Below are 45,174 nucleotides of genomic sequence, written 5' to 3' on the forward strand. Positions count from 1 at the left end.
TGACCCACCACATTGGTGGGCACCAGCAGGCCGGCCAGGGCGAGTGCGGAGGTGCGAGGCATGATGCCCAGCGCCATGGCGGTGCCCGCCGCCACCATCCCGGCGCCGTTCGCGGTGACCAGGTCCTTCCCGTCGACCGGGAGGTCCACGCCGTACTTCTCCTTGGCCCGCTCCACCACCGGGCCGAGTGCTGCCGGGTTCTTGAGCTGGTTCATGCCGCCACCGATGAACACCGAGGCCAGCAGGCCGCGGGCGACGAACTTCACGGGATTGATCATGTCGTCCTCCTTCGCACGGGAATGCCTCGACCATAACCGTCGCCCACGAAGGCCTTCCGGGCGGGTCCCCGGAAAACGACCGCTCGACGAGCAGCCCTTGGCGAAGCTCCGCGGAGCCCGGCGGGGCCCATCGCATCGAGCGGTCGGTTTCCGGGGCGAGCTGTCCACAACCCCCGCGTCGAGGCGCGGGCTGTGGATGGATGAGGAATCCTGGCCCTGGGCGTCCACAGTCCAGGGCATGAGAGCTGTCGACGAGGCGCGGGCCCTGCTGCGGCGAGGAGTGGTGCGGCGGCGCGAGCACCCGCTGCTGGTCGGCGCCCTGGAGTGGCTGCAACGCCAGGGCGAGGCGGTGGCCGTGCTGCCCGGTGTGCTGGTGGCCAGCGGCGCGGCGGGTGAGCTCGCCGCCCGGGTTGCGGCGGTGCGCGCCTGGGACCCGGATGCGGTGGTCACCGGGCTGGCGGCGGCCAGGCTGGGCTACTGGCCCGAGGCGTCGGTCGGTGAGGTCGTGGTGCTCACGCGACGTCGCCCCCGGCCGCGTCCCGGTTTCCGGTTCGTGCGCGCCACGGTGGACCCGGAGCACGTCACCGAGGTCGAGGGGGTGCGGATCACCTCACCCACCTGGACGGCGCTGTGGCTGGCGGCCCAGGACGAGGGGCGAGCCACCGACGAGGCGCTGCGCGCCCTGCGGACCAGCCCGGCTCGGCTGGCCGAGGTGCTCGAGGACCTGCGCGGACGCCGCGGCACCAGGATGCGGCGCTTCGTGGTGGCCAACAGCCGCGAACGCCCCTGGTCGCCGGCTGAGCGCACCATGCACCAGCTGCTGCACCGCGCGGGGATCGGCGGCTGGCACGGCAACTGGCGCATCGCCGTCGGGGGCCGGGCCTTCTACGCCGACATCGCCTTCCCGGAGATCAACCTGGTCCTGGAGTTCGACGGCTTCGAGTCCCACAGCCGCCGCGAGGTCTTCCACGCCGACCGTGAGAAGGCCCTGCTGCTGATGCAGGAGGGGTGGTTGGTGGTGCGCTTCAGCCACACGCAGCTGGCCGACCCGGAGCTCTTCCTGGGCTTCGTGCGGCAGGCCATCGCCATGGCGAGGCGGTTGTGCGCTAGCTGACGAACTGTTGAGCAGAAGGGCATTGCGGGGGATCGCCGGGGGCTTGTGGATGATGATGGTCGTACTCCGAACTTCCCCTCGAGGAGAACGATGCCCAAGCCACTCCAGCTGGCCTGCTGCGCGATGGCGCTGGCGGGCGGTGTGCTGCTGGCGACCTCCAACCAGGCTTTGCCGGGCGCGGCGGCCGCCGATCCCGCGCTGCGGCCCGCGGTGCAGGTGCCCACCACGGCCGGCCTGCCCACCGCGCGCCCGCTGCCCACCGCCACGGTGCCGGGGCAGGCCCGGGCCGGGTCGGTCTGCCGTGCCGGCCAGCAGGGCCTCGAGATCGACGGGATCAGCTGCATCGCCACGGCCACTGGGCTGCGCTGGACCGCCGCCACGCGCTGAGAGCGCGCTGAAGGAAAACTGTCCACGAGCTGCGAACCCGCTGGTCACGGGGCGCAGCACAGCCTCCTGGACGGTGCCCGCCGGTAGGATCCTGGGGTGCGCGACCGCGCTCGACTTCACACCTCGGGGGAGCCCTGTGACCACCACAATGCCGGAGCCCGGCGACATCAAGATCGTCGCCTTCGACCTTGACGACACCCTGGCCGAGTCCAAGTCCGCCGTGCAGCCGGAGATGGCCCGCACGCTGACCGACCTGCTGGCGGTGCGCCCGGTCTGCATCATCTCGGGCGGCCGGCTCGAGCAGTTCCAGAGCCAGGTGCTGGCCAACCTCCCCGAGGATGCCGACCTGCGCAACCTGCACCTGATGCCCACCTGCGGCACCCGCTACCTGCGCTTCGAGGACGGTGACTGGGTGGAGGTCTACAAGCATGACCTCGACGAGGCCGACAAGCAGGCCGCCATCACCTCGCTGGAGCGCCGCGCCAAGGAGCTCAACCTCTGGGAGACCGACGGCCGGGTGCAGGGCGACCGCATCGAGGACCGCGGCAGCCAGATCACCTTCTCCGCCCTCGGGCAGCGAGCCAGCGTCGCCGACAAGCACGCCTGGGACCCGGGCAGCGTCAAGCGCAACGCGCTGCGGGAGGCCGTCGCCGCCGATGTGCCTCAGCTCGAGGTGCGCGCCGGCGGCTCCACCTCCATCGACATCACGATGAAGGGCATCGACAAGGCTCACGGCATGCGCGAGCTGGAGCAGCAGACCGGCATCCCGCAGGCAAACATGCTCTTCGTCGGCGACCGCCTGCAGCCCGGCGGCAACGACTACCCGGTGCTGGAGATGGGCATCGCCTGCCAGGCCGTCGAGGGACCCCAGGAGACCCTGGCCTTCGTGCAGGACCTGGTCAAGAAGTTCCAGCAGGCCTGATCCACCGCGAAGCGGCCGTCCCTTTCCGGGGCGGCCGCTTCGTCGTGCTGCAAGGGATTCAGAGGCGCGGGGTGGGCGCCTGGGCCAGACCGAACCAGGCGTCAGCCGCAGCGCGCGCCGGCTCGGTCATGGTGGCCCAGGGACGTGGGGTGCGGCCGCGCAGCCGGACCGCCGCGTCGAGGTAGTCGCGCAGCAGCCAGACCCGATCCGACCGGACCCCCGGATCCATGGCCACGATGGCGGCCAGCTCGTCGGGCTCCATGCCCAGGTCCTCGCGGAAGTGGTGCTCCTGCAGCTCGGCGAGTTCCAGGTTGGCGCGGAACTCCTCGGCCGTGCGGCGACGCTGGGACTCGTCCAGGGACATGACTTCCTTCGATCAGGGGTGCGGATCAGCGAGCCTGGGGCGACGGCGCCGGGCAGGGCGCGCCCTCGCAGCACGGGCGGATCCAGCCGCACCCGTCGCAGCGCTCGTGGGAGGTCTCCCAGCGCATCAGGGTGCCGCAGTTGGGGCAGGGCTCGGTGAGGTCGGCCATGCCGGCGAGACTACCCGCTGCTTCCTCGTCGCAGCCGGCCCGGACGGTGTCCGGGCCCCGGCCGGCCACCGGATCCTCTGCGCGCGGTCAGCCCGGTCCCGGCAGGGATGCACACGGTCTCGCATGGCGGGCTGGCGGCGGGGCCGCCATCGTCGAACGGTCTGCTCGGCGCCCCGACAGCGGCACCGTCCACGCGCCAGCCACCCCGCGCCGCCCTGACGCGACGCGCGCCCCGGAAAACGACCGCTCGATCCCCAGTCTGTCCGGGTCCGAGGCGGGAGCGGGTCCAGCCGCACTGGTCGAGAGGTCGATTTCCGGGGTTCGGTGCGGTGCTCACTGGCTCGCCAAGCCCGCGGCGGGGGCCAGAACGGGGGAGGGAAGGCGGCGGGCAGAGGGGGAGGCGGAACGGCCCCACCTCCGGGCATGGTGGGATCAGCCGGCCGTGGGGCCGGCGTGGAGCAACAGGCTCGCGGCCACCGCCAGCATCACCAGGCCGATCACCACGTCCACCACCCGCCAGACCGAGGGGCGACCCAGCGGCCCGGACAGGGCACGCGCCCCGAGTCCCAGGACGACGAACCAGACCAGTGAGGCGGTCATGGCGCCCGCCGCGAACCACCACCTGAGCCCGCCATGGCTCGCAGCGATGGAGCCCAGCATCACCACGGTGTCCAGGTAGACGTGCGGGTTCAGCCAGGTGACGGCCAGCACGGTTCCCAGCACCGACGAGCGGCTGCGCGGCGCCTCCAGCTCCAGCGCTCCCGGCCGGGCGGCGGCTCGGAAGGAGCCGATCGCGCACCAGAGCAGGTAGGCCGCGCCCACCCAGCTCAGCACCCGTAGCGCACCAGGATGGGCCCCGGCCACCGCACCCATCCCGGCGGTCCCGGCGCTGATCAGCACCAGGTCACCCAGCGCGCACACCGCCACCACGATCCCGACGTGCTCGCGTCGCAGGCCCTGGCGCAGCACGAGACCGTTCTGGACGCCGATCACGACGATCAGGCTGAAGCCGGTGAGCAGGCCCGTGACCCAGGTGGAGAACATGGCCCTGACGCTAGGCAGCACGCCCACATGAGGCAAACGATGGAATCTACGGATCGTTAAGCTGGGCTTGTGAACAGCGAATGGCTACGGACTCTGGTCGCCGTCATCGACGAGGGCAGCTTCGAGGCGGCAGCCGACGAACTCCATGTCAGTGCCTCCGCCGTGAGCCAGCGGATCAAGGCGATGGAGTCCCACCTGGGTCGGCTGGTGGTGCGTCGCACCCTGCCCTGCACCGTCACCGAGGCCGGCGAGCAGCTGCTGCGCATGGCCCGCCAGGTGCTGCTGCTGGAGGACGAGACCCTCGCAGAGCTCACTGCCCCGCAGGCCGCCGGGGTGCTGCGCGCCGCCGTGAACGCCGACTCGCTGGCCACCTGGTTCCGGCCCGTCCTCACCGAGGCTGCCGGCTGGAGCGATGTCACGCTGCGCCTGGAGGTGGAGGACCAGGACCATTCCTCGGCCCTGCTGCGCCGCGGCGACGTGATGGGCGTGGTGACCTCGCAGGCTGGCGCGGTGACCGGCTGCCGCCAGGAGCTGCTGGGCCGAATGCGCTACCTGCCGGTGGCCGCACCGAGCCTGGTGGAGCGCCATCGCCGGGGCTCGGAGGTGGACCTCGCCACGCTGCCCGCCTTGCGCTACAACGCCAAGGACGACCTGCAGCTCGCGCTGCTGCGTCGACGCGGGATCGACGTGGTCCCGCCGCAGCCCCAGTTGCCCGGCTCGGAGGCCTTCCTGGCCGGTGTGGAGGCGGGGCTGGGCTGGGGCATGATCCCGCAGGTGCAACTGGGCGACGCGCTCGAGACCGGCCGGCTGGAGCTGCTCTGCGACGAGGTGCTGGACCTGCCGCTCTACTGGCAGGCCTGGCGGATCGAGTCGACGCGGGTCAGCCGGCTGGGCGAGGCGGTGCGCCGCGCCGCCCGCGCCGGTCTGCTGCCCGGCTGAGTCAGAGGTTGGTCATCCGTTCGGCCTCCTCGGCATAGCGGCCGCCCTCGATCTCGATCTGGCCGATCGCCTCGGTGAGCTCGTCGAGGTCCGCCTGCTCGATCTCGACGTCGGCGGCTCGCAGGTTCTCCCGCAGCCGCTCCGGCTTGCGGGTGCCGGGGATGGGCACGATGAAGGGCCTGCGGGAGAGGAGCCAGGCCAGCGCCACCTGGCTCGGCTCGATGGCCTGCTCCTGCGCGACGCGTCGCACCAGCTCCACCAGCTCCAGGTTCCGGGCCAGCGCCTGGGGCTGGAAGCGCGGGATGGTGGTGCGGATGTCGTTGCCCTGCTCGAAGGTGGTGGAGCTGTCCACGGTGCCGGTCAGGAATCCTTTGCCCAGCGGTGAATAGGCGACGAAGCCGATGCCCAGCTCCTCGCAGGTGGGCAGCACCTCGGCCTCCGGACGGCGCCACCACAGTGAGTACTCGGTCTGCACGGCGGTCACCGGGTGCACGGCGTGGGCCCTTCGCAGGGTCTCCGCCGAGGGTTCCGACAGGCCGTAGCCCCTGATCTTGCCGGCCTGCACCAGCTCCGCCAGCGCGCCGGCGTACTCCTCGATGGCGATCTCGGGGTTGATCCGGTGCTGGTAGTAGAGGTCGATCCGGTCGGTGCCCAGGCGTTGCAGGCTGCCCTCGCAGGCGGTGGCCACCTCATCGGGGCGCAGTCGACGCTCCAGCTGGCGCCCGGCCCGGTGGTCGATCTCCCAGCAGAACTTGGTGGCGATCTGCACCTTGTCGCGCACCTCGGCCAGCGCCTCGCCCACCAGCTGCTCGTTGTGGCCGGCGCCGTAGACCTCGGCGGTGTCGAAGAAGGTGACGCCCATCTCCACGGACCGGCGCAGCAGCCGGACCATCTCCTCGCGGTCGGGGTGGTCCGAGTAGCCGCCACTCATGCCCATGCAGCCGAGCCCGAGGATGGAGACCTCGAGGGCGCTGGATCCGTGGCCGAGTGTGCGCTTCTGAAGCATGCTGGCTCCTTTGCCGGTGGGGCCCAGCCTAGGAGGTCAGGGCGGTACTGGGGAGAGGGGCCGCGCCCCTTCCCCGGAAATCGACCGCTCGACGAGCCCCGGTCAGGCATGCCAGGCGCGGGCTCCACAGGCTCGCTCGATCGAGAGGTCGATTTCCGGGGCCGGCGCCAGGTGGCGGCCGCTGCGAGGAGGTGGCCGTCCGCTGGCCAGGTCGGGGCCAGTCGCGGGGGCCGTCGCCTCAGCGCTCCTGGAGCTCCAGGAAGGCGTGCACCAGCGGCACCGCTGCGGCACCCTCGCCGGCGGCCGAGGCCACCCGCTTCATCGAGCCCGACCGGGTGTCGCCCACCGCGAAGATCCCGGGTACCGAGGTCTCCAGGTTGGCCGGCGGCCTCCCGTCGGTCCAGGCCTGCCTGGGGGTGTCCGCCCCGGTGAGGACGAAGCCGTGGTCGTCGAGCGCGATCTGCTCCGGCAGCCACTCGCAGTGCGGGGCCGCGCCGATCAGCAGGAAGAGGCCGTCGGCGTCGATGTCGGTGGTGGCGCGGGTGCGGGTGTCGCACAGGGTCAGCCACTCCAGGCGGGCATTGCCGCCGCCGTCGCAGACCTCGGTGTGCCCGCGGACCGTGATGCGCGGGTTCGCCTCGATCTCCCGGATCAGGTAGTCGGACATGGTGGCGCTGAGGTCCGGGCGTCGCACCGCGATGGTCACCTGGCGGGCGAACCGGGCCAGGTGGACGGCCGCCTGACCAGCGGAGTTGCCGCCACCCACCACCACGGCATGGCCGCCCTCCAACTCGCGGGCCGCCGTGGTCACCGCGCCGTAGTTCACACCGCGCCCCACCAGCTCCTCCAGGCTCGGCACGCAAAGCCGACGGTAGGTGACGCCGGTGGCAATCACGACGCTGCGGGCACACAGGTCGCCGCCGTCGGTGTGCACCCGGAAGCTGCCGTCCTGCTCGCAGGTGATGCCGGTGGCGGGCCAGCCGGTCCAGAAGCGGGTGCCGAAGCGGATCGCCTGCGAGCGGGCGCGTTGCGCCAATCGCATCCCGGAGATGCCGCGCGGGAAACCCAGGTAGTTGCGGATCATCGACGAGGTGCCCGCCTGGCCTCCCACCGCCTCGGCCTCCAGCACGTGGGTGTCCAGGCCCTCCGAGGAGGCGTAGACCGCCGCACCCAGGCCGGCCGGCCCGGCGCCGACGATGACGACGTCGGCCACCCGCTCGGACCCGATCTCGTCGGGACGGCCGTAGAACAGGGCCGCCACCTCGCGCACGCTGCTGGGGGAGAAGGGCTCGCCGAACTGGGGCGCGAAGAGCAGCGGCAGCGTGATCTCGCCCTCGGGAGCCTCCGCCATGAGCTTCTGCCCCTTGGGCGAGTCCGGCGGCACCGTCTTGTAGGGCATGCCGGTGCGGTGGAAGTAGTCGCCCAGGGCCAGCGCCAGGCCGTCGTGCGGTTCCGCGACGATCACGACGTTGGCCACCACCGCCGGCCCCACCATGGATCCCCAGTCCGACAGGTACTCGGTGACCGCGGTGTGGAACTCCTCGTCGCGCACGCCCCGTGGCATCAGCAGATAGGCGTCGAAGAGCTGGCGTGCCGCGTGCCCGCGCAGCACCGGCGCGAGGGTGGCGAAGTTGCCGAAGTGGGTGACCACCAGGCGTCGCGAGGTGGGCACCAGCAGCCGCCACTGCTCGAAGGCCTGGTCGATCTCGTGGTCCGGCAGCGGGCACTCGGCGACGATCATGGCCACCGCCACTTCCTCGGCAAGCAGCCGCTGGATCAGCGCGGTGCCCTCGTCGAAGCTGGTGGCGGCATGGAGCTCGTAGTCACGGGCGTATCGGCCGAACTCGTCGAGCAGGTGCTCCGAGTGCTCGGCGCTCACCAGGACGATGGCGGGAGGGGGCGGGACGAACGGCTGCTGCATCGAGGCTCCACGTGGCTCAGAGGGTGAGAGGAGCCTAGCCCCCGGAAATCGACCGCTCGATGACGAGCGAGCTGGCGTGCAGGCGGGGGAGCGACGGGCGGTCTGCATCGAGTGGTCGATTTCCGGGGTGCAGGTGGCGCCAGGGCCGGTCGGAGCCCCCGAGGGCCAGGCCCACGCCCCACCAGGACCGGGAATTCCCGACCAGGGCGACTCGTTGTACCGGGGGAGAGCCGGCGATCGGCGCCGGCGCAGGTCGAGGGAGTTCTGCGATGAAGGTCTTCGTGATCGGGGCGCACGGGAAGGTGGCCCTGCTGGCCATGCCACTGCTGGCCGAGGCCGGCCACGAGGTGAGCGGCGCGATCCGCAACCCCGCCCATGCCGACGACGTGGCCGCCACCGGCGCCACCCCTGTGGTGGCCGACGTCGAGGCGCTGTCCACCGAGCAGCTCACCGAGCTGCTGCGCGGCCAGGACCTGGTGGTCTGGTCAGCAGGCGCGGGCGGTGGCGATCCCCAGCGCACCTACGCGGTGGACCGTGACGCGGCGATCCGCAGCATGGACGCCGCCCAGGCCGCGGACGTGGCCCGTTACGTGATGGTGAGCTACTTCGGCGCCGGGCCGGACCACGGGGTCAGCCCGGACAACTCCTTCCACGCCTATGCCGAGGCCAAGGCCGCCGCGGACGAGCACCTGCGCGGCACCGAGCTGGACTGGACCATCCTGATGCCCAGCCGGCTGACCCTCGAGGAGCCCACCGGCCAGGTGGACGCCGAGGCCGCCAGCTCCGGTGAGGTCTCCCGCGGCAACGTGGCGCGGATGATCGCGGCCGTCGTCGAGCACCCGGAGGGCACCGCGCGTCGCGAGATCAGCTTCAACGACGGCAGCACCCCGGTGGAGCAGGTGGCCCGGCAGGCCTGAGCCGGCCTCAGAGCAGGGGCGGGACAGACCCCGGGCAGGCCTCGGCGAGCTGCCCCGAGCTCTCTCAGAGCAGGTCCAGCACCTGGCGCAGGTCGTCGATGCGAGAGGCGTGGTCGTGGGTCTGGTGCCCGCCGGTGAAGTGCGCGAAGCGGGTGCCCAGCGCCTCGGCGATCTCGTGGTCGTGGTTGGTGTCGCCCACCATCAGCACCTGGTCGGGCCGCCAGGGTTGGCGGCCCAGCCAGCCGGCCACCACCGCCTGCTTCGACGGGTTGAGCGCGTCCTCGGAGCCCAGCACCTCGTCGAGCAGCACCCTCACCGGGTGCGGCTCCAGCTGGCGGTGCAGGGCGGCGGTCACGGTGGCGCTGATCAGCACCTGCGCCAGCCCGCGCTCCCGGACCGCGCCCAGCACCTCCACGGCGTGTGCCTGCAGTCGAACCTGGGCCAGGTGGCCAGGGAAGAGCTCGACGTAACGGTGTGAGGCGGCGCGGAAGTGCTCGTCGGTGACGAAGCCGAGCCGGGTGTAGAAGTCGCGGATCGGGAAGCCGAAACCGGCGCGGTAGGCCTGGCGGTCGGCCAGCTCCGGGCGGTCGAACTCGGCCAGCACCTGGTTGGTGGTGGCCATCCCGGCGTCCACGTCGTCGAGCAGGGTGCCGTTCCAGTCCCAGACGACGGCGCGGATCGAGTTGGCAGGCCAGGGCATCCGGAAAGCCTAGCCACCAGATGGTCGCGGCGGGCACACTCGATGTGTCCGCACCGTCGAAGGAGAACAGTGCACTTCCTGCTGTCGGTCCACCACACCGGCGTCGGCGCCTCCGGCTCCGGCCAGGAGCTGGTGCTGGCCCGCGTCAACGCCTTCAACGACCGACTGCTCGCCGCGGGGGTCTTCCTCTACAGCGGCGCCCTGCAGGCTCCCGCAGGATCCCTGCTGGTGGACGCCACGCATGCCCAGCCGACGGTGACCGCAGGCACCGCGATATCCGGCAGCACCCAGCCCGCCGGGTTCTGGGTGATCGACGTGGCCGACCAGGACGAGGCGGTCGACTGGGCCCGCGGCGCCTCGGTGGCCACCGGGCGCGTGGTGGAGGTGCGACGCGTGGACTACGGCATCGAGGACGAGCCGGCCGACGAGATCGAGCCGCTGGCACTGGACCAGATGCCGGTGGGTGCCACCGCCGTCTCCCGCCGCGTGGTGCGCGCCCCGATCGAGGAGGTCTGGCGCGCCTGGACCCGTGCCGAGCTGATGCGCGACTGGTTCAGCCCGACGCCGGACAGCCCCAGCCACGTGGAGGTGGACGCCCGCCCGGGCGGCCACTACCGGGCGCTGATGGCCGGCTTCTTCGTGCACGGCACCTACTTCCAGGTGCAGCAGCCGCACGCCCTGGCCTTCAGCTGGCAGTGGGAGCACGAGCCGCACGTGCCGGAGAGCACCGTGCACGTCGAGCTGAGCCCGGTGGACGAGGGCACGCTGGTGGTCATCACGCACACCGGCTTCACCACCGAGGACGACGGAGAGGGCCATCGCGAGGGCTGGAACCTGAGCCTGCACCGGCTGGGTGTGCTGCTCGACCGCTGAGGCCGCGGCACCGGGCGCCTAGCACCCGATGGTCCCTCGGGGCTGTGCCTGCGAAACCGGAGCTGGCAGCTGGCGGGCCCCCGCGTCGTGCGCCTCGGACCCTGCTCCCCTGAGATCTCCCGGAACCGTCCCGCGGGCGTGGTCGGGAGCTGTCCGAGGCGTCGGGCACCATGGAGGCATGAGTTCCCTGCGCTACCCGGTGCCGCCCCGGCCGCCCCGGTACGTGCACCCGCCCAACAAGGTGCGGGCCCGCGGGGGATTCCCGCTCTTCCAGCTGGTGGCCGCCGTCTTCGTGCTGCTGGCCCTGGGCCTGGCCTTCTGGCTGGCCGCGATCCTGCTGGCCTATGCCCTGCGCGGCAACGTCGCCGGCATCGGCTACCTGCTGCTCTTCTGGGCGGTGACCGCCTACCTGGCGCTGCCCCGGGTGCACCAGATCTTCACGCTGCTCTACCTGCCCGACTACTTCATCGGCCGCACCCGCACCGACGACGGCCTGCTGGGCGATGCCATCAACCTGGGCCTGGACGGTTCCGAGCGTGATGTCCACGTCGTGATGACCGAGGCCGGCTGGGTACGGGCCGACGAGCTGGACCTGCACTCGGCCTGGCAGATGGTGGTCTCGGCGGTGCTGCGACGCTCCTACCCGTCGGCGCCGGTCTCCGGGCTGCACCTGTTCGGTCGTCGCCACGACTTCGCCTACCAGCAGGAGGTGGACGGCAATCCCTCGCAGCGCCACCACGTGCGCTTCTGGCGGGTGCCCCAGGACTGGCTGCTGCCGGGCGGCTACGAGACGCAGTGGCTGGCGGCCGGCTCCTACGACCGCTCCGTGGGCTTCTCCATCTTCACCGGCCAGATCACCCACAAGATCGACGCCAACATCGACATCGAGCGCGACTACATCGTCGACACGGTGCGCTACGTGGACCCGGGCAGCCAGGTGCACGTGATCAAGGACTTCTCCACCTCCTACCACTCCCGCAACGGCGGCGGTGACCGGATCATCACCGACGGCGACCTGCCGATCCTCGACGTGACCGGCGCCGCGGAGCGCCTGGGACAGGGCGTCTCGACGGGCTCGACGGCCGCCCGCAAGCAGTTCACGCAGCACGCCGTGCCGCCGCCGTCGCTGCTGATCGGCGGCGCCCTGGTGGCGGCACGCGCGGTGCTGACCCTGACGGCCTGGATCTACGAGCGGATGGGTGGGCACGAGCCCACCGTCCTGGGCACGAACCTGAACCAGCTGGGTGTCACCGGCCTGCAGGACCTGGCCGCCATCCTGCTCTGGTGGTTCATCGTGGCCCGCAAGCGCGTCGCCTGGGTGGCGCTGATGGCCCTGGCCGTGGTCGACGCCTTCGGCCAGCTGATGGCTGCCGGCCGGCCGGAGAATGCCGGTTTCAGCTCCATGTTGGCGGCCGGGATCGCCGTGCTCACGGTGCTGACGGTCACGGCCAGCTCGGTGCGCGACTGGGTCTCGCGCGGCCGCGTCGACCCGCAGGTGCAGATCCCGGACGCCACCTGGCGCCCACACCTGCCCGGGCACTGAGCGTCGACGTCGCTGCTGTCCACTGACCAGGGAGGGGTTGGTCCCGGGGGGTGGGCAGCCCGTCCTCGCGACGTGAGAGGCTGGCCGGCATGGCATGGCTGATCCTGATCCTGTCCGGCACCTTCGAGGCCGTCTGGGCCACCGCCCTCGATCGCATCGAAGGGCTCAGCCGACCACTGCCCATCGTGGTCTTCCTGGCAGCGATGACCGTCTCCATGGTGGGCCTGGCCCACGGCATGCGCCAGATCCCGGTGGGAACCGCCTACGCCGTCTGGGTGGGCGTCGGCGCGGTCACCACGCTGGGCTGGTCGATGGCCACCGGCAACGAGTCGGTGAGCGTGGTGAAGATCCTGCTGGTGCTGGGGATCGTGGGCTGCGTCGCCGGGCTGAAGCTGGTGGGCGAGCACTGACGATGCGGCGCTGATCGGCTCCGGCGCGTAGTCTGGTGCCACAGGGGAACCGAGGACGCGTGTGAGGCCGGGGCGCGTCCCCCGACGTGAACCCTGGAGACGCATGACCACCACCCCCACGCCCCGCGCGGGCGCCGAGCACAGCCTGCTCAGCGCCGGCGGCCTGGCCTTCCTCGTCGCCGCCGCGCTCGGTCGGCTCCCCAGCTCCATGGTGCAGCTGGGCTACCTCATGGTGCTCAGTCAGGACGGCCGTGGCCTGGCGATCGGCGGGCTGGCCGTGGCCGCCGTCGGGCTCGGCACCGCCGCGGGCGCGCCCCTGGTGGGGCGGCTGGTGGACCGGCTGGGCCCGATCCCCGCCGTCGCCGGCGCCACCCTGGTCTCGCTGGCCGCCCAGACCGTCTTCCTCCTGCTGCTGATGGCCCATGCCCCCTCGCACTGGCTGCTGGCCGCCGGCTTCGTGGTGGGTGCTGCGAACCCGCAGATCGGGCCGGTGGCGCGCAGCCACTGGTCCCACCTGGCCGCCCGGCTGCGGGCCCCGCACCTGGTCAGCCGCGCCCTGGGCTACGAGGGTGCGGTGGACGAGGCCGGCTTCGTGGTGGGCCCGGTGCTCGCCGGGGCCCTGGTCTCGATGCTCGGGCCGGTGCCCTCCGCGATCGCCATCCTGGCGCTGACCGCCGGCCTGCAGGGGCTGTTCGTGCTCTACCTGCTGCGCCATCGCGACGACTGGCGCCGCCAGCCCAGCACCGAGCAGGAGCGTGCGCACTCCTCGCTGGGCTACGGGGTGCTGCTGCCGATGCTGGGCTGTCTGGGCGTGGGCATCCTCTTCGGCGCCACCCAGACCGGTCTGACGGCCCTGTTCAACCTGCGCGGTACGCCGGGCGTGACGGGCCTGGTCTACGGCTGCGTCGGCGTCGGCTCGGGTCTGGCCAGCCTGTTGGCCGGGCGCCTGGGCGAGCGGGTCGCTGTCCCGCTACGGGTCTTCTCCGGCGCGCTGCTGATGGCGCTCGGGGCGCTGGCGCTGGGCATGCTCCCCGGAGCCGCGCCGGCCAGTGTCGTGGCCGTGGTGATGGGCTCGGGCGCCGGCATCACGCTGGTGAGCTGCTTCGCCTGGATGGAGCGGATCGCCCCGCGCGACCGGATGGCCACCATGATGACGGTGCTGGCCACCTGCTTGACGCTCGGCGTCAGCGGCGGCGCCGCGGTGGCCGGCCGTCTGGCCGCCGACCCCTCACACAGCTTCTGGCCCGTCCACGGCTCGGCGATGCTCGCCCTGCTGGCCGCCGTCGGGATGTGGCTCTCGAGCCGCCGCAACTGACCCCTGGGAAGCCGGCTGCTCTGCCGCACGATGCGCCGCGGTCCCCGGCGCCGGCGCCACCCCCGGAAAACGACCGCTCGATGGCGGGGCCCGAAAGGCCGCTCGCCGCCTGCCCGGCAGGGGCAGACGGCGAGCGGTCGATTTCCGGGGTCCGGGGCGGCAGGGGTGGTGTCCACCCCGGACCGGCTGGTGGGCTCAGGCCTCGCTGGTGCGCGCGGCCAGCCAGGGGCGATCGGCGCGGACGATGCCGCGAGTCAGCCCCGCGACGTTCTCACGGTCGAGGAAGAGCTTGCCGCGGGCGGTGCCGACGTAGTCGTGCTCGTCGACGGCGACCTGCTCGCGGGTGACGAAGTTGTAGCGGTCGTTCGTGGTCATGCGGAAACTCCTTCCGGCACGGCGAACCGTGCCCGGGGTGACGTCATCGTGGATTGCCGTGGGCGGGCAGCTGCCGGGATTTCCTCCCGGGCCCGCACTCCGCGGCCATGTGGTCTAACCACATCTGCGGCCATCATATTCCCCATGCCCCGGAGAAGATCCTGAGAACGCCGGCGCCGCCGCAGCCGGCCGTAGGCTCCTGGCATGGAACTGGACTTCAGCGGACCGGTCTGGGAGTGGCGCGGTCCGGCACCCTTCCACTTCGTGACCGTGCCCGCCGAGCAGGCCGAGCAGGTGGCCGAGGTGGCCGGCGCGGTCAGCTACGGCTGGGGCATGGTCCCCGGGCGGCTGCGGATCGGCGGCACCGACTTCGCCACCTCGCTGTGGCCCAAGGACGGCGGCTATGTCGTGCCGCTCAAGGATGCGGTGCGCCGGGCCGAGGGGATCGAGCTGGGCGACATGGTGCACATCCGGCTGGTCCTGGACCTCTGAAATTCGCTCGACCGTCCCGGGCGGCCGCCCTAGCGTGGGGCCATGATCACGCTCCGCCGTCTCGACCCCACGGGGGCAGACCGGGAGGCCCTGGTGGACTTTCTGTGCAGCAATGACTTTCCCTTCCATGTCGGCACCCGGCTGGACCGCGCGGAGGCCGCGCGTCGCGTGGACTCCGGCGCCTGGGGCGACGAGGAGAACACCAGCTTCTGGCTGGACCACGACGAGCTGGGCACGGTCGGGGTGATCCGGCTGGAGGACCTCGCGGACCCCACTCCGATGTTCGACCTGCGGCTGGCCAACCGCTTCCGCGGCCGGGGCCTCGGTGCCCAGGCGCTGCGTGCCGCCACGGACCATGTCTTCACCACCATGGAGGCCGACCGCTTCGAGGGCTGCACCCGGGTGGACAACATCGGGATGCGTCGCACCTTCGCCGCCTGCGGCTGGGTCAAGGAGGCGCACTTCCGACGCGGCTGGCCGGTGACCGGCGCGGAGAGCGTCGACGCGGTCAACTACTCAATCCTGCGCTCCGACTGGAGCTCCGGATGCACCACCCCGGTGGCCTTCGACGACCTGGGCTACTGACCCTCAGCGACGACCACGCGGAGCCTCGGAGTTGCCGACGTAGGTCTCCAGCCAGTCCACCAGGTCGCGCAGCTCGTCCCAGCCGTCGTTGACGTATTCGGCGGCCTCCGGGGTGCTCGTCCAGCCCGGCTCACCCAGCCGGAGATTCAGCGACAAGGCCTTGCGGCGCAACAGGTCCATCCGTGGCGCGTCCGGGTCGACGCCGCGGGGCCGGGTCTTGAGCTGCTCGCCCTCCACCACGTACCCGGCCTCCACCAGCTCGCGCAGGATCGCCTCCAGCTGCACCCCGGTGGCGTCATTGGCCACCGCGGAGCGGAAGCGGGAGAGCTGGTCGCCGGCCATCCACCACTGGCCGCCGGCCAGCAGGAAGCCGCCGGAGTCCACCTGCAGGTACCAGCCGTTGTGGGCCGAGCGCTGCACGTAGAGGCCCTGGTGGGTCTTGTAGGGCGTCTTGTCGAGGCTGAAGCGCACGTCGCGGTAGGGGCGGAAGACCTTGGGCTCGCCGAAGGCGGGCGCGACCTCCTCACCGAGTTCCACGAAGGGCCGCCGCACCGAGGACTCGTAGCGCTGCTTGTTCGCCAGCCACCATTCCCGTGAGTTGTTGGCTTCGAGCTCTGCGTAGAAGGCGACGGCGTCGCGCGGGATCCCGGTGAAGGCCATGGGCCCAGCCTAGGTGGAGCCGTCGCGCCCGCTTCCCCGGAAATGTGCCCCTCGAGGTCAGGTTCCCGCGTCATCCCCGCAGGCGGGGCCGCGGCGTCGGGAATCGAGCGGTCGATTTCCGGGGACGGCCCGCAGCTGTGCCAAGGTGTGGCGCGTGACTACCGGTTCTCGTCTCCTGCGACACCTCGCCCACGACTCCTGGCGTGGCGCCTGGGCCTCTGCTGCGGGGCTGCTGGCGGGCCTGGTGCTCTCCCTGGTGCTCTTCCGCACGCTGCCCGGGCTGAGCCGGCTGCAGCTCCGGGGGCTGGTGCCCTGCCTGCTGGGCAGCGGCTTCTTCGCGGCCTACACCGCGATGACGTGGAAGGTCTTCGCGCCACTGGACTCCGGGCGCTTCGCCGAGGTGGTCACCGAGTCGGGCCGCCGCCGCAATCCGCGCATGGACACGTGGCTGGGCCTCGACGCGATGAGCTGGGTCACCTCGGCTGCCCTGATGGCGCTGGTCTGCGTGATCGGCGTGCTGCTGGAGCCGGAGCTGAGCCGCTCCGTGCCCCTGCTGCTGCTGGCCGTCTGCCTGGTGGTGCTGGCCTGGTTCTCCATGCTGGTGGGCACCGCGGTGCTGCTGGCCAGACTCGACGTCGACCATGCCGCCCTCGGTTTCCCCGGTGAGGCGCGTGGGCGGGTCTTCCAGGACTACGTCTACGTGGCGGCCCAGCTGCTGGCCACCTTCGCCACCTCCGTTGTCGAGGTGCTGACCACGCCCGCCCGTCGCGCCGTCACGGTGGTCACGGTGGCGGCGCTGGTCTACAACACCGTCGTGGTGGCGCTGCTGGTCTCCGGGGTGCTGGGGCTGGCCGGCTGAGAGCCTCCCGGCCAGCACCGGGTGGTCCGGGCATGGAACAGGGGGCAGGACCGGTGCGGTCCTGCCCCCTGTCGGTCGGCTACTTCTTGGGCTTCTTGCCCGCGCCGGGCTGCGGCTTGGGATCAGCAGCATCGGCCGGGACGTCGGCGGTGGCCGGGTTGGCCGCCACGTCGCGCTCCCAGTGACGCAGCCGACCGAAGGCTTCCGCGGCCGCCGTGGCGTCGGCCAGCGGCACCCATCCCGCGTCGGGCGTGACGCCGACGGCATCGGCCAGCAGCTGGCCGGCCTCGGTGAGACCGATGATCTTGAAGTTGGCGTGGGCCTCGGTGACGAAGTCGCGCGCCTCCGGAACCTGGGCCAGTTCGGTGGCACCGTCCTCGGTCACCAGCAGGGCGACCGCGTCGTAGAGGGCGGCCTTGACGCCCTTCACGAACTGCCCGCCGGGCTGCTTGCTGCCGTCGGAGAGAGTGACACCGCCGATCTTCGGGGTGATCACCTCCACCTGGCCGCCCACACCGGTCACCGCATCCACCAGTGCGGCCAGCTGCGCGGCATCGGCCCCGTCGCTGACCAGCAGGCCGAGCTTGCGGCCCTTGAAGGAGGCCGGGCCGTTCTTCAGGATGCTCAGCGCATCGGAGGGGTCCAGGTCCTTGCGCGGCTCCACCTGGGTGGCGGCCTTCTCCGGCAGCTCCATGCCCAGGCCGGTGGCCACGCGCTGGGCCAGGTCCTCGTCCACATTGCGCAGGTTGCCGAGCATGCGGGTGCGGATCTGCGGCACCTCGCACTTGGACAGCTCGAAGGTGAAGGCGTCGACGATGTGCTGCTGCTCCACCGGGGTCTGCGAGATCCAGAACTGGTAGGGCTGCGAGTAGTGGTCGGCGAAGCTCTCCGCGCGGGCGCGGTGGTTGGTGCCGCTCACCTGCTCGGGCAGCGGCTGGTAGCCGAGCGAGGGATTCTCGCGCGGGCCCTTGTCCTCGCCGCTCCACGAGTTGGGCTCGTAGCTGGCGCGGCCGGTGTGCACCGTGGTCTGCATGTGGCCGTCGCGGTGCTGGTTCATGATGGGCGCGCGGGCCGCGTTCACCGGGATCTGGGTGAAGTTGGTGGAGCCCAGGCGCTTCAGCTGGGTGTCCAGGTAGCTGAAGTTGCGGCCCTGCAGCAGCGGGTCGTTGGAGAAGTCGATGCCCTGCACGACGTTCTGCGTCATGAAGGCCACCTGCTCGGTCTCGTCGAAGTGGTTGTCGACGGCCCGGTTCAGGGTCATGCGGCCGATCGGGCGGACCGGCACGAGCTCCTCGGGGATGATCTTCGTGGCATCCAGCACGTCGAAGTCGAAGGAGTCCGCGAACTCGTCGTCGAAGACCTGCACGCCCAGCTCCCACTGCGGGAAGTCACCGGCCTGGATGGCGTCCCACAGGTCGCGACGGTGGAAGTCGGGGTCGGCGCCGTTGATGCTGACCGCCTCCGGCCAGGTCACCGACTGCAGGCCCTGCAGCGGCTTCCAGTGGAACTTCACGAAGTGGGCGCGGCCCTCGGCGTTGACGAAGCGGTAGGAGTGGACGCCGAAGCCCTCCATGGTGCGGAAGGAGCGCGGGATGGCGCGGTCGCTCATGGCCCAGATCAGGGTGTGGGTGGTCTCCGGGGAGAGGGAGACGAAGTCCCAGAAGTTGTCGTGGGCGCTCTGCGCCTGCGGGAAGCCGCGGTCGGGCGCCTCCTTGACGGCGTGGATCAGGTCGGGGAACTTGATGGCGTCCTGGACGAAGAAGACCGGGATGTTGTTGCCCACCAGGTCCCAGTTGCCCTCCTGGGTGTAGAACTTCACGGCGAAGCCGCGCACGTCGCGGGCCAGGTCGAAGGAGCCCTTGTTGCCGGCGACGGTGGAGAAGCGCACGAAGACCTCGGTCTTCTCCCCGGCGCGCGCGAAGATGTCCGCGGCGGTGATGTCGGACAGCGACTCGTAGGTCTCGAAGATGCCGTGCGCACCGGTGCCGCGTGCGTGCACCACACGCTCCGGGATGCGCTCGTGGTCGAAGTGGAAGAGCTTGTCGCGGAAGACCTGGTCCTGCAGCAGCGCGGGGCCGCGCAGGCCGGCGGTGATGGTGTTCTGGTTGTTGGCGACCGGGTGCCCCTGCTCGTCGGTCAGCGTCTGCGAGCGCTCGTCGGTCTGCTGATGGCGGTCGCCGCCGGGGCCGAAGGGGTCATCAGGGCGCACCTGGTTGTCCGGGGCGGGCTGTGCCGGGTACTTGGGCGCCGGCGCGAACTTCTCGGGCTTCTTGGAGCTGTCTGCCGTAGTCATGTGCCCAAAATAGGGTCAGGTGGAGGGCGGGGAAAACGCCCTTGGGGGTGATCTGGCCGCTGGTCACAGGCCGGGCGGCTCGGTGTGCGGGGTGGGATCGGGCCGGTCCACGCGACGGCGCAGCAGCCGGTTGCCGACCCCCAGCGCCAGCAGCACGCCGGTGACCGTGATGGCGGCACCGAGCAGACCGGCCGGGGTGGGACGCTCCCCGTTGTAGAGCCACGCCGCGACCGCGCCCACCACCGGCACGAACATCGACCAGGGCGCGACGGTGGCCGCGGAATGCCTGCTCAGCAAAAGGTTCCACAGGCCGTAGCCCACCATCGAGGCGCCATAGGCGACGAAGGCGACCCCGATCGCGGAGCGCAGGCTGACGTGCGCCAGCGCGTCCAGGTTGGCCTGCAGGCCGTCGAAGGCCACCGAGGCCAGGAAGAGCGGGACGGGCGGCACCAGCGCTGACCAGACCACCAGGGAGAAGCCGGTGCGCGGCGGGTGGCGCCGGGTGATGACATTGCCGGTGGCCCAGGAGGCTGCCGCGGCGATGGTCATCAGGAAGGGCCACGCGGGGGCATGGGCGATGTGCTGGGCGCCGACCACGGCCATCCCGACGATGCCCAGCAGGATGCCGGCCACCTGCGTGGTGGTGGGCTTCTCGCGCAGCACCAGGGCGGCGATCACCACGGTGAACAGGGTCTGCACCTGCAGCACCAGCGAGGCCAGGCCGGCAGGCATCCCCAGCCGCATGCCGGTGTACAGCAGGCCGAACTGCAGCCCGCCCATGAAGGCGCCCGAGAGTACGACGGGCCAGATCCCCATCCGCGGCGGCTTGACCAGGAAGACGGCGGGCAGCGCCACCAGGGTGAAGCGAACGGCGCTGAGCAGCAGCGGTGGCAGCGACTCCATGCCGATCGCGGCGGCCACGAAGTTGACGCCCCAGATCAGGATGACGACGGCCGCCAGGCCCATGTCTCGACGGGGCATCGCTCTCCTCGGCTGCTTGCGTGCTCGGTTCGGCCTGCTGTTCCGGGTGTCGGCGCCGGCGGGGCCACTGTTTCATCCGTCGCCTCGGGCGCCGTGGGGAAGCCGCGTGCTGAGATCCCCGGAAATCGACCACTCGATCGCCGCGGTGCCGACTCGCGCGGCGGCGGTCTGTCGGGGGTGGCTCGCCGAGTGGTCGATTTCCGGGGGGGTGGCGTGGGGCAGAGCGACGGCCTCGGCGGTGCCCGGCCGGGCTCAGCCCCGTTCGGCCAAGGCCTTGAGCTGGGCCAGCCCCTTCTCGAAGTCGGGGCCCATCAGCCGGTCCATGCTCCAGACCTTGCCCAGCACCGACATCAGCGCGTTCTGCTGGCCGGTCATCTGCCAGCCGACGGTGGTGCGGCCGCCGGCCTCGGTGAGGGTGAAGGTGCTGGTGGAGCTGGAGCGGAAGGGCTTGACGAAGCTGACGTCCACCACCACCTCGGCCGGGGTGGAGGAGATGACGTGCATGCTGCCCTGACCGGCCTTCTTGTTGCCCTGCCAGGCGTAGCGGGCGCCCTCGCCACGCTCCGAGCCGGAGTAGGTGCGCTCCAGCTCGGCGTCCAGTCCCTCCCAGGGCGACCAGGAGCGCCAGGCGCGCAGGTCCTCGATCAGGGCGTGCACGCGGTCGGCGGGGGCGCCGATGACGGTGGAACGGCTGACGGTGTAGCTGCCCATGGCTGGCCTCTCGGTCGGGTGGCATCAGCCTAGGCCCCGGAAATCGACCGCTCGATGCAAGCGGTGCCCGGGCAGCCCGCCTGGACCGGACACGGGGTTCTGGTCGAGGGGTGCATTTCCGGGGAAGGGGGCGCGGGCGCACCAGCTGAGGGACTGCTGCGTTCAGCTGCCGGTGATCCAGCGCGCGAGGTCCTCGCGGGCATGGTCGGCGGAGGGGATCTGGCCCCAGTAGGTGCCGTGCTGCCAGTAGCTGATGTCGTCCTCGAGCTCGGGGCCGGCCTGGATCCGCATGTGATGGGCGAGTTCCTTGAAACCGAGCGTCTCGGCCATGGCGAGCGTGGCCCGGGGCCCGGCGGGGGCGAGCAGGGCGGAGTCGATCATGGCGCCGGGCAGGAAGCCCAGCTTCTTGGCTCGCCAGACCAGCAACGCGTCGGAGACCATGCCGCCACGGAAGAGCAGCCAGCAGCAGGCCAGCAGACTCTGGTCGCAGTAGTCGGCCTGCTGGCGCACATGGTCCAGTTCGAACAGGGTGAGGCGACGGACCAGCTGCAGGTCGTCGGGGCGCAGCTGCGTCATCAGGGCGACGATCAGCGCGGGGCGGTCGGTGATGTTGTGGATGTCGTCCAGGATGCCGTAGCCGAAGACGCGCTCGAACGGCTCGGGAGCCATCCCCCGGGCCATGTCCAGCAGTGCGCGTCCGGTGGTCATGTACGGACCGTAACCCGGATGCTGGTCCACCGCTGGAGGCATGGGAAATGCTCAACCAGGGCGATGGTGAAAGGGCTGGTCAGGAGCCTTCTCGTGGAGGTGGATCGAGCAAATGTGGGACATGTCTCATTCCGCGTCAGGTCGCGCGCGAAGCACCACCTCGCGCGCCACCAGGTCTGCTTCCACCTCCGGCAGCCAGTGGCCGGTGTCCGCCTCGACGAAGCGGTAGTCGGCCGTGACGTGGCGGGCCGTCGTCTCCGCGGCGGCCCGGCCGAGGGCGAAGTCTCGTCGACCCCAGACATAGCTGGTGGGCACCGTGATGGCCGTCTTCACGTCGGGACCGGGAACCGGGCTGCGACGCGTGAGGGCGCGGTACCAGTTGATGGGGCCGGTCAGCGAAGCCGGCTGGGTGAACCGAGCGGCGTAGCGACGGGCGTGCGACTCGGGCAGGCCGGTGGCGGCGAGGGTGCGACGCATCGTGCGACTCAGCAGCAGCTCGGGCAGGCGCGGGATCTGGAAGGCAGCCATGTACCAGCTGAGCAAGGGCTGGACGGAGCGTCGGGAGGCCTCCAGCATGGCGCCCGGGTGCGGGGTGGCGAGGACGGTGAGGCTGTGGAGCCGGTCTGGCGCGCTCTGAGCCACCTGCCAGGCGACCCCGCCGCCCCAGTCGTGACCCACCAGGTGGAAGCGGTGCAGGCCGGCGGCGTCGGCCAGCGCCAGCACGTCGGCGACCAGCTCGGGGCCGGCGTAGTCGACGGCGCGGGGCGGCCGGGCCTCGGGGGCGTAGCCACGCTGGTCGAAGGCGAGGGTGCGCAGGCCGGCGGCGTGGAGCTGGGGGAGCACCTGGTCCCAGCTGGAGGAGTCCTCGGGGAAACCGTGCAGCAGCACGACCACCGGCCCCTCGGCGGGGCCGGCGTCGTGGACCTGGAAGCGCAGACCGTTCCGCGTGAAGCTCTCCACCCGTGCCATGGCTCAGCCCTGGCACGTGGGCAGCAGGCTGGCGTGGTTGAGCAGGCTGAGTGGCTCGTTCACGTCGAAGTAGCGCACCTCGACGCCCGTGATGCCGAAACCGCTCAGCCGTTCGGTGTGCATGGCGACGTAGGCCTGCGCGTCCTCAAGCGTCTCGAACAGGTAGATCCCGCCGCTGCGCTGCTCCGCCTGGTTCTCGATCCACACCTTCCACAGGAAGCCGGGCTCGGCATTGATCGACTCGGCGAGCCCCTGGAAGGCCTCGGCCATCTCGTCGCCCCACGGGCCCTGCATCGGGAAGTTCACCTGCACCAGTACGGCCATGATCGTCTCCTTCGTCGGTACCTCCACCGTAGCGAGCGCTTCTGACAGGGGCAGCAGTCAGCGCAGCGCCTCCAGCGCCGTGCGGGTGGTCTGCGGGTTCGTCCCCAGCACGATGATGGCCACGACGGCGGGCAGCAGCTCCGAGTGCTCCGGGACGGGCAGCTCGGCCTCGATCCTGTGCTCAGGTGGGCCCACGAGCCCGTGGCGGACCAGGAGCTCGTAGCGCATGAGGTTCCCGTGGAGGTTTCGAAGGGCGTAGACGTGAGGGAGGGGGTCGGCCAGGGACAGTCGCAGGGCCGCTGCCAGATCAGGGACCGGGTGGTCCAGTTTCCAGCGCAGGAGGGCGGTCAGGAAGACCTCCAGTCGCAGCCTGCCGGTGAGGTCGATGGCCTCGCACCAGAAGGCGGGGTCCAGGTCTCGCTCCAACCGCCACCAGGCGATGGCGACGTCGCCGGTCTCCTGCTGGGGACGCAGCGGCGCGAGGATGCTCTCGAGGCAGTGGTCCATGCGGCCAAGCCAGCCGGGCACCACTGACAGTCCGGGACGAAGCGCAGGCTGGTGCCGCGCTGCTTGGCAGGGACGTCGTCGACGCGGAGTGGACCCCGGCACAGCAAACCAGCAGAGGCAGAACAGGGCGCCCGGGCCGATGGCCCGGGCGCCCTGCTGCACGTCGGGTCAGCGCACCAGACCCACCAGGATGCCGCCGACGGCGACGATGCCGGCGATGGTGACGAAGACATTGGAGGCCCGTCCGCGGTAGGGCCGCAGAGCCTCCACCTTGTGGATCGCGTACATCGGCATCAGGTAGAGAACGGCGGCGATCACGGGCCCCGCCAGCGATTCGATGAGGCTGAGGATGCTGGGGTTGATGATGGCCACGAGCCAGCTGGTCACGAAGATGAAGGCGGCCACGGCCAGGCTCAGGGTGCGCTGCGAGAGGCGCTTCGCGTCGGGGTCGGCGAAGCGGATGATCCCGCACAGGCCTTCAGCGGCGCCCAGGTAGTGACCGAAGAAGGAGGAGCCGATCGCGAGCACGGCGACGACCGGTCCCAGGTAGGAGATGAACGGGGCGTCGTGCACGTTCGCCAGGTAGGAGAGCACCGGGAGGTTCGCGGCCCGGGCCTCGGCCAGGCCGTCCTGCCCGAGCGCCAGCACGCACGACCACACGAAGGTCATGGCGAAGAGCACCAGCAGCACGGTGGTGCTGCGCAGGATGCGCGAGGCCTCCTCGGCCGAGCGCTGCCCGTAGTGCGACTTGAGCGAGAGCGAGAACTGCGAGATGGCCGGGGAGTGGTTGAAGGCGAAGACGAGCGTGGGGATCATCAGCCAGACCGCCATCAGGAACTGGCGGGGGGAGCCGGTGCCGGCCTGGGTGAAGATGTCGAACTGCCAGCTGGGGATCAGGTACAGCGTCACGCCGAGCAGCACCAGGATCAGGGGGTAGACCAGCAGACCGGTGATCTTGAGCATGATCGACTGGCCTGCCAGCATCACCGACATCAGCAGCGCGATCAGCACGAAGGACAGCAGCCAGCGGGGCGGCGCCGCCACGTGCAGCTGGTTGGTGAGCGCGCTCTCCACGGTGTTGGTGATGCCCACCCCGTAGATCAGCACGATCGGGTAGATCGCGCAGAAGTAGAGCACGGTCACCAGTCGCCCGGCGTTCTCACCGAAGTAGTCGCGCACCACGCAGGTGATGTCGTCGGTGGCTCGGGGGGCGGAGCAGATCATGCGCGACAGGGCCCGGTGCGACAGGTAGGTCATCGGACCGATCAGCAGGGTCACCACCAGCAGCGGCCAGATCCCTCCGCTGCCGGCATTGATCGGCAGGAAGAGGATGCCGGCGCCGATCGCGGTGCCGAACAGGCTGATCACCCAGGCGCGGTTGAAGGCACGGTCAGTTCCGGTGGCGGTGCCGGCCGCTGCCTCGGTGGGGGTGGACGGGGGACGGGAGGCCTCGCGTGGGAGCGGGGCCGTGGCGGGTGACGGCATTGTCAGTTCTCTCCACGGGTGGTTCGGTTGGGAAATCAGGGGCCGTCAGCAGACGGTGTAGTTGAGGGCGAGCCCTCCGGTCGAGGTCTCCTTGTACTCGCTCTTCATGTCCTCGCCGGTGGTGCGCATCGTGAGGATGGCGGCGTCCAGGGAGACCAGATGGCCGCCGTCGCCGCGCAGGGCCATCCGGGCCGCGGTGACCGCCTTGTTGGCGGCGATGGCATTGCGCTCGATGCAGGGGATCTGCACGAGTCCCTGGACCGGGTCGCAGGTGAGACCCAGGTTGTGCTCAATGCCGATCTCCGCGGCATTCTCCACCTGGCGGGGCGAGCCGCCCAGGATGTCGCACAGCGCACCGGCGGCCATGGAGCAGGCGCTGCCCACCTCCCCCTGGCAGCCCACCTCGGCGCCCGAGATGGAGGCATTGGACTTGAACAGGATGCCGATCGCCCCGGCGGTGAGCAGGAAGTCGACGACGGCCTGCTCGCTGGCGCGGGGGGAGAACTGCATGAAGTTGTGCAGCACCGCCGGGATGATCCCGGCCGCACCGTTGGTGGGGGCGGTCACCATCCGCCCGCCGGCGGCGTTCTCCTCGTTGACGGCCAGGGCGTACAGCCCGATCCAGTCGGTCCCGGCCAGCGGGTCGTCGCTGGCTCCCTGGGCCACCAGCTCCTGGTACAGCCGCGGTGCGCGACGAGGAACGTTCAGGCCGCCGGGCAGGGTGGGGCGCGTGGAGGTGCAGCCGGCGGTGACGCACTCCTGCATCACCTGCCAGACCCGCAGCAGGGCTTGGCGGGTCTCGGCTTCCGGGCGCCAGTGCTCCTCGCGTCGCAGCACCAGCTCACTGATCCTCAGCCCGTGGCGCTCGGCCTGCTCCACCAGTTCGCGGCCCGTGGTGAAGTCGAAGGGGATCGCAGGCTCGGCCTTCGCATCCAGGGCATGGTCCTCGGAGACGGCCACCTCGTCGACGACGAAGCCGCCACCGATCGAGAAGTAGTCCTTGCGGCACAGCTCACGCCCCTCGGCATCCCAGGCCGTGAAGCGCATCCCGTTGGGGTGTCCTGGCAGGAAGACGCCCAGGTGCATGGTCAGGTCGTCGGCGGTGAACCGGATGGTCCGTCGACCACCGAGCGCCAGCTCCTCCCGCTGCCGGACGGTGGCCACCAGATCGTCGGCGCGCTCGACGTCGACGCTCTCCGGCAGCTCTCCCATCAGGCCCAGGATCGTCGCCTTGTCCGAGCCGTGGCCCCGGCCGGTGAGTGCGAGGGAACCGAAGAGCTCGGCCTGGATGCGGGCGGTGGCCTCGAAGCCGTCGCGGCGCTTGAGGTCCTCGAGGAAGCGTGCCGCGGCGCGCATCGGGCCCACCGTGTGCGAGGAGGAGGGCCCGATGCCGATGGAGAACAGGTCCAGCACGCTGAGTCCCACGATCCGCCCCTTGTGTCTTGTCCGGTGCGGACCACCGTGTCCGCATTCCCGAACCTAGCCACGGGTCCGGGCCCAAGGAAGGTGCGCAGCGCTACGAGCTGTTTCGATTCGCTGGAGGGTCCGTTCAGCTGTGCTTAACAGCGACGGCCGGGGCCTGGTCCGCGGAACCGTAGCGGTCGCGAGCGGCCCGGCGCAGGTGGCTGCGCACGGCCACCACGCCGGGCGAGTCGCGGTTCGACTGGCGGGTCAGGATGCGGTGGTTGCGGGTGATGGGTGGGTTGAGGCGACGCACGGTGACGTCGCTGGTCTCACGACCCAGGTAGAGCTCGCTGACCAAGGTGATGCCGAAGCCGGCACGCACCAGGCCCATGGCCGCGGTGAGGTTGCCGCAGTGGGCCACCACCTCCGGCTCGAAGCCGGCCTCGCGGCAGGTCTGCGCGCTCATCTCGGCGAAGCGGGAGTCCAGGCTGTCGAAGATCCACCGCTCGCCCGCGACGTCCGCCAGCCTCACGCGCAGCGGCAGGTCGTCGTGCTCGGCGGACAGGCAGAGCACGATCTCGTCGCGGGACAGTTCCGTGACGTCCATGTCGTCGAGCGGAACCGGCTGCAGGTCGTCGACGACGGCCACGTCCACGGAGCCTTCACGCAGCCCCACGATGCTCTCCAGCGGCTCCATGTCGCGCACCCGCACCACCAGCTGCGGGTGCGCCCTGCGCAGGCTCATCAGCGCGGCGGGCAGGATGGTGCTGCAGAAGCTGGGGAAGGTGCTGATGGTGAGCACCCCGCTGACCTCGTGACGGGCGCGCGCCATGCTGGCCTCGGCCTGCTCCATCTGGGCGCGGATGAGGTGGTAGTGCTGGACCAGGTCGCTGCCGGCCGCGTTCAGGCGCACGCTGCGGCCCGCGCGGTCCAGTAGCGGGACGCCCACCTCACGCTCCAGCAGGGAGATCTGCTGGCTGACCGCCGACGGCGTCATGTGCAGCCGCGCGGCCGCTGATGTCATCGTCGTGGACATCTCGAGGGCAGCCAGGATCTGCAGTCGTCTCATCTCGAGCATGCACGCCACCCTAGGCGGGGCCGATGCCAGGGGACGGCCGGCCCCCGACCTCGCGCGTCGGCGGTGAGCCGGTGACCGCAGGTGGGGCAGGCCACGCCGGGGACGGCGGGCGAGCCGGTGGGTGACGGGTCGACATCGGTCTCTCGGACCAGGCGGTCGACGATCTCGCCGGGCAGGTCGTGGTCCGCGGCGGCGCGCATCTCCTCCTCCTGGCGCACCTCGACGCGAGCCGCCTGCCAGGCGGACCAGTGGCCCGAGACCAGGGCCCACAGGCTGAGGGCAGAGACGTAGATCACCGAGTCGAGCCAGTGCATCCAGTAGGAGATGGGGATCATGGGCACCCAGAAGACGGTGAGCCAGCCGTTGAGGCGACGCATCAGGGAGGGGCTGTTCATCACGGAGGCCCACAGCGTCTTGATCACGGTCAAGGGGAACGAGAGTGGCACAGCGGTGCCTGGCCACCCAACATCCTTGTGGGCGGACCGGACGGTCGACCCCGGTTCCGGTGGTCGCCCTTGACTCTCTGGGCCGGTTGCCCAGGCTGGCGACATGGCCAAGCGAACTGAGGACCCGGGGCCGTCGGTGAAGGACCCCGAGATGTACGAGGCGCTGCGCGAGGACGGCGCCAGCAAGGAGAAGGCGGCGCGGATCGCCAATGCGGCCGCCCGCAGCTCGCGCTCCGCGGTGGGCCGCAAGGGCGGTGAGTCGGGCAGCTATGAGGACATGACCAAGGACGAGCTGATGCAGCGCGCCCGGAAGGTCGGCATCGAGGGGCGTTCCACCATGACCAAGGACGAGCTCATCGAGGCGCTGCGCGAGCACTGAGCCCGCGGGTCAGCGGGGGTTGGCGGCGGTGGTCTGGCGCGGGATCAGGGTGGGTGCGTAGACCAGGGCCTTGCTGGCGGCGTCCTGGTCGTCCAGCAGCAGCGACATCGCGCCGGCCGCGATCTGCGCGAACGGGACTCGCACCGTGGTGAGCGGCACGGGCAGCTTCGAGACCACCGGGATGTCGTTGTAGCCCACCAGCGAGAGATCCTCCGGGACCCGGATCCCCAGCCTGGCCGCCATGGACAGCACGCCGATCGCGACATTGTCGTTGACGACGAAGACCGCGGTCGGCCGGTCCGGACGGCTGAGCAGCCGCAGAGCCGCATCCTCACCCGCCTCCATGGAGAAGTCACCCTCCACCACCAGGCTCGGATCGAGCGCCACGCCGGCATCGGCAAGGGCCTCCTCGAAACCGCGTCGTCGGCCGCTGGCGCTGGTGGCATAGCTGGGGCCGCCCACGAGCGCGATCCTGCGGTGCCCCAGGTCGAGCAGGTGCCTGGTGGCCAGCCGTCCGCCGAGCACGTCGTCGCCCAGCGCTGCGGGCAGCTGGTTGTCCCCGCGCAGCGCCAGCACCTGGCGGACCTCATGCTGGCTGGTGTGCTGCGGGGTGTCCGTTCGGGCGGTGGTGCGGATGATCCCGTCCACCCGGCGCCGCAGCAGGGACTGGATGGCCTGCCCCTCGCGGTCGGGGTCATCCTGGGTGCTGGCCACCACGGCGAACATGCCCCGTGCTGCCGCGGCAGCGGCGAGCTCCTCGTACATGATCGCCATCACGACGTCAGTGAGGCGAGGGACCACGATGCCGATGGAACTGGTTCCGGAGCGACGCAGGGCCGAGGCCAGCGGGTCACGGACGTAGCCGAGGTCGAGCGCCGCCTGCCGCACCCGCTCGGCCGCTGCCGAGCGCGACGGGGGAAGCCGCTCGTCCAGGACGCGGGAGGCCGTCGAGGTGCTGACTCCAGCTGCCTGTGCCACGTCCTTGAGGGTTACCACGCGTCGTCTCCATCCATCGGCTTGCACCCATGGTCCCACCACGTCCGCGTGGAGGGGAAAAGGATGGGGCGCCCCGCATGGCGGGACGCCCCATCGAGAGGTGGTGGATCAGGCCTCCGGGATCACGGCCTTGCCCAGGCCGGCCTTGTCGAGGGCGGCTGCGATCTCGTCGTGCGCGCCCTCGGCGAGGGGCAGCAGCGGTGAGCGGACCGTCGCGTGCTCCAGGACGCCACGGTGCACCAGGGCCTCCTTGAGGCAGACGGTGCCCTCCATGTGGGAGCCGCGGTGGTAGACGTTCTGGGTCACCGGGAACATCTTGTTGTGGGCGGCCTTCGCGGCGGGCCAGTCCTGCGCCTTGCCGGCCTTGATGAGGTCCAGCAGCAGCTCGGGGGCGATGTTTCCGTAGCCCACCAGCAGGCCGTCGACGTCCATCACCGTGTGCAGCAGGTACTCGTCGTGGCAGGACAGGATGGTCAGGTCGGGGTAGGCCTCGCGCAGGACGGGGATCTCGGTGTCCCATCGCTTCATGTTGCGCACGCCGTTCTTGGTCCAGTAGACGCCCTCCTGCCCGGCGATCTCGAGCTGGGTGTCGAGGTCGTAGGTGCACTTGGTGTTGTCGGGGTACTGGAACAGGATGCAGTCGAGACCGGCCTCCTGGTAGATGGCCTTGTAGCGGTCCTGCGGGGCGCCCTTCTGAAAGCCGAACCGCAGCCAGCCGTGGGAGGGGTAGATCAGACCGGCCTTGGCGCCGGCGGCGACGGCCCGCTTGGCCTCCTCGACGGCCACCTTGGTGCCCTCGCCGGTGATGCCGGCGATGACCGGGACGCGACCGTTGGTGGAGGCCACGAACTCCTCGATGACCTGGACCTGCTCGTCGGGGGTGCAGAAGGTGCCCTCTCCGGCGTGGCCCAGGACCACGAGGCCCTTGACGCCGTCGAAGGAGCCGAGCCAACGGCCCAGGCGGTGGATGGCGTCGACGTCGATGTCGCCGTCGCGGGTGAACGGGGTGACCGGGGCGGGGACGAGGCCCCGAAGATCGATGGGCATGTGTTCGACTCCTCGTTGAGGGGAACGTGGGTTCGTTCCCGGGAACGATTGCAATTCTGCTCTGATTCACGCAGTTGTCAACCCCCTGTCGCGTCACGGGCTGGTGGATATCCTCACGCTCAGGGGTCTTGACATGTTCCAGCGTCAGACGGATGCTGGTGGCGTTCCCGGGAACGATTGCATCACCGTTGATGCACCCGGTCGATCGAGGCCAACGGAGGTCACGGATGTCTGTTCATGAAGGTGTCACCCCTGCTCCGCCCGTCGCTGCTGCGGGAGGCAGGGAGCGAGCGTCCTGGGTCAAGCTCCTCGCCATGGCGGGACCTGCCTTCGTGGTGGGGTGCTGGGGCTTCGGGCCCGGCAACCTGACCACGTCGATCCAGGCGGGATCGGGCTTCGGCTATGCCCTGGTCTGGGTTGCCGTGGCCGCCACGGTGCTGATGCTCACACTGGCCGACATGAGCGTGCGGATCGGTATCCAGTCGCCGGTCTCGCTGCTCACGGCGGTCAAGGAGCACCTCGGCACCTGGGTGGGCTACCTGGCCGGGGTGGCGGTCTTCGTCATCACGCTGATGTTCTCGGTGGGCAATGCGGTGGGCTCGGGCATCGCGCTCAAGATGCTCTTCGGGATTCCCGCGCTGGCGGGCACCGTGCTGTGCACCGTCGTCGTCGCGGCGCTGCTGGTCTTCCGCAATGTGTACCAGGCGATCGAGAAGGTCATGGTGGTCTGCATGGCCCTGATGGCGCTCGCCTTCGTCTACACCACTGTCGTGGCGCGACCCGACTGGTGGCGTGCAGCCGATGGTCTGGTCCCCACCGTCCCGGCGGGATCGATGACCGTCGTGATCGCCCTGATCGGCACCTGCCTGTCCGCCAATGCCGCCTTCTTCACCGCCTACGGCACTCAGGCCCGAAAGCGGACCGCCGGCGAGTACCGGGCGCTGACGGCCGTCGACACCATCCCCGGCATCGTCGCTCCCGGTGTGATGACAGCCCTGGTGATCCTGGTGGCCGCCAAGGTCTTCAACGGCCCGCTCGGTGCCGACAAGATGGTCGCCACCATCGCCGGTCTGTCCAAGGTCTTCGAGCCGGTCGCCGGTTCAGTGGGCGTGTGGATCTTCGCCCTGGGCTACTTCGCGGCGGCCTTCTCCGCGATGACCGCGAATGCGACGGCCGGTGGCACCATGCTCTCCGACGCGCTGGGCAAGGGTGCCTCCGCGAGCACCACGACGGCCCGCCTCTTCTCGGGCTTCATCCTGCTCTGGGGGATCGCCATCACCGCGATCTTCGGCGGCAAGTCCCCGGTGCAGCTGATCGTGCTGGCCCAGTCGCTGACGGTCCTCACCGCTCCGGTGCTGGCCTTCCTGCTGGTCTACCTGTCCACCAAGGGCCGGTTCATGGGCGAGCTGCGCAATCGCTGGTGGCAGGTGGCGCTCGGCGTGGTGGCCTTCCTGGTGGTGCTGTGGTTCTGGATCCAACTGGTCATGGGCTTCTTCCGCTGACTGGTCCAACGTGATCGTGGCCGTCGCCCCCGGGCGGCGGCCACTGTCTGCTCGGGGCGGCTGGACGCAGTGATTCCGGCCTCATGGCACCCCGGCTGTTGCACTTCCCGACCCGTGGGTGCAAACTTGGACACCAGACTACTAACCCGGGTTAGTAGGTGGACCTCCAAGGAAGAAGGACCCATGCGTCGTCGTTCCCTGCTGGCCTCGGCCAGCGCCGCCGCCCTGCTGCTCGGCGCCACCGCCTGCGGTGTCAAGGCCGAGACCAGCACCAACTCCTCCGCCCAGGCCAGCGCCAGTGCGCTGTCGGGCGAGATCACCTTCCAGAGCTGGTCGCTCAAGGGCGACAAGTTCTCTCCCTACTTCGAGAAGCTCGTCAAGGACTTCGAGAGCAGCCACCCCGGCACCAAGATCAACTGGATCGACCAGCCCGGCGAAGGCTACGAGCAGAAGGTGCTGCAGCAGGCCAACTCCTCCTCGCTGCCCGACGTGGTGAACCTGCCGCCCGAGTTCGCCTACCAGCTCGCCAAGGCCCAGCGCCTGCTGGACCTGAAGTCCGTCGACCCCAAGCTCGAGGAGACCTACGTCACCGGTGGCCTGAAGGCCTACAGCTTCGACGGGGTGGAGGGTGTCTACGGCTACCCCTGGTACCTGGGCACCGACATGAACTACTTCAACACCAAGGCGCTGGCCCAGGCCGGCGTCGCCGAGCCCAAGAGCTGGGACGAGATGGTGGCCGCGGCCAAGACCATGGCCACCAAGACCAATGGCCGGATGCCGCTGATCAGCACCATGCCCGCCCTGCAGGACTTCTCCAGCGCCGGCGCCCCGATCATGAAGGACGGCAAGTTCGCCTTCAACAGCCCCGAGGCCACGGCCGTCCTGCAGCAGTACGTCGAGCTCTACCAGGCCAAGGCGATGCCCGCCGAGGTGCTCAAGGACAACTACCTGGGCAACTCCGCCCTCTACAAGCAGGGCAAGGTCGGCTGGGCCACCGGCACCGCCTCCATGATCACCGACCTCAAGAAGGAGGCGCCCGGCCTGGTCCCCGACACCAAGGTCACCGCCCGCTTCGGCACCCCGCCGCTGTTCGTGCAAGGCATCAGCGTCGCGAAGGAGTCCAAGAGCCCGCAGCTGGCCCTCGCCTTCGCCCAGCACGTGGTGGACAACACCAACCAGGTGGAGTTCGTGAAGCTCGCCCAGGGCTTCATGCCGGGCACCAAGGAGGCCACTGCCAATCCCGAGCAGTTCACCGGCGCGATCGACGACAAGCTGATGGTGGAGGCGGTCAAGATCGCCGCCTCGCAGATGGACAAGGCCGAGATGCCGCAGCCCCCGCAGTTCAGCAATGACATGAAGACCTACCTGGGCCAGCAGATGGCGCTCGCCCTGCGCGGCGACATCACCGCCCAGCAGGCCCTGGACAAGTCCGTCGACTACTGCAACAAGAAGCTGGCCTGACCGACGGTGCCCCGCGGGACCACCCGCGGGGCACCCGAGGCCCGCCCGCCCTGGAGGGATCATGAAGTCGCACCGCTGGTTCACGCCGTGGTTGCTGGTGCTGGTGCCCGTCGTGTGGACCCTGGTCTTCGCGCTGTGGCCCTTCATCAACACCGTCATCCTCAGCTTCACCAATGCCCGCCCCCTGGTGGGCGGCAGCTTCGTCGGGCTGGAGAACTACCGCGCCCTGTTCTCCGACGAGCTCTTCCGCAATGCGCTGCTGACCACCGGCTGGTACGTGCTGGCCTGCGTTCCGCTGCTCACCTTCCTGCCCCTGCTGGTGGCGCTGGTGGTGGAGAAGCACGTCCCCGGCATCGGCTTCTTCCGCACCACCGCCTACTTCCCGGTGATCGCCTCCGTCGTGGTGGTCGCGCTGATCTGGACCTGGCTGTTCGACTCGCGCGGCATCGTCAACGAGGCCCTGCGCTACCTCGGGGCCACTGACCAACCGATCGGCTTCCTGGTGGACCGCTGGAAGCTGGTGGCCTGTGCCATCGCCCTGACGGTCTGGAAGGGGCTGGGCTACTACATGGTGGTCTATCTGGCCGCGCTCGGGAACGTCGGACCCGAGCTGCACGAGGCCGCTGCCCTGGACGGGGCGAACGCCTGGCAGCGCTTCCGCAATGTCACCATCCCCGGCGTCCGGCCGGCGATGGTCCTGGTGGCCGCGCTGGTCTCGGTGGCGGCGATGCGCATCTTCTCCGAGCTCTACGTGCTCTCGGGCGGCACCGGCGGCCCGGGTGGTGAGGCGATGAGCATCGTGATGCTGGTGCGCCAGGTGGGTTCCGGGCTGAGCGGCCAGCTCGGCTATGCCTCCGCCATCTCCGTGGTGCTCTTCCTGTTGACCATCGGTCCGCTGGCCTTCATCGGCTGGCTCAACAACCGCGATGCCGGTGCGAAGGGAGCACACTGATGAGCTCGGACGTCGACAACCTTCCCCTCCAGGCGGCCGTCGCCGCAGAACCCACCCGGCCCCACAAGGCGCGCCCCTGGCGCAGCCGCCGCTCCTTCGACATGCAGCGCCCCACGCTGGCGGGACTGGTCGGGCGCTACCTGCTGCTGGTGCTGCTGGTGGTGCTCAGTGTCGGCCCCTTCCTGTGGCAGCTCAGCACCTCGCTCAAGAGCCAGGACGAGGACATCTACGCCTTCCCGCCCAAGCTGGTGCCCGAGCACCCCACCCTGCACAACTACACCGACGTCGCGCGGCTGGTGCCGGTGCTGGACTATGCCTGGCACTCGCTGCTGATCGCCAGTGCCACCGTGGTCAGCCAGGTGGTCTTCGCCACGCTGGCCGGCTACGCCCTGGGCTGTCTGCGTTTTCGCGGCAAGCGCGTGGTGGTGGCCCTGCTGCTCAGCACCCTGCTGCTGCCGGGCGAGGTCACGCTGACCAGCCAGTTCCTGATCATCAAGAACATGGGCCTGGCCAACAGCCTGCTGGGCGTCTACCTGCCCGGCGTGATCGGCGCGGTGAACGTGCTGCTCATGATGACCGCCTGCCGCGCCATCCCCAGCGACGTGCTGGACGCCGCCATCGTCGACGGCGCCAGCACCTGGCAGCGGATCCGCCACGTGGTCTGGCCCAATGTGCGCGGCATGGCCTCGGTGGTGGGCCTGTTCAGCTTCATCGGCGCCTGGGACGACTTCCTGTGGCCGCTGATCGTGCTCTCCGACCCGGCCAAGTACACGCTGACCGTGGGCATGAGCTTCCTGCACTCCACCATGGGCACCGATCCGCGTCAGGTGGCGGCCGGCACCATGATCGCGCTGATCCCCATCATCGTGATCTTCGCCTCCATGCAGCGCTACTTCTTCAAGGGAGTGGAGTCCGGTGCGGTCAAGGGCTGAGGGTAGAGGCCCGCACCGCCAGCTCGGGGGTGGGCGCCGGCCCCTCGGTCGGGGGTTGCCCGGCCAGCAGCTCCAGCAACCGGTCGGTGGCCATCTGCCCCAGCAGCGCGGGGTCGCGCACCAGGGAGGTGATCCCCGGCTGCACCACGCGGCAGATGGGGGAGTCCTCGCAGGAGACGATGGCGACGTCGTCGGGGCAGGCCAGGCCCGCGGCCTGCACTCCGGCCATGCCGCCCAAGGCCAGGATCTCGTTGTCGTAGACGATGGCGGTGGGGCGTGCGTCGAGCTGCAGCAGCCGAGCGGTCTCACGTCGCCCGGAGTCCTCGGTGACGTCGGTGAAGGCGGAGACCTCCGGGTGCAGGCCTGCCGCGTGGGCCACCTGCTCGAAGACCTCTTGGCGCACCCGGGTGTGGTCCAGTCCGCCGCGGCCCAGCACGTAGGCGACGCGACGATGCCCCTGCGCGGCCAGGTGCTCCACCACCTGGCGCATCGCGCCGCGGTCGTCGGTGGGCAGCCCGGCCAGCCGCTCGCCCGGCCAGCTGCCGCCCACCACGACGCCGGGCATGCCCAGCTCGGCCATCAGCGCGGCGCGCGGGTCGTCGAGCTGCGGGTTGACCAGCAGCACCCCGTCGACGCGTCCCTCCGCCCACCAGGTGCGGCAGGCGGCCGCCTCGGCCTCCAGGTCGGGCACCACCTGCAGCACCAGCGAGAAGTTGAGCGGCTGCAGGGAGCGCTCGATGCCGCTGATCAGGCGCAGGAAGAAGGACTCGCTGGCGAAGGAGTCGTTGCTGCTGGCGATCACCAGCCCCACGGCGCGCGCCTGGCGGGAGCTGAGCGCCAGCGCCGCCGCGCTGGGCGACCAGCCCATCTCCGCGGCCACCTGCTTCACCCGGCGACGGGTCTCCTCCGAGACCCCGGGCCGGTCGTTGAGCGCGAAGGAGACCGCGCCGCGCGAGACACCGGCCTCGCGCGCGATGTCCTTCATCCTCACTCGCGCCATGAGCCCAGTGTGTGCCATCGCCCATCGTCCTGCCACTCCGGCCCCGCCGGTTGCGCCACCCATACCCCCTCCGAGGAGCTGCACCATGCATGACCACGAACCGATCCTGGAAGGTCGGCTGACCCGTCACCTGACCGAGCGGATCCTGCCCGCCGCCACCGAGCACGTCGCGGACCTGCAGGTGCGCATCCACCGGGTAGCCGACGCGGCCGACAGCCCGTCGCCCGACGCGGTGCCCGGGGTGGCGGGGCAGGGGGAGCCGATCGGCTTCGCCCAGGCGCTCGCCGCCCACTACGAGCCGCTGCGGGTGGGGGAGCCCTGGGGCTCGGCCTGGGGGACCAGCTGGCTGCAGCTTGAGGCCGACCTGTCGCACCTGCGCGGCGAGCCGCTGGAGGTGCAGCTGGAGCTGGGCTGGAAGCGGCACTCGCCCGGTTTCCAGGCCGAGGGGCTGGTCTTCCGCCCCGACGGCGGCATCATCAAGGCGCTCAATCCGTTCAACAGCTGGATCCCGGCGGAGACCGACGAGCAGGGGCGCTTCCACGTCCTGGTGGAGGCGGCCGCCAACCCGATCCTGCTCGACGTGCCGCCCTTCGTCCCCACCGAGCAGGGCGACAAGCTCACCGCCGGGCCGGCGCCGATCTACACCCTGGCCCGGGCCGAGGTGGTGCGGGTGCACCAGCAGGTGCGCGAGCTGGCCGCCGACCTGGCCTGCCTGGACGGGCTGGCCCGCCAGCTGCCCGAGGACTCCTCGCGACGCTGGCAGCTGCGCGTCGGCATCGACCACGCGCTGGACCTGGTGGACCTGGACGACGTACCCGGCACCGCCCGGGCCGCCCGTGCCGTGCTGGCCCCGCTGCTGGAGGCGCCCGCGGCCGCCAGCGCGCACCAGCTCACCGCCATCGGCCACGCCCACATCGACTCCGCCTGGCTGTGGCCGCTGCGCGAGACCCGCCGCAAGGTGGCCCGCACCCTGGCCAACCAGCTCAACCTGATGGCCGAGCATCCGGAGCACCGCTTCGTGCTGCCCGCCGCGCAGCACGCGCGCTGGGTGGAGCAGGACCATCCCGAGCTCTTCGCCCGGGTCCGCCGGGCCGTCGACGAGGGCCGCATCATCCCGATCGGCGGCATGTGGGTGGAGTCGGATGCCAACCTGCCCGGCGGCGAGGCCTTCTGCCGCCAGCTGGTGGAGGGGGTCCGCTACTTCGAGCAGGCGCTGGGACGTCGCTGCCACGAGGTCTGGTTGCCCGACTCCTTCGGCTACTCCGCCGCCCTGCCGCAGCTGGCCCGGTTGGCGGGCGCCCGGTGGTTCCTGACGCAGAAGATCAGCTGGAACCAGGTGGACGACTTCCCGCACCACTCCTTCTGGTGGGAGGGCATCGACGGGAGCCGCATCTTCACCCACTTCCCACCGGCCGACACCTACAACTCGGACCTGTCGGCCCGCGAGACCGCCCATGCGGAACGCAACTTCCGCGACAAGGGGCACGCCAACAGCTCGCTGGTGCCCTTCGGCTGGGGCGACGGCGGCGGTGGCCCCACCCGCGAGATGCTCGCCCAGGCGCGTCGCACCGAGAACCTGGAAGGGTCCCCGCGGGTGCGGATCGAGGAGCCCGACGCCTTCTTCGAGCGCGCCCGTGGTGAGCACCAGGATCCTGCGGTGTGGAGCGGTGAGCTCTACCTGGAGCTGCACCGTGCCACCTTCACCACCCAGCACCGCGTCAAGCAGGCCAACCGGGCCGCCGAGCACCTGCTGCGCACCGCGGAGTGGTGGTGCACGACGGCCGCCGCGCGTGGGCTGATGGACTACCCGCACGAGCAGCTGCGCGAGGCCTGGCGCACCGTGCTGCTGTGCCAGTTCCACGACATCCTGCCGGGCACCTCGATCAGCTGGGTCTACCGCGACGTGCTGGCCCGCCAGGCCGAGGTGGCCGAGGCGCTGCACCGCCTGGTGGACCAGGCGCTGTCCGCCCTCACGGGTGGCACGCCCGGTGCCGGTGAGCTGCTGTGCAATGCCTCCCCGGTGGTGATCGACGGGGTGGCCCCCGGTGCGGTGGCGCCGGCGGTCGTCGACGGATCGGCGTCGCCGCGGCTGGAGGAGCTGGCCGATGGCTGGCTGCTGGTCAACGACCACCTGCGCGTCGAGCTGGATGCCGACGGCCTGGTGCGCTCGCTGCGCGACCTGGCCGCGGACCGTGAGGTGATCCCGGCCGGCGCCCGCGGCAACCTGCTGCAGCTGCACCAGGACTTCCCGAACATGTGGGACGCCTGGGACGTCGACCCCTTCTACCGCAACCAGGTGGTGGACCTCACCGAGGCCGACGAGGTCAGCGCCGAGAGCGACGACGAGACGGTGCGCATCACCGTGCGTCGCCACAGCCCGCGACGCGGGGGGCACGGCTCCACCATGGTGCAGACCCTGGAGCTGGGTCGGGGCCGTGGGCTGCGGGTGCTGGTGGACGTCGACTGGGACGAGAAGGACCGCTTCCTCAAGCTGGCCTGGCCGGTGGACGTGCACAGCGACAGCGCCCGCTTCGAGGTGCAGATGGGCCACGTCACCCGCCCGGTGCACACCAACACCTCCTGGGACCACTCCCGCTTCGAGGTGAACGCCCACCGCTGGGTGCAGCTCTGTGAGCCCGGTTACGGGGTGGGCATGGCCAATGCCAGCACCTACGGCTGGGATGTCACCCGGCATGGCCACGGTGAGCGGGAGGCGGGCACCCACCAGGTGCTGCGCGCCAGCCTGCTGCGCGGCCCCGCCTATCCCGATCCGCGCACCGACCGGGGCGAGTACCACTTCGAGTTCGAACTGCTGCCCGGTGCGGAGCTGCCGGAGACCATTGCGGCCGGCTACCGGATGAACATGCCGCGCCTCAGCAGCGGCGGTGCCGGGGTGGAGCCGCTGGTCAGCCTGGATGAGGGCGGGCTGGTGGAGGCCCTGAAGTTGGCCGACGACGGCTCGGGCGATGTGGTGGTGCGGCTCTACGAGCCCCTGGGGCAGCGCGCACGGACGCGCCTGCACACTTCCTTCGCGCTGGCCGAGGCCTACGAGACCGACCTGCTGGAGGAGCGGCTGGGCGACGAGTCGGTGGTGGCGCCCAGTGCCGTCACCGGGGTGGAGGAGCGCTCGGTGGGCTTGCAGCTGCGTCCCTTCCAGGTGGTCACGCTGCGGCTGCGGGGCCGGCGATGAGGGTCGGGGTCAACTACACGCCGCGACGGGGCTGGTTCCACTCCTGGCTCGACCTCGACGAGCGCGAGGTGGCCGCCGACTTCAAGACCCTGGCCGCTCTGGGGCTGGACCACGTGCGGATCTTCCCGCTCTGGCCTCTGCTGCAGCCCTCGCGCACCATGGTCAACCAGCGCGCCGTCGACGACGTGGTGCGGGTGGTGCAACTGGCCCAGGACAACGGGCTGCAGGTCAGCGTCGACGTGCTCAACGGGCACCTGTCGAGCTTCGACTTCGTGCCCAGCTGGGTGACCAGCTGGCACCAGCGCAACCTGTTCGCCGATCCCGAGGTGGTGCAGGCACAGGCGCTGCTGGTGGGCGAGCTGGCCGGCGCGCTCTCGCACGAGCCGGGCGCCACCGGGGTGTGCCTGGGCAACGAGTTCGCGCAGTTCGCGGCGCCCCGGCATCCGCAGCAGAGCCGGATCAGCGAGCGTCAGGCCGCCGACTGGTTGCGCACCCTGCTGGCCGCGGCGCGTCGCGCCTGGCCCGAAGGCGACCACGTGCACAGCTTCGACGACGACATCTGGTTCGTCGACGAGCATCCCTTCACGCCGCAGCACGCGGTGGAGCTGGGTGATCTCACGACGGTGCACTCCTGGGTCTTCGTGGCGGCCGGGCCGCGCTTCGGCGCCGGGCACCCGGCGCTCCCGGCCTTTGCGCGCTACCTGTGCGACCTGGCCAATGCCTGGGCGCCGGAGCCCGGGCGCCGGCTGTGGCTGCAGGAACTGGGGGCGCCGATCACCCACGTGCCCGCGGGGCAGGCGGCCCGCTTCCTGGCCGACACCATGGTGGCTCTGCTGGGGACGCCGAACCTGGAGGCCGTCACCTGGTGGTGCAGCCACGACGTGGACCGCAGCCTGGGCGACTTCCCCGAGCTGGAGTACTCGCTGGGCCTGGTGGACAGCGAGGGCCGCGTGAAGCCGGCTGGCCACCAGCTGGCCGAGCTGGTCCCCGAGATGCAGATCTCGCCAGCGTCGGAGCCGGTGGGCGGCCCGGTGGTGGACTTCGTGGGTGATCCGGCGCGTAGGAGCCTGACCTCCTCGACGGGGGCGGTCTTCGACGAGTGGCTCGCGCTCCACCTGGCGGGTGAGCGGCCAGTCCTGCGCCGGGTCGCGGGGTGATCCCCGGACGCTATGGACTTGGTCGGAGGTCGTCGCTGCCCGGTCGGGAGTGGCTGGGGTGTGGCGCGATGACATAGTGAGCGCATGCGCGCTCGACAGGGGTCCTTGGTCTGCTTGATTCCGCTGTTGCTCGCTGGTGGCTGCCAAGGGTCTGGAAGCGCTGCTCCGGCAGCAACATCGGCGGCCCCGGCATCGAATGCGGCCAGCTCCACGACGCCTGCCGCGCGTGCTTCACGAGCCAGCTCGACGGCTCCAACGCCCAGTGCCACGACCCCGACAGCGGCACCCAGCTCCAGGGCGCCCGCCGCGCCGAACCGAGCGCAGACGCTGAGCCTGGCCAGCGGGCAGACGGCCCACCTGACCTATTTCGACGTGACCTTGCTGAGGTCGACGCATGGACAGGATGGCGTGAGCTTCGGCTGGAAGGTTCGTGTCTGCTACACCAGCCCTCATCCGGGTCAGAATGCCGACGGGACAACGCGGGTCAGCACGAACCCGTGGTCGGCCCTGGTGTCAGCTCCGGAGGGCGGCCCTCAGGCCCGCTGGGTCAGGATCGACGAGTTCCCGGCCGACAAGGGCTGGCAGCCGCCATATCCGACGCGCCTGCTCAAGCTGGGGCAGTGCTCCGAGGGCTGGATCGCGATCAAGCATGACAACCCTGACCTGCAGTTCACGGCACTGCGCTACCACCCGGCCGATTTCGGCGACATGGTGACCTGGCCCACGTCATGAAGGGTCCTGGTCCAAGGATTGGCAGCCACTTCCGTCGGTGGCAGCCCGCGATTCGCAGACGTGCTGATGATGAAGCGTCCACCCATTCATCAAGTGTTGGCCCGAGGTATCCATTGGGCTTTGTGTGATCCTTGGGGACGTGGCCAAGGACTTCGAAGACCTCCAAGAGCGGTATCGCCAGTTTCGCCGCGATCGTGACTGGGACAAGTTCAACGACCCCAAGTCGCTGATCCTTGCGTTGGTCGGCGAGGTAGGGGAACTGGCAGAGCTCTTCCAGTGGGTTCCAGCGGATCAGGCCAGCGTCGAGTTCGCCCTCCCGGAGCGCAAGCAACGCGCCGGGGAAGAGATCTCCGACGTTCTGATCTATCTGATGGGACTGGCGGACGCTCTGGATGTGGACATCGTCGAGGCTGCCCATGCAAAGCTTACCGCCGCAGAACAGCGGTTCCCCGCTAATGAGGTGCGAGGGGTTGCCCCTCTCAAGCGTTAGCGTTGAGGAACAGCTCCCGTCGTGCGGCGAAGAATGGGGCTCGGGCCTCCGAATGACCGGGTGCTGCCCGTCCCACCAGTTGTGCCACAGCCTCTGAATGGGTTCCTTCAGTCTCCTTTCCTGCTCGGATGATGCCGAGTTCGTCGACCCACACATAGTCATGCTCGAACAGGGCGTCACAGCCCAGCAGGCAGCACATCATGGCGCAGTTCACGAAGTCCCAGCGTTCGGCCTGGGTGCAATGCCGGCGAGGCTTGATGTGGGCTGCGACGAGCAGTTCGGCCGGCATCTCGCGCCCGCACAATCCGCAGGTCGGCTTCTCCATGCGTGCGAGGAGATTCCTTCGAAGGTGGACCTGCTCGCGGCGCGCCGAGACGAGTCGTTCCCCGTCTGTGGGCATGTCCACGTGCACGGGAGTTCTTGGCCAGTGCAATTCACGACCGGCGACGGTGGAGGGGCGTGGCTGTGTCACGAATTGCTCACTGAGCCACTCCAGCATGCTGGGCTCTTCCACGATTCGATAGTTGGCCTGGTTGTTCATGAAGGTGTTCAGCGGGCCGTAGTCGCGCCCCAAGGGCGGGGCATCGACGATGTCCGCAAGTGGGACTCGGTAGCGGTAGCGCTCGTGGTCGTCGTCCCACGGCATGAGGGCTCCGTGGCATGGAATCAGTTCGCCGGTGGCCACTGCGGCACCGATCAGTCGCCCGGTGCCACTTGTCGGATCTCCCTCGACGCGAGGCACCCCTCCAAGCCAGAAGTAGATCTGCGAGCCCGGGGAGATCGAGGCACGGCTTGGAAAGTCCCAGTACGAGACCTGCTTGGCGTATTCCCAGTGCTGGGGCAGCCGTCCGCTGATGCGGATGATTGAGGCGGGCATGCTCGTTCTCCGTCGTGAGAACGGGGAGGCATGTCTCCTGGAAGAAGCCTGTCGATCCGTGGGTGGGTGAAGTGATTACTGCGTGCTGCAACTACTCGATGAGGCTTCGCAGGAATTCCTGCGTTTCGGGATCAGTGCTGTGGATGGTGACGCCCAGCAGTCCGCGGGTCAGCAAGACCTTGTAGACATTGCGCACGAGGCGATCGAAGTAGGCGTCGTCCACCTTCTTCCGGTTGCGGAAGTCGGGGTCCTTGTTGGCGTCCCTGACCGCGACCCATCGATCGGTGCGCCAGACGAGGTCCGGGCCCAGGATCACCCCGGAGTAGTCGTACTCGAAGCCCTGGGCGGTGTAGACACAGCCGACCTGACCGAAACCCGCAGGGTCGGTGGCCCAGAGGGCTGCCGGTGGAGCGCCGCCCACACTGCGGTCACCCTTCAGGTTCCAGGGCCTGGCCCACTCGCCGATCCGCACGTCAGGGACCAGGGTCCCGTCCCTGCGGGGGTCGCTCCAGGGCCAGCAGTAGCCGGCGGCCAGACGTCCGCCGAAGCCGTCGGCGATGCGAGCAGCGATCTGCTCCTCCATCTGTGCCGGTGAAGCTGCCACGTGGACCTCGAAGCGGCCGTCGCCCTCCCAGCTCATCGGCCCGCCTTCCTCGAGCCCCAGCAGGCGCTGGACCCACGTGAGGTAGGCCTGCGAACCACCGCAGCGGAACTGGGCATCCAGGTCGATGCGCATGACATCCATGCCCTGGGATCGCGCCGCGGCCTCGATGTCGGCGACGGTTCCCAGCTCACCGGGGCGCACCACCTGGTTCTCGTCGAGCAGGAAGACAGGGACATGCGCAGCGCTGAGCAGTTCGTCGATCTGGGGCCGGCCGGTCCGAAACTCGGCTTTCGTCCACCGGTTGACCGAGGTCTCACGGATTCGGTGCGCCTCGTCCAGGATCAGGCAGTCCAGGTCGTTGGGTTCCGCGGTCATGAACGAGTTGAAGTACTGGAAGTTCTTCTGCACCCGGGTGGAGCCCTTGGCGGCCACCTTGCGCAGGGTCTGGGTGAACGACCGGGAGCCCGTCGCGTGCAGCACTGGGCGGCCCTGCCGGGACAGCTCACCCATCAGGGACAGCGCGATGACGCTCTTGCCGCTTCCTGGCCCGCCGGAGACGATGACAGCGGTCTTGGTGTTGGCACGACGTGCCTTGTCGACCGCATGGCGGACGTAGTTGAAGGCGTCACGTTGCTCGTCGAGCAGAACGAACGTCTCTCGATGCTGGACCTCCTCGGCGGCCAGCTTGAGCAGTTGTTTGGAGGGGGCGATCCTGCTGCTGAGGAGGGCGTCCGCCGCGGCAGCGCCGTCCTCGTCCGCGAAGGTGTCCCGAAGGAAGTCGATGAACTCACCACGACGCTGGCCGGTGAAGATGCGGCCAGGTTCGGCCACGGGGGTGTCCAGCAGGGCGGCGACACCCAGATCCGTGGCGTTGTGGAGATAGACGACACCCTCGACGGCGGCGGGATCTTCGGACAGCACGGCGGTGTAGTCCGTCATGTACTCGCAGTAGGAGCGGACCTGCTCGGAAGGGTGGGTGACCGGCCGGGCGCCGTACGCACCAATGGAGACCAAATCCTCGCTGTCCTCGAAACGAGCGGCGTCCGACCACTGCTTGAGTTCGACCACGACGTACTTGTTACGCCCTGTACGGCGGTCCGTCCCCGCGAGCACGATGTCCGCGCGCTTGCTGGTGAAGGGGAGCTGGTACTCGAGGAGGACCTCCACGCCGGGACGCCCGGCGCGCACGAGGTCAGCCGCGAGAAAGGGCGCGCTGCGGTCCCACGAACGAACCTCGCCCGGCGCCGGTCGACGCCCCACCTGGTGGGCCATGTTCTCGGCGAGCATGGCGCTCAGCCGGTCACCAAGTGTGAAGAGCTCCTTCGCGGAAACTCGAAACAACGACGGCACGTGGACAACTCCCGGGCAGCACAACAACGTGTGCGGGGGAGCGTGTCCGTGGAGGGAAGCTCGTCGATCCGCTGGATGGAAGAACTCTAGCCCCGGTGGATTGACAGTCTGGCGACACGCACCGCGGACCAAGATTCACGAGAGCAAGAACTATGTCTATATGCATAATTTGTGGATGGATCTGATTCAGACACTTGCAACTGTCGGGACACTGTGCGTCGCCCTGTGGGCGACGTGGATGGCGCGGGATCAACTGGCCGAAGCAGAGCGGCAGCGCAAGGTTCAGATCGGCCTGCAGTACCTGGAGCGCTACTGGGATGTTTCCGACTCCCTGTTGCACTCGGTGAAGGGGTCCGAGGAGCATCGGCAGCATCAGCACCGCTACCTGATCCTCTGTGAGGATGAGTTCGAGGCAGCTCGCGAAGAATGGCTGGATGACGGCATGTGGGAACGATGGCACCAGTGGTTGGTGACGGAGTCCGGTAGAGAACAGACCCACGCAGATCTGGCGCAGTGTCAGAGGACCAATGCTTTCGAGTTCGTGCGGAGTTGTCTCGGAGGTGCGGTTGGTCACAGCTGGCAGGCATGCCCGGCGCATCCAGACACTCAAGCCTGAGTCGTTCGTTGCGCCGTTCATCGCACGAGATCTCCTGATTCTCGGTCAAGTCCAGGCAAGTGGTGTAACGGCTGGTGATCCTGCAGGGCGGGGTCAGCTGGCGAGTGCGG

General features: G+C 70.1%; 47 protein-coding genes (1 of these 47 cut by a window edge). 22 read left to right on the forward strand and 25 right to left on the reverse strand.

Annotated features, from left to right (window positions below):
* Nucleotides 1–278, reverse strand: the 5' portion of a protein-coding gene (locus ABD073_RS04760; protein ID WP_343872728.1) for a DoxX family protein. It extends 118 nt beyond the left edge of the window; only the first 278 of its 396 coding nucleotides appear in the window; it begins with the start codon at nt 276–278; its stop codon lies off the left edge, out of view.
* Nucleotides 279–516: 238 nt separating this feature from the next.
* Here ABD073_RS04760 and ABD073_RS04765 point away from each other — a divergent pair, with 238 nt between their 5' ends.
* The 3 genes from ABD073_RS04765 (at nt 517) to ABD073_RS04775 (ending at nt 2,701) form a co-directional block, all read left to right on the forward strand.
* Nucleotides 517–1,392, forward strand: coding sequence for an endonuclease domain-containing protein (locus tag ABD073_RS04765; protein WP_343872729.1), 876 nt, complete (start codon nt 517–519; stop codon nt 1,390–1,392).
* Nucleotides 1,393–1,482: 90 nt separating this feature from the next.
* Complete coding sequence (locus tag ABD073_RS04770) at nt 1,483–1,779, forward strand: hypothetical protein (RefSeq protein WP_343872730.1); 297 nt, start codon at nt 1,483–1,485, stop codon at nt 1,777–1,779.
* Between the two features lie 148 nt (nt 1,780–1,927).
* Nucleotides 1,928–2,701: an HAD-IIB family hydrolase gene (locus ABD073_RS04775; protein ID WP_343872798.1), complete on the forward strand. Its 774-nt coding sequence runs from the start codon at nt 1,928–1,930 to the stop codon at nt 2,699–2,701.
* A gap of 58 nt (nt 2,702–2,759) precedes the next feature.
* Here ABD073_RS04775 and ABD073_RS04780 read toward each other — a convergent pair whose 3' ends face one another.
* The 3 genes from ABD073_RS04780 to ABD073_RS04790 form a co-directional block, all read right to left on the reverse strand.
* Nucleotides 2,760–3,065, reverse strand: a complete 306-nt coding sequence (locus tag ABD073_RS04780; RefSeq protein ID WP_343872731.1) for a DUF2316 family protein — start codon at nt 3,063–3,065, stop codon at nt 2,760–2,762.
* 25 nt (nt 3,066–3,090) lie between these two features.
* Nucleotides 3,091–3,234 carry a hypothetical protein gene (locus ABD073_RS04785; protein WP_343872733.1) on the reverse strand — a complete coding sequence of 48 codons (144 nt, stop codon included), beginning with the start codon at nt 3,232–3,234 and terminating at the stop codon, nt 3,091–3,093.
* A gap of 432 nt (nt 3,235–3,666) precedes the next feature.
* On the reverse strand, nt 3,667–4,278 hold the full coding sequence (locus ABD073_RS04790; RefSeq protein WP_343872736.1) for a LysE/ArgO family amino acid transporter: 612 nt from the start codon (nt 4,276–4,278) through the stop codon (nt 3,667–3,669).
* A 69-nt stretch (nt 4,279–4,347) separates the two neighbouring features.
* Between ABD073_RS04790 and ABD073_RS04795 the strand changes: the two genes are divergently transcribed.
* Entirely contained in the window at nt 4,348–5,217 is an 870-nt protein-coding gene (locus ABD073_RS04795) for a LysR family transcriptional regulator ArgP (RefSeq protein WP_343872737.1), read from the forward strand.
* Between the two features lies 1 nt (nt 5,218).
* Here ABD073_RS04795 and ABD073_RS04800 read toward each other — a convergent pair whose 3' ends face one another.
* Nucleotides 5,219–6,223: an aldo/keto reductase gene (locus tag ABD073_RS04800; protein ID WP_343872739.1), complete on the reverse strand. Its 1,005-nt coding sequence runs from the start codon at nt 6,221–6,223 to the stop codon at nt 5,219–5,221.
* Nucleotides 6,224–6,461: 238 nt separating this feature from the next.
* The gene (locus ABD073_RS04805) at nt 6,462–8,144 is read right to left on the reverse strand and encodes an NAD(P)/FAD-dependent oxidoreductase (RefSeq protein WP_343872740.1); all 1,683 of its coding nucleotides are present in this window, start codon (nt 8,142–8,144) and stop codon (nt 6,462–6,464) included.
* 269 nt (nt 8,145–8,413) lie between these two features.
* Here ABD073_RS04805 and ABD073_RS04810 point away from each other — a divergent pair, with 269 nt between their 5' ends.
* A complete protein-coding gene (locus ABD073_RS04810; RefSeq protein ID WP_343872741.1) occupies nt 8,414–9,061 on the forward strand; it encodes an NAD(P)-dependent oxidoreductase in 648 nt (215 codons plus the stop codon).
* Nucleotides 9,062–9,125: 64 nt separating this feature from the next.
* On the opposite strand, the gene ABD073_RS04815 is transcribed toward ABD073_RS04810, so the two are convergent.
* Entirely contained in the window at nt 9,126–9,761 is a 636-nt protein-coding gene (locus ABD073_RS04815; RefSeq protein ID WP_343872743.1) for an HAD family hydrolase, read from the reverse strand.
* A 69-nt stretch (nt 9,762–9,830) separates the two neighbouring features.
* Between ABD073_RS04815 and ABD073_RS04820 the strand changes: the two genes are divergently transcribed.
* The 4 genes from ABD073_RS04820 to ABD073_RS04835 all read left to right on the forward strand — a co-directional run bounded on the left by ABD073_RS04820 (nt 9,831) and on the right by ABD073_RS04835 (nt 13,902).
* A complete protein-coding gene (locus ABD073_RS04820) occupies nt 9,831–10,634 on the forward strand; it encodes an SRPBCC domain-containing protein (RefSeq protein ID WP_343872744.1) in 804 nt (267 codons plus the stop codon).
* Nucleotides 10,635–10,812: 178 nt separating this feature from the next.
* Complete coding sequence (locus tag ABD073_RS04825) at nt 10,813–12,177, forward strand: LssY C-terminal domain-containing protein (protein ID WP_343872746.1); 1,365 nt, start codon at nt 10,813–10,815, stop codon at nt 12,175–12,177.
* Between the two features lie 89 nt (nt 12,178–12,266).
* Nucleotides 12,267–12,587: a DMT family transporter gene (locus tag ABD073_RS04830; protein ID WP_343872747.1), complete on the forward strand. Its 321-nt coding sequence runs from the start codon at nt 12,267–12,269 to the stop codon at nt 12,585–12,587.
* 103 nt (nt 12,588–12,690) lie between these two features.
* On the forward strand, nt 12,691–13,902 hold the full coding sequence (locus tag ABD073_RS04835; RefSeq protein ID WP_343872748.1) for an MFS transporter: 1,212 nt from the start codon (nt 12,691–12,693) through the stop codon (nt 13,900–13,902).
* A 195-nt stretch (nt 13,903–14,097) separates the two neighbouring features.
* On the opposite strand, the gene ABD073_RS04840 is transcribed toward ABD073_RS04835, so the two are convergent.
* Nucleotides 14,098–14,277 (reverse strand): hypothetical protein, encoded by a 180-nt coding sequence (locus tag ABD073_RS04840; protein ID WP_343872749.1) that lies wholly within the window; start codon nt 14,275–14,277, stop codon nt 14,098–14,100.
* Between the two features lie 204 nt (nt 14,278–14,481).
* Here ABD073_RS04840 and ABD073_RS04845 point away from each other — a divergent pair, with 204 nt between their 5' ends.
* Together ABD073_RS04845 and ABD073_RS04850 are read left to right on the forward strand one after the other, a co-directional pair.
* Nucleotides 14,482–14,769 (forward strand): DUF1905 domain-containing protein, encoded by a 288-nt coding sequence (locus ABD073_RS04845; RefSeq protein ID WP_343872750.1) that lies wholly within the window; start codon nt 14,482–14,484, stop codon nt 14,767–14,769.
* Nucleotides 14,770–14,811: 42 nt separating this feature from the next.
* On the forward strand, nt 14,812–15,354 hold the full coding sequence (locus tag ABD073_RS04850) for a GNAT family N-acetyltransferase (protein WP_343872751.1): 543 nt from the start codon (nt 14,812–14,814) through the stop codon (nt 15,352–15,354).
* Between the two features lie 3 nt (nt 15,355–15,357).
* Here the strand turns inward: ABD073_RS04850 and ABD073_RS04855 are convergent, their stop codons facing one another.
* Complete coding sequence (locus tag ABD073_RS04855) at nt 15,358–16,014, reverse strand: DUF2461 domain-containing protein (protein WP_343872753.1); 657 nt, start codon at nt 16,012–16,014, stop codon at nt 15,358–15,360.
* A 154-nt stretch (nt 16,015–16,168) separates the two neighbouring features.
* Here ABD073_RS04855 and ABD073_RS04860 point away from each other — a divergent pair, with 154 nt between their 5' ends.
* Nucleotides 16,169–16,873: a DUF1345 domain-containing protein gene (locus tag ABD073_RS04860; RefSeq protein WP_343872755.1), complete on the forward strand. Its 705-nt coding sequence runs from the start codon at nt 16,169–16,171 to the stop codon at nt 16,871–16,873.
* 79 nt (nt 16,874–16,952) lie between these two features.
* On the opposite strand, the gene ABD073_RS04865 is transcribed toward ABD073_RS04860, so the two are convergent.
* The 11 genes from ABD073_RS04865 to ABD073_RS04915 form a co-directional block, all read right to left on the reverse strand.
* The gene (locus ABD073_RS04865; protein WP_343872756.1) at nt 16,953–19,166 is read right to left on the reverse strand and encodes a catalase; all 2,214 of its coding nucleotides are present in this window, start codon (nt 19,164–19,166) and stop codon (nt 16,953–16,955) included.
* Nucleotides 19,167–19,229: 63 nt separating this feature from the next.
* Entirely contained in the window at nt 19,230–20,147 is a 918-nt protein-coding gene (locus tag ABD073_RS04870) for an EamA family transporter (RefSeq protein ID WP_343872758.1), read from the reverse strand.
* A gap of 252 nt (nt 20,148–20,399) precedes the next feature.
* Nucleotides 20,400–20,858, reverse strand: coding sequence for an SRPBCC family protein (locus ABD073_RS04875; RefSeq protein WP_343872759.1), 459 nt, complete (start codon nt 20,856–20,858; stop codon nt 20,400–20,402).
* A gap of 162 nt (nt 20,859–21,020) precedes the next feature.
* Complete coding sequence (locus tag ABD073_RS04880) at nt 21,021–21,566, reverse strand: hypothetical protein (RefSeq protein WP_343872761.1); 546 nt, start codon at nt 21,564–21,566, stop codon at nt 21,021–21,023.
* 126 nt (nt 21,567–21,692) lie between these two features.
* A complete protein-coding gene (locus ABD073_RS04885; RefSeq protein WP_343872762.1) occupies nt 21,693–22,535 on the reverse strand; it encodes an alpha/beta fold hydrolase in 843 nt (280 codons plus the stop codon).
* Nucleotides 22,536–22,538: 3 nt separating this feature from the next.
* Nucleotides 22,539–22,859 (reverse strand): monooxygenase, encoded by a 321-nt coding sequence (locus ABD073_RS04890; RefSeq protein ID WP_343872763.1) that lies wholly within the window; start codon nt 22,857–22,859, stop codon nt 22,539–22,541.
* 57 nt (nt 22,860–22,916) lie between these two features.
* On the reverse strand, nt 22,917–23,366 hold the full coding sequence (locus tag ABD073_RS04895; RefSeq protein ID WP_343872764.1) for a hypothetical protein: 450 nt from the start codon (nt 23,364–23,366) through the stop codon (nt 22,917–22,919).
* Between the two features lie 168 nt (nt 23,367–23,534).
* The gene (locus ABD073_RS04900) at nt 23,535–24,851 is read right to left on the reverse strand and encodes an aromatic amino acid transport family protein (RefSeq protein WP_343872765.1); all 1,317 of its coding nucleotides are present in this window, start codon (nt 24,849–24,851) and stop codon (nt 23,535–23,537) included.
* Nucleotides 24,852–24,896: 45 nt separating this feature from the next.
* Nucleotides 24,897–26,276 carry an L-serine ammonia-lyase gene (locus ABD073_RS04905; RefSeq protein ID WP_343872766.1) on the reverse strand — a complete coding sequence of 460 codons (1,380 nt, stop codon included), beginning with the start codon at nt 26,274–26,276 and terminating at the stop codon, nt 24,897–24,899.
* 124 nt (nt 26,277–26,400) lie between these two features.
* Nucleotides 26,401–27,333, reverse strand: a complete 933-nt coding sequence (locus ABD073_RS04910; protein WP_343872768.1) for a LysR family transcriptional regulator — start codon at nt 27,331–27,333, stop codon at nt 26,401–26,403.
* A complete protein-coding gene (locus ABD073_RS04915) occupies nt 27,321–27,761 on the reverse strand; it encodes a hypothetical protein (protein ID WP_343872769.1) in 441 nt (146 codons plus the stop codon). The genes ABD073_RS04910 and ABD073_RS04915 overlap by 13 nt, the downstream gene beginning before the upstream one ends.
* Nucleotides 27,762–27,882: 121 nt before the next feature.
* Here ABD073_RS04915 and ABD073_RS04920 point away from each other — a divergent pair, with 121 nt between their 5' ends.
* Entirely contained in the window at nt 27,883–28,158 is a 276-nt protein-coding gene (locus tag ABD073_RS04920; protein WP_343872771.1) for a DUF7218 family protein, read from the forward strand.
* Between the two features lie 9 nt (nt 28,159–28,167).
* Here the strand turns inward: ABD073_RS04920 and ABD073_RS04925 are convergent, their stop codons facing one another.
* Together ABD073_RS04925 and ABD073_RS04930 are read right to left on the reverse strand one after the other, a co-directional pair.
* Nucleotides 28,168–29,154: a LacI family DNA-binding transcriptional regulator gene (locus ABD073_RS04925; RefSeq protein ID WP_343872773.1), complete on the reverse strand. Its 987-nt coding sequence runs from the start codon at nt 29,152–29,154 to the stop codon at nt 28,168–28,170.
* A 108-nt stretch (nt 29,155–29,262) separates the two neighbouring features.
* Nucleotides 29,263–30,201 (reverse strand): dihydrodipicolinate synthase family protein, encoded by a 939-nt coding sequence (locus tag ABD073_RS04930; protein ID WP_343872775.1) that lies wholly within the window; start codon nt 30,199–30,201, stop codon nt 29,263–29,265.
* A 314-nt stretch (nt 30,202–30,515) separates the two neighbouring features.
* Here ABD073_RS04930 and ABD073_RS04935 point away from each other — a divergent pair, with 314 nt between their 5' ends.
* From ABD073_RS04935 to ABD073_RS04950, 4 genes are all read left to right on the forward strand, one after another.
* Nucleotides 30,516–31,703 carry an Nramp family divalent metal transporter gene (locus ABD073_RS04935; RefSeq protein WP_343872777.1) on the forward strand — a complete coding sequence of 396 codons (1,188 nt, stop codon included), beginning with the start codon at nt 30,516–30,518 and terminating at the stop codon, nt 31,701–31,703.
* A 183-nt stretch (nt 31,704–31,886) separates the two neighbouring features.
* The gene (locus ABD073_RS04940; protein ID WP_343872779.1) at nt 31,887–33,164 is read left to right on the forward strand and encodes an extracellular solute-binding protein; all 1,278 of its coding nucleotides are present in this window, start codon (nt 31,887–31,889) and stop codon (nt 33,162–33,164) included.
* A 61-nt stretch (nt 33,165–33,225) separates the two neighbouring features.
* Nucleotides 33,226–34,116 (forward strand): carbohydrate ABC transporter permease, encoded by an 891-nt coding sequence (locus tag ABD073_RS04945; protein ID WP_343872781.1) that lies wholly within the window; start codon nt 33,226–33,228, stop codon nt 34,114–34,116.
* The gene (locus tag ABD073_RS04950) at nt 34,116–35,048 is read left to right on the forward strand and encodes a carbohydrate ABC transporter permease (RefSeq protein ID WP_343872783.1); all 933 of its coding nucleotides are present in this window, start codon (nt 34,116–34,118) and stop codon (nt 35,046–35,048) included. Before ABD073_RS04945 ends, ABD073_RS04950 begins: the two co-directional genes overlap by 1 nt.
* Here the strand turns inward: ABD073_RS04950 and ABD073_RS04955 are convergent.
* Nucleotides 35,038–36,048 carry a LacI family DNA-binding transcriptional regulator gene (locus ABD073_RS04955; RefSeq protein WP_343872784.1) on the reverse strand — a complete coding sequence of 337 codons (1,011 nt, stop codon included), beginning with the start codon at nt 36,046–36,048 and terminating at the stop codon, nt 35,038–35,040. The genes ABD073_RS04950 and ABD073_RS04955 overlap by 11 nt on opposite strands.
* 85 nt (nt 36,049–36,133) lie before the next feature.
* On the opposite strand from ABD073_RS04955, the gene ABD073_RS04960 reads away from it, so the two are divergent.
* The 4 genes from ABD073_RS04960 to ABD073_RS04975 all read left to right on the forward strand — a co-directional run bounded on the left by ABD073_RS04960 (nt 36,134) and on the right by ABD073_RS04975 (nt 41,617).
* Nucleotides 36,134–39,238: an alpha-mannosidase gene (locus ABD073_RS04960; RefSeq protein WP_343872785.1), complete on the forward strand. Its 3,105-nt coding sequence runs from the start codon at nt 36,134–36,136 to the stop codon at nt 39,236–39,238.
* On the forward strand, nt 39,235–40,395 hold the full coding sequence (locus ABD073_RS04965; RefSeq protein WP_343872786.1) for a glycoside hydrolase 5 family protein: 1,161 nt from the start codon (nt 39,235–39,237) through the stop codon (nt 40,393–40,395). The genes ABD073_RS04960 and ABD073_RS04965 overlap by 4 nt, the downstream gene beginning before the upstream one ends.
* A 510-nt stretch (nt 40,396–40,905) precedes the next feature.
* Complete coding sequence (locus ABD073_RS04970) at nt 40,906–41,127, forward strand: hypothetical protein (protein WP_343872787.1); 222 nt, start codon at nt 40,906–40,908, stop codon at nt 41,125–41,127.
* Nucleotides 41,128–41,266: 139 nt separating this feature from the next.
* Entirely contained in the window at nt 41,267–41,617 is a 351-nt protein-coding gene (locus ABD073_RS04975) for a nucleotide pyrophosphohydrolase (RefSeq protein WP_343872788.1), read from the forward strand.
* Here the strand turns inward: ABD073_RS04975 and ABD073_RS04980 are convergent.
* Nucleotides 41,607–42,494: a hypothetical protein gene (locus ABD073_RS04980; protein WP_343872789.1), complete on the reverse strand. Its 888-nt coding sequence runs from the start codon at nt 42,492–42,494 to the stop codon at nt 41,607–41,609. The two genes, ABD073_RS04975 and ABD073_RS04980, sit on opposite strands and share 11 nt — an antisense overlap.
* Nucleotides 42,495–42,585: 91 nt before the next feature.
* A complete protein-coding gene (locus ABD073_RS04985; RefSeq protein WP_343872790.1) occupies nt 42,586–44,385 on the reverse strand; it encodes a DNA/RNA helicase domain-containing protein in 1,800 nt (599 codons plus the stop codon).
* A gap of 238 nt (nt 44,386–44,623) precedes the next feature.
* Between ABD073_RS04985 and ABD073_RS04990 the strand changes: the two genes are divergently transcribed.
* Nucleotides 44,624–45,064, forward strand: coding sequence for a hypothetical protein (locus ABD073_RS04990; protein WP_343872792.1), 441 nt, complete (start codon nt 44,624–44,626; stop codon nt 45,062–45,064).
* Nucleotides 45,065–45,174 lie beyond the last annotated feature (110 nt).

The organism is Luteococcus peritonei, assembly GCF_039526385.1.
In the GTDB taxonomy this organism is placed as follows: Bacteria; Actinomycetota; Actinomycetes; order Propionibacteriales; family Propionibacteriaceae; genus Luteococcus; species Luteococcus peritonei.

Bases quoted from the DNA above. Each gene is read 5' to 3' on its own strand.
- ABD073_RS04765 (WP_343872729.1), top strand. From the start codon at position 517: ATGAGAGCTGTCGACGAGGCGCGGGCCCTGCTGCGGCGAGGAGTGGTG.
- ABD073_RS04770 (WP_343872730.1), top strand. From the start codon at position 1,483: ATGCCCAAGCCACTCCAGCTGGCCTGCTGCGCGATGGCGCTGGCGGGC.
- ABD073_RS04775 (WP_343872798.1), top strand. From the start codon at position 1,928: ATGCCGGAGCCCGGCGACATCAAGATCGTCGCCTTCGACCTTGACGAC.
- ABD073_RS04780 (WP_343872731.1), bottom strand. From the start codon at position 3,065: ATGTCCCTGGACGAGTCCCAGCGTCGCCGCACGGCCGAGGAGTTCCGC.
- ABD073_RS04785 (WP_343872733.1), bottom strand. From the start codon at position 3,234: ATGGCCGACCTCACCGAGCCCTGCCCCAACTGCGGCACCCTGATGCGC.
- ABD073_RS04790 (WP_343872736.1), bottom strand. From the start codon at position 4,278: ATGTTCTCCACCTGGGTCACGGGCCTGCTCACCGGCTTCAGCCTGATC.
- ABD073_RS04800 (WP_343872739.1), bottom strand. From the start codon at position 6,223: ATGCTTCAGAAGCGCACACTCGGCCACGGATCCAGCGCCCTCGAGGTC.
- ABD073_RS04805 (WP_343872740.1), bottom strand. From the start codon at position 8,144: ATGCAGCAGCCGTTCGTCCCGCCCCCTCCCGCCATCGTCCTGGTGAGC.
- ABD073_RS04810 (WP_343872741.1), top strand. From the start codon at position 8,414: ATGAAGGTCTTCGTGATCGGGGCGCACGGGAAGGTGGCCCTGCTGGCC.
- ABD073_RS04815 (WP_343872743.1), bottom strand. From the start codon at position 9,761: ATGCCCTGGCCTGCCAACTCGATCCGCGCCGTCGTCTGGGACTGGAAC.
- ABD073_RS04825 (WP_343872746.1), top strand. From the start codon at position 10,813: ATGAGTTCCCTGCGCTACCCGGTGCCGCCCCGGCCGCCCCGGTACGTG.
- ABD073_RS04830 (WP_343872747.1), top strand. From the start codon at position 12,267: ATGGCATGGCTGATCCTGATCCTGTCCGGCACCTTCGAGGCCGTCTGG.
- ABD073_RS04835 (WP_343872748.1), top strand. From the start codon at position 12,691: ATGACCACCACCCCCACGCCCCGCGCGGGCGCCGAGCACAGCCTGCTC.
- ABD073_RS04840 (WP_343872749.1), bottom strand. From the start codon at position 14,277: ATGACCACGAACGACCGCTACAACTTCGTCACCCGCGAGCAGGTCGCC.
- ABD073_RS04845 (WP_343872750.1), top strand. From the start codon at position 14,482: ATGGAACTGGACTTCAGCGGACCGGTCTGGGAGTGGCGCGGTCCGGCA.
- ABD073_RS04850 (WP_343872751.1), top strand. From the start codon at position 14,812: ATGATCACGCTCCGCCGTCTCGACCCCACGGGGGCAGACCGGGAGGCC.
- ABD073_RS04855 (WP_343872753.1), bottom strand. From the start codon at position 16,014: ATGGCCTTCACCGGGATCCCGCGCGACGCCGTCGCCTTCTACGCAGAG.
- ABD073_RS04865 (WP_343872756.1), bottom strand. From the start codon at position 19,166: ATGACTACGGCAGACAGCTCCAAGAAGCCCGAGAAGTTCGCGCCGGCG.
- ABD073_RS04870 (WP_343872758.1), bottom strand. From the start codon at position 20,147: ATGCCCCGTCGAGACATGGGCCTGGCGGCCGTCGTCATCCTGATCTGG.
- ABD073_RS04875 (WP_343872759.1), bottom strand. From the start codon at position 20,858: ATGGGCAGCTACACCGTCAGCCGTTCCACCGTCATCGGCGCCCCCGCC.
- ABD073_RS04880 (WP_343872761.1), bottom strand. From the start codon at position 21,566: ATGACCACCGGACGCGCACTGCTGGACATGGCCCGGGGGATGGCTCCC.
- ABD073_RS04885 (WP_343872762.1), bottom strand. From the start codon at position 22,535: ATGGCACGGGTGGAGAGCTTCACGCGGAACGGTCTGCGCTTCCAGGTC.
- ABD073_RS04890 (WP_343872763.1), bottom strand. From the start codon at position 22,859: ATGGCCGTACTGGTGCAGGTGAACTTCCCGATGCAGGGCCCGTGGGGC.
- ABD073_RS04895 (WP_343872764.1), bottom strand. From the start codon at position 23,366: ATGGACCACTGCCTCGAGAGCATCCTCGCGCCGCTGCGTCCCCAGCAG.
- ABD073_RS04900 (WP_343872765.1), bottom strand. From the start codon at position 24,851: ATGCCGTCACCCGCCACGGCCCCGCTCCCACGCGAGGCCTCCCGTCCC.
- ABD073_RS04910 (WP_343872768.1), bottom strand. From the start codon at position 27,333: ATGCTCGAGATGAGACGACTGCAGATCCTGGCTGCCCTCGAGATGTCC.
- ABD073_RS04920 (WP_343872771.1), top strand. From the start codon at position 27,883: ATGGCCAAGCGAACTGAGGACCCGGGGCCGTCGGTGAAGGACCCCGAG.
- ABD073_RS04930 (WP_343872775.1), bottom strand. From the start codon at position 30,201: ATGCCCATCGATCTTCGGGGCCTCGTCCCCGCCCCGGTCACCCCGTTC.
- ABD073_RS04935 (WP_343872777.1), top strand. From the start codon at position 30,516: ATGGCGGGACCTGCCTTCGTGGTGGGGTGCTGGGGCTTCGGGCCCGGC.
- ABD073_RS04940 (WP_343872779.1), top strand. From the start codon at position 31,887: ATGCGTCGTCGTTCCCTGCTGGCCTCGGCCAGCGCCGCCGCCCTGCTG.
- ABD073_RS04945 (WP_343872781.1), top strand. From the start codon at position 33,226: ATGAAGTCGCACCGCTGGTTCACGCCGTGGTTGCTGGTGCTGGTGCCC.
- ABD073_RS04950 (WP_343872783.1), top strand. From the start codon at position 34,116: ATGAGCTCGGACGTCGACAACCTTCCCCTCCAGGCGGCCGTCGCCGCA.
- ABD073_RS04955 (WP_343872784.1), bottom strand. From the start codon at position 36,048: ATGGCGCGAGTGAGGATGAAGGACATCGCGCGCGAGGCCGGTGTCTCG.
- ABD073_RS04960 (WP_343872785.1), top strand. From the start codon at position 36,134: ATGCATGACCACGAACCGATCCTGGAAGGTCGGCTGACCCGTCACCTG.
- ABD073_RS04965 (WP_343872786.1), top strand. From the start codon at position 39,235: ATGAGGGTCGGGGTCAACTACACGCCGCGACGGGGCTGGTTCCACTCC.
- ABD073_RS04980 (WP_343872789.1), bottom strand. From the start codon at position 42,494: ATGCCCGCCTCAATCATCCGCATCAGCGGACGGCTGCCCCAGCACTGG.
- ABD073_RS04985 (WP_343872790.1), bottom strand. From the start codon at position 44,385: ATGCTCGCCGAGAACATGGCCCACCAGGTGGGGCGTCGACCGGCGCCG.
- ABD073_RS04990 (WP_343872792.1), top strand. From the start codon at position 44,624: ATGGATCTGATTCAGACACTTGCAACTGTCGGGACACTGTGCGTCGCC.